Below are 57671 nucleotides of genomic sequence, written 5' to 3'. Positions count from 1 at the left end.
CGAACACCAGCATGAGGCCCCAGGCGATGATCGCACCGAGCAGCGGAATCACCGACACAACCTCGATGAGACCGGCTATCGCACCACCGAGGACCAAGGCCTTCAGCGCCGCGGGGCCGAACCCATCCGCGACGTCGTCGACCGGAATTGCCTCTCTCGAATCACTCGCGAACAGTCGGATCGCGATGAGACGGACGAGTTCACCCACTAGAAGGAGTGCGAACGCCAGCGCCAGGATGACCGGAATCGAGAGGTCGAGCGCGAAGGGGAAGCTCGTCCCCGCCTGCGCCATCACCGCCTGCTGTTGCGGTCCGCCGCCCATAATCTGGCCGAACAGCCACTCCATGACGTGCCGGCTGATCGACTGACCCACGATCAGGTTCGCGAGCGCCACGGCGAGCAACAGCAGGCCGACGACGATGCCACGCGCGCTGAACACCCCCTGCAACCCGTTCCGGAAACTCTCCCCGACGTCCACAGACATGTCTACTGGGGCGCAGGAAAACCTAATAAGAATGTGGGTTCGTCGTCAGGTAAAGGCCGGGTCCTGTCCGTCGTCAGGGTCGAATCGTGTCCGCCTCAGGGCCGGGTCCTATTCGTCCTCAGGGCCAGTCGTCGCGCTGCTCTTCCTCGGGCAGCGCGTCGGGCGACTCGGACTCGCCCAGTTGCCAGTCGGCCGCCTCGGCGGCGTCCTCGACGGCGAGGTACTCCCAGCCGGCCTCCTCGGCGAGGTCGGCGTCGGCGTCCTCGGTGCCGACGAGGACGTGGCGGTCGGTGTCGAACTGGGCCATCACGTTGGCGAGGCTCTCCTCGCGGCTCCGCGGGCCGGAGAAGAAGTCCTGCCGGATGCGGTGTTTCCGGCAGAAGTTCGTCACGACGTAGGTCGGCTGTTCGGAGATGACGCCCACGTACTCGGACCACTGGCGGGCGTCGGTGAACACCTCGTCGGGGTGGGCCAGTTCCTTCAGCGCCGCCAGCTCGAACGCGAGTGTCATGTCGCCACTGCCGCCGTTCATACGCGGAACTGCGCCGTCACCGGAAAAAAGACCGTCGGTCCGCTACCGCTGGTTCCGCTGTGCGTCCTCGAGTTCGTTCGCGTGTTCGTTCGCCCGCTGGAGTTCACGCACCGCCTCGCCGTCGCTCTGGCCGTGCGAGTAGTTGACCGACGCGTCGAGCAGCGAGAACGCGCTCGGGTCGGACCTGGCGTCCTCGCCGTCCCGGTCGCCGCGCCACCCGCGTCCCCACGCTCGGAGTCGGGCCCACGCAGTTCTGATCACAGAGAAACGTTCGTATTCGACGACAAAAGCTTCTGGGGGTCGTCCGCCTACTCGGCCGTCGCGGGGGCGTCTTCGAGGAGCTTGTCCATGTCGACGTCCTGCTCGGTGAGCAGGTCCTTCTTGTCGCCGATCTGGTGTTCCTCGCGGATGAGCTTCTTGAACTTGGACTGCTGGGAGAGGTCGCCGATGAGCACGCCGCCGATGAGTTTGCCGTCCTTGAACGTGAGGCGACGCCACTCGCGCTCGCCGTACTTCGCCTCGGCCTCCTCGTCGCCGAGCGTCGGGTGGCCGAACGAGAGGAAGGGGAAGTCGAAGTGCGTGATGGAGTAGGTGGAGACCCAGCGGAACGCCTCCTCCTCGGTGTCGTCGTCGACGTCGGCGACCATGTTGTTCCCGGCGATGGAGCCCTGCTCCTTGGCCGAGCCCCAGGCGCCGTTCTGGGCGCGCTCGTCGAGGATGGTGTCCCAGAACTGCGTGATGTCGCCCGCCGCGTAGACGTCCTCGTCGTTGGTCCGCATGTACTCGTCGACGACGACGCCGTTGTCGGTCTCGATGCCGCTACCGCGCAGGAACTCGGTGTTGAAGTGTAGACCGATGGCGACGCCGGCGAAGTCGCCCTCGTAGCGCTCGCCGTTGGGGTCGATCGCAGCGACGATCTGGTCGTCGTCGTCCGTCTCGAAGTGGTCGACGCCGGAGTCGAACTGGGGTGTGACGCCCTTCTCGCGCATGGCGTCGTGGAGGATCTCGGCGCCGTCGAGCGAGAGCGCGTAGCGCCACCAGCGGTTGCCGCGCATCAGGAAGTTCGCCTCGATGTCCTGGGCGCCGCAGATGGCCGCCAGGTCGATGCCCAGCAGGCCGGCGCCGACGATGATACCCTTGTCGGCCTCTTCGGCGTGTTCCCGGATGGCGCGTGCGTCCTGGAACGTCCAGAAGTGGTGGAGGCCGTCGGCGTCGGAGTTGTCGACGGGCAACTGTGCGGGCGTGCCGCCGGTCGCGATCAGCAGTTTGTCGTACTCGTACACGTCGCCGCTGTGGGTGCGTATCTCGTGGGCGTCGGTGTCGACGTCGGTGACGTGCGTGTTGAGTTCGAGACCGATGTCACGCTCGTCGTACCAGTCGGGTTCGTGGATGGAAATCGGCGCTTCGGGCAGTTTGCCCTTGGCGAACTCCTTGATGAGAATACGATTGTAGAGAGTTTCACCCTCGTCGGTGATGACCGTGACGTCGGCGTCCGGGTCAGCTTCCCGGATCGTTTCGGCCGCGGACGACCCCGCAATGCCATCACCGATTATCACGTGCGACGTGCTCATGACCGGACGATTAGATACCGGGCTTAATGTGGATTGCTATCTCCGTCGAATTTGCGAGGCAGCGCCACGGTCGGCCGCCGACGGGTATCGGGAGGTTGAAGGACGTCGCGGGCGAACACCCGCCGATGAAACTCCGCCAGAACGTCCGTCACTGGGCGTCGAAACAGGCGCTGACGTTACCGGTCGTCGGCGACCGGATGTCCGACTGGCTGGTGGACAAACACACCGAGATCTTTCTCGCGCGGGCCGACGACGCCCACACCGAGGAACGCCGCGAGCATCTGGACGAGTTCTTCGAGGTGACGATGGACGTCTACGTCACCGCGCTGGAGGCCGGCTTCGAGGAGGCCCAGGCCCGCGAAATCACGCACGTGCTCGCGAACTTCGACTTCTACAACCACGGCTGGACGGAGATGATGGAGTTCCCCGTCGACGAACTCGACGTCCACTACCGGCGCTACGCGGACTTCTTCGAGGCCCACGGCATCACCATCGACGCGCCGATGGGCGAGTTTCGCCCGCCCGAGGGCATCGCCGAGGCCCCCTCGACCCCCGAGAAACTCGACGAGCCCGAACACCCCTACGCCGAGGGCGGGTTCGCCGACGACGTGTACGTGGAGACCGGCGACGGCGAACTGGTGGTCGGCGGCGGCCAGGAGCCCGACGACGTCGACCCGAGCGACGCGCCCGGCGTCCGCGACGACGGGAACTGAGTTCCGTTCCTCGCTTCCACGAATCGAGTCAGTCTAGTCGGCGGCCTCGATGCCGTCCGGCTCCGGCCAGCAGATAGGTTCTCGCTGTCGCCACTCGTGGTCGATGTCGCGCATGAGCAACGCGCAGTCGAACTCGACGCCTGAGAACCGGCCGTCGTCCTCGAAGTACCTCGACGCGACGCGCTCGACGGCCATCGGCGTCACCGACCACTCGAAGGTCGCCAGTTCGATGCCGTCGTACTCCTCCTCCGCCGCGCTCGGGGAGTAGCCCAGCGAACCGCGCTGGAAGAACTCGGAGGCTTCGTCGACGGAGCCAAACACCGAATCTCCGGGTAGTACGTCGGTCACCGACCCGGCGACGTGGACGCGGGCCGCCCCGTCGTCGCTCTCCATCGTCACCTCGTAGCGGTCGTCGCGCTCGTCGACGGTGAAGGTCGCGCGGTGGTGCTCGCTACTGAACACGCGCCCGCCGAAGAGCGTCGTTAGCGCCGAGGAGGTGTCCCGCCGAGGGACGTAGACGCCCGTCTTCGTCTCCCCGTCCTCGTCGTCCCACTCGACCGCGATTCGGTGGGCGGCGTTCTCGGACTTCGTCCCGACGTACGCCGGGAACCCGCGCGGCCGGACGTCCGTCAGCCGGATCAGGCAGATGCCGCCGACGCCGTAGCCGCCGACCGTCATCGGGCGGAACGGCTCGGGCAACGCCGCCTGGAGTTCCGCCGGATCGACGCGGAAGTTGACGAGGATGCGGCGGTCGATGACACCCCGCACTACGGGGAGACTGAACATACCAGTTAGTTACGGGTCATCGGGCTTAACGTGTACGGCGGGTGCCACGTCGTTCCACCTGCTCCTGGCAGTGAGTTATTGCTCGGGGGCAGGCGCCGTCCTGGTCCCCTGCTGGGCGATCCGATCTGCAACTTCGTAGCCCGCGACGACGCCGCCGTTGAGGCTGCGTTCGGGGTACTGGGCCTCGGAGGCCATCCCCGCGTAGTAGACGCCGTCGGCCACCTCCTCGGAGAGGTCGTAGGGGACGACCATGTCGAGGTAGCCCATCTCGTAGATGGGCGCCGTCCGGGGATTCCGGGCCGTCTCGATCCAGTTCACCGACTCGCGGTCGAAGTCGGGGAACAGGTCCTCGATGCCCGAGAGCCACGTCTCCTCGACGCCGTCGTCGTCGGCCTGCCACAGCGGGTCGTCCATCGACTGGACGTAGCTGACGGCGTACAGCAGGTGTTCGCCGCCGTAGCGCTCGGGCTCGACGAAGTTGGTGTGCTCGATGAGCGCGCCGAAGGGCGCCTCGTCGGCGACGTTGAGCCAGTAGGTGTCGGTGAGCGACTCGTCCATGCTGATGACCGAACAGACCGTACCCTGGAAGTCGATGTCGCAGGGGTAGCCCGTCAGCGATTCGAGGACGGTGGGCATCGCCGCGACGACGACGCCGTCGACGGCGTGGTCCTCGGTGCCGTCGGCGGTTTCGACCGTCATCGACTCGACGGCCCCGCCGCCGACGTCGAGGTCCTGTACGCGTGCGCCCGTGGTGACGTTCTCCCGGCCGACGTCCTCGACGAGCGCGTCGAGGAGGGTGCCGAAGCCGCCGTCGAGGTACCCGAGAATCTCGCCCTTCAGGATGTCGCGCTCGCCGCGGAACTTGATCCGTCCGAGCAGCCACGCGGCGCTGACGTCTTCCTTGCGCTCGCCGAACTTGGCGTCCAGCAACGGTTCGAAGAACGTCCGGTAGACGTTCTCCGTCGTGTGTTCCTTCGCGAACTCGAGGGCCGAGACGTCCTCGAAGTCCTCCAGGCGCTCGTAGGTGTCGAACTTCGGGACGCCGCCGCGGACGTCGACGTCGAGGGTGAGCATGCCGAGGCGAAACTTGTCGTAGAGGCTCCAGTGCGGAAAGGCCAGAATCTCCCAGGGGGCGTCCATCGAGTGGACCGTGCCATCGACGTAGTAGGCGTTCTTCCCGATGCGCCACTCGACGTCCTCGCCCAGCCCAAGGTCCTCGGCCAGGTCGACGATGGTCTGTTCGGACTTCGAGAGGTGGTGGTAGAACTTCTCGATCGGGTCCCCGGCCGTCTCGTAGACGGCGGCGAGCCCGCCGACCTGGTCGCTCGCCTCGAACACCTGCACGTCGAGCCCGTGACTCTGGAGCCTGCGAGCGGCCGCGAGTCCGGCGATTCCGCCGCCGACGACGCCTATCATGTCAGTCAGTTCGACGGGGCTGTGCAAACCGTTTGGGTTTGCGACCGGCGGCGGAAGTCGAGCCCTGGGACGGCGTGGCCGGACGACCACAGTGGTAAATACGGCCGCGCCCAACCTCCGCGAGTGATAGTCGTCGGGACCGCGGACTTCGAACTCTACCACGGGGTCGTCGCCGAGCTACGCGACCGCGGCGTCGAGTTCACGACGATAGAACCCGGCGACGACCTCCCCGAAGGCGCGACGGTCCTCGTCACGGCCGAGGACGAGGAGTGGGCGCCCGAGGGCGTTGACGTCGTCCGTGCGCCCCCCGACGATCCGAGACGGGCCGTCGAGGAGGTCGTCGCCATCCTCCGCGGGAACGAGGGGCGCACCGTGGTCGGTATCGACCCCGGCGAACGCCCGGGCATCGCCGTCCTCGCCGGCGACACGGTCGTCGCCGCGTTCCAGGTGCCAGCGGCCGAGGCGGCCGCGGAAGTCCGCCGCGAGGTCGAGGACGCCGTCGATCCAGTGGTTCGGATCGGCGACGGCGCGCGACTCGTCGGGACCCGGATAATCGACGCCCTGGCGGACGTCCCCGTGGAACTGGTCGACGAGACCGGGACGACGCCGTATCTCGGGACTGGGGCGAGGGGAATGGGCGACGTGCTCGCCGCGGTCAACATCGCCCGCATGGAGGGCGAGGCAATAGAGACCCGGGACGTGACGCCCACCGCCGGCGAACTCCAGCGGATCAAGGACCGCTCGCGGGAGGCCAGCGAGACGAACCGCGCCATCGACGAGGAACTCGCCCGGAAGGTCGCCGTCGGCGAGTTGAGCATGGACGAGGCGCTGGCCGAACACCTGGGCGACGGGGATGAAGCGGCAGACGGGTGAGCCGCCGCAGCTCGGTTCGCGGGCGATGACCCCGAAGACATTTATTTCGATCGCGTCTCGGAGAATGCATGATCGGTGTGATCCGGGCGACGGTCGGGCAGGCTCTAGAGAGCCGCGGCGTCGACGCGTCGGAACTGGCGGCGACGCTCCGGTACGGAGTTCGGCGGAAGTTCCTGGCCCTCTACGCCGTCGTCTACCTCGGGCTGTTGATCGCAGACTGGAACGTGCTCTGGTCTTTCAGGGTCATTCTCTACGCTACGCCAGAGCCGTTCTTCCGAACGGTGCTCGGCCTGTCCGACTTCCTCACGTCGCTGGTCGGCTACGGTATCGCCGCGGCCGGCGTGGTCGGCGTCCTGAAGACCGTTCTCGAAGACACGGTCGGCGAGGCGGGTCGCGGGCAATCGGAGTCGAATCGCTGACCGTCGCGGCTACTCCCCTTTCAGGTCGCGGACGACGTCCTCGGCGCGCCGGAGGACGTCCCGGACGGCCATCCCCGTCTCGTCGGCGACCGCCGCGGCGTCGTCGTACTCCGCACTCACGTCGAACACCACTCCCTCGTCGTCGCTGGCTATCTTCACGTCGACCGGGTGAGTCTCCCCGTCGACGCTGATGGCGACGGTCTCTATCTCGCGGTGGGCCATCCACCGGTGGCCGGCGCCGTGTTCGCGGACCCCGAGCGTCCCCGTCTCCTCGGCGAGTCGGCGGGCGACGCGCTGGGCGTCCTCGGGCTTGCAGATGACCTTCACGAGGTGGCCAGGACGGGCCTTCTTCATCGTCGCGGGGAGGATCGAGACGTCTCGCGCGCCTACGGACGCGAGCGAGCGCTGGAGGTCGCCCAGCACCTCCGGGGCGACGTCGTCGACGTTCGTCTCCAGGACGGTGATCTCGTCGCGGACGAGCGGCCCGTCGGACTCGCCGACCAGCGCCCGGAGGACGTTCGGGCGGTCCGCGAAGGCGTACCCACCGGCGCCGTATCCCGACGCCTGGACCGCCATCGAGGGGAGCTCCGCGACTCCTTCGGCGAAGTGAGCGAGGATAGCGGCGCCAGTGGGCGTCAGGAGTTCCGCCTCGACTGGTCCACCGCGGAGCGACCAGTCGGCCTGTTCAGCGATTTCGATTACCGCGGGTGCAGGGATGGGATACGTGCCGTGGCTCATCTCGACCTCCCCGCTGCCGGCCGACAGCGGCGTCGTCACGACGCGGTCGACGGCGAGGTCGTCGACGAGGAGACAGGCGCCGACGACGTCCGCGATGGCGTCATCCGCACCGACCTCGTGGAAGTGCGTCTCCTCGAGGTCGGTCCCGTGGACGGCCGCCTCCGCGGTTCCGAGGATCTCGAAGATCGCCAGCGCGTCCGCGGTGACGTCGTCGGGGAGGCCCATCCCCTCGACGAGTTCGACGACCTCACGGTAACTCCGGTGAGGGCCGTGGCCCTCCGCGTGCGTGTGGTCTGTATCTCCGTGGTGATGGGAATCGGCGTCGTGCGAGTGGTCGGCTTCGACGTGCGAGTGGCCGTCAGCGTGGTGGTGTTCGTCGGCGTGGTGATGGTCGTCGTGCGAGTGGTCCTCGTTCGAGTGATCGTGGTCGGGGGCCTCGTCGCTCTCGCCGGCCTCGTCGTCGACGAGTACGTCGACCGTCGTCGCTCCGATCCCGTTTCGCGTGGCTGCTCCCACCTCGTAGCGGACGTCGATGGTGGCCTCGACGGGGTCGAGGACGGCGTCGTCTGCACCCGCCGCGACCAGCGCGGCGAGCACCATGTCCCCGCTCGCGCCCATCCGCCCGTCGAAGGCCAGCGTTCTCATTACCGGAGAGTTGGTACCCGATTACTCAAAAACTTCCGGACCGGCGACGATGGCGTGTCAGGAGCAGCGAGAGTACGGCAGCGATCACCGCAAACAACCAGAAAGCCCCGGCCCGCTACGCTCCCGCGGCTCGCTGTCGTCCGAGAATCGAAGATTCTCGTGATGACGAAAGACGGCGCGCCGTCTTTCGAACCACGCGCGCTCACTCCGTTCGCGTGCTTCCTTCGCCGGGGTTCGCGTACCGGACCGCCCCTTTCATTCCCACCCACCTCGCTCGTCGCGGACGAGCTAGTCCGTTCCCAGGTCAGATTGCAGAAACTGAGTTCGGCTGGGTCCGACGCTACGTTCGCCGGACGACGTGAACGTCGAACTCGTCCCCGTCGCCGTCGATGGGGACGACGACCTGGCCGTCGTCGGCCGTACCGACGAAGACAACGGTGGCGTCGACGTCCAGCGCGGTCTGGCGCACCTCGTCGGAGAGGCCGCCGGCGGGGGAGTAGGCGCTCTCGTTCTCGAAGTGGACCTCGGCGTCGTCGGTCGCCTCCTCGATCTTGCGCCGGAGGTCGCTGGCGACGGTGTCGGTCGCGAAGTTCTCTGCGGGGTCGACCCAGCGGCGACGTTCGGCGTAGTCGTCGCCGGTCGGAACGTAACTCACGGCGACGACGTCGCTGTCGACCGCCGCGCCGTAGGTGACCGCACGGTCGAGGGCTGCGTGTGCGCGCGCGGAGCCGTCGAACGGGACGAGAAAGACCATAGAACTGGTATTTTCGCCCAGGTATATCAACCCGACGACGACGTCTGCGAAGGACACCGAACGGGCCGAAACTGAGCCATGGTAACTACTCGCATAAGTACCTGCCGACACGCGTTCCCGCCGCCGGTAGCAAAAAACCTATCTCCGGCCACCACCGACTCATGAACATCCCCGCAGACTGATTACCCATGAACGAGGTTCAACTAGAGGTTGCGAAGGCGTACCCGAACGATTCGGGACGTGGTATCGCGCGCCTCGACCCCGACACGCTCTTGCATCTCAAGCTCTCGCCGGGCGACATCATCGAGATCGAGGGCAGTGACACGACCGCGGCGAAGGTGTGGCGCGCGGACAGACAGGACTGGAACACGGACACCGTCCGCATCGACGGGTTCACGCGCCAGAACGCCGACGTCGGTATCGGCGAGCGCGTCGAGATCCGCAAGGCCGAGGCCGAGAAGGCAGACACGCTGGTGCTCGCGCCGCCGGAGGAGGCGAGCGTCCAGTTCGGCTCCGACGCGGCCGGCATGGTCAAGCGACAGATCCTGAAGCGGCCGGTCGTCGAGCGCGACATCGTCCCCGTGATGTCCTCGACGAACCACCCCTTCATGCGCTCGCCGGGCCAGGCCATCCCGCTGATCGCCGTCGAGACCGAACCGGAGGGCGTCGTCCTCATCACCGAGGACACCGACGTCGAGCTCCGCGAGGAGCCCATCTCCGGCTTCGAGAAGACCGGCGGCGGTATCACCTACGAGGACATCGGCGGCCTGCAAAACGAGATCCAGCGAGTCCGCGAGATGGTCGAGCTGCCGATGAAACACCCCCAGATCTTCAAGAAGCTGGGGATCGAGCCGCCACAGGGCGTCCTCCTGCACGGCCCGCCCGGTACGGGGAAGACGCTGCTCGCGAAGGCGGTGGCCAACGAGACCAGCGCCTCCTTTTTCTCTATCGCCGGCCCGGAGATCATCTCGAAGTACTACGGTGAGTCCGAACAGCAACTGCGCGAGATATTCGAGGACGCGAGCGAGGAGTCACCCTCTATCATCTTCATCGACGAACTCGACTCCATCGCGCCCAAGCGCGAGGACGTCACTGGCGAGGTCGAACGCCGGGTCGTCGCCCAGCTGCTGACGATGATGGACGGCCTCGAGAGCAGGGGCCAGGTCATCGTCATCGCCGCGACCAACCGCGTCGACTCCGTCGACCCAGCGCTCCGTCGCCCGGGTCGCTTCGACCGCGAGATCGAGATCGGCGTCCCGGACGAGGTGGGTCGCGAGGAGATCCTCCAGATCCACACGCGCGGCATGCCGCTGTCGGACGACGTCGCCCTCTCGAACCTGGCGACCGAGACCCACGGCTTCGTCGGCGCCGACATCGAGTCCCTGACGAAGGAGGCCGCGATGAAGGCGCTGCGCCGGTACCTCCCCGAGATCGACCTGGACGAGGAGGACATCCCGCCGAGCCTCATCGACCGGATGATCATCAAGCGCGAGGACTTCCGCGGCGCGCTCAACGAGGTGAGCCCGAGCGCCATGCGCGAGGTGCTCGTCGAACTCCCGAAGATATCCTGGGACGACGTCGGCGGCCTCGACGACGCCAAGAGCCAGGTCCAGGAGGCCGTCGAGTGGCCGATGAACAGCCCCGAGAAGTTCGAACGCATGGGCGTGACCCCGCCGTCGGGCGTCCTGCTGTACGGCCCACCGGGCACCGGGAAGACGCTGATGGCAAAGGCCGTCGCCAACGAGACCGACGCCAACTTCATCAGCGTCCGCGGTCCGCAGCTGCTGTCGAAGTGGGTCGGTGAATCGGAGAAGGCCATCCGGCAGACCTTCCGGAAGGCCCGGCAGGTCGCCCCGACGGTGATCTTCTTCGACGAGCTCGACTCGCTGGCCCCCGGCCGGGGTGGCGACGTCGGCTCGAACGTCTCCGAGCGGGTCGTCAACCAGCTCCTGACCGAACTCGACGGGCTCGAGGACATGGAGGACGTCATGGTCATCGGCGCGACCAACCGCCCGGACATGATCGACCCCGCACTCATCCGCTCGGGCCGGTTCGACCGCCTCGTGATGATCGGCGAGCCCAACACGGAGGGGCGCGAACAGATCCTCAAGATCCACACGGACGACACCCCGCTGTCGCCGGACGTCAGCCTCCGCGAACTCGCGGAGATGACTGGCGGCTACGTCGGCTCCGACCTGGAGTCCATCGGCCGCGAGGCCGCCATCGAGGCGCTCCGCGAGGACGACGACGCCGAAGCCGTCGACATGAAACACTTCCGCGCGGCGATGGAGAACGTCCGGCCGACCATCACCGAGGAGATCCGCGACTACTACGAGCAGATGCGCGAGGAGTTCAAGGGCGGCGGGCCCGAGCCGACCACGCAGGCCGGCGGCGGCCGCATCGGCTTCCAGTAACGCGACCCGCTTCGTTTCGGTCGGCGTTTCCGTTCCAGTTTGCTTCGCCTCGACTGTGATTGCTAGTGTTCTGGTCAGCAGCGAGCCTGTCGAACCCGCAGGTAGAAGGCGGCAGGTCCCCTACGAATGTTCGATCCCGTCCCCGTAGCCGGGACAGCTGTCCGTCGCCGGAACAGCTGTGAACCGGCCAACGACCGTCCTCCCTATGACCGACGCAAACACGATCGACGTACTCTGTGACGGCGACTGTGCCACCCACGCGGAGACGATGTGGAACGCTCTCGCCAGGCAAGCCGAGAACACCGAAAATATTCGGATGAAGGAGGAAGAGTACAGCTCTCCGGAGAGCTGGAACCGCTTCCGCTGGAACCGATTCCACCGGGCCAAACTACGCCCGTTCGGCCCGAATCGCGACTCCGGAGCGAAACCCGTTCCCGACCTCCCGCACGTCGAGATTCGGTACGACCCCCAGCCGTTCAGCGACGCCCTCGCCGCTCGCGACGAGTCGGCGCTCGCAGCGAGCGCGGTCGACCTCCTCGAACTGGTGGAGGGCGCCTACAGCGGCGGTCCGAGCCAGCCGAAGTTCGTCTACGGCGTGAGCGAACCCCACTATTCGCGTCTCGTCGAGAACGACGTCCCGCCACCGGTGTCGCCCGAGAGCCTCGCCGCGGACCGCATCGAGTACGCGTGCTGGCTGATGGGCTTTCCGCCAGCCCTCGTCGAGACGTACGGTCGCGAGACGCTCCTCTCAGCGCCGGCCTGGCAGACGACGGAACTCCCCGACGGCGGCGTCGTCGTCCTGGCCACCGAGAACCCCACGAACGTCTGCAAGCCGGAGACCCGGGCCATCGACCAGCACCTCGGCCTGGACCCGCCGCCGGAGACCGAGGAGTGCGACTACTGAGAGGCGGCGAGCCTCAGAGCGTGATCATCCCTTTCACCGTCTCGGGATCGCTGGCCCGCTCGAAGGCCTCGCGTACGTCACCGAGCGGCGACTCGAAGTCGACGAACCCCTCGACGTCGACGGCGTCGTCGGCGAGCAGCTCGATGGCTGCCGGGTAGGTGTTCGCGTAGCGGTAGGACCCGAGCACGTCGAGTTCGCTGTCGATGAGGTCCAGGACGTCCAGCGGGACGTCCGCCTCGGCGGCGAGGCCGACCAGCACCACGGTGCCGCCGCGGCGAGCGACGTCGACGGTCGACGCGATGGCGGGTTTCGCGCCCGAGGCCTCGATGACCACGTCTGCGCCGTCACCCGAGTGCTCCCGGACGGCGGCTGCCAGGTCGGACTCTGTCGGGTCGACGGCCAGGTCGGCGCCGCGCTCGCGGGCCAGTTCCCGCTTCTTCGCGACGGGGTCGGCGACGACGACGTCCGACGCACCGACGGCGCGGGCTACCTCCATCATGACGAGGCCGATGGGGCCGGCGCCGGTGATACAGACGGTGTCGCCGGGACCGACGTCGCCCCGGCGGCAGGCGTGGACACCGACGCTGAGCGGTTCACAGAGCGCGCCCTCGCGGAGTGAGACGGTCTCCGGAAGCTCGTAGGCGAAGTCCGCCGGCCAGGCGACGTACTCGGCGAACGCCCCGTCGATGGGGGGCGTCCCCATGAACGTCACGTCCGGGCAGAGGTGGTACTCGCCGCGCTTGCAGTGGGCACAGCGGCGACACGGGACGCCGGGTTCGATGGCGATGCGGTCGCCCGCTTCCAGGTCGTCGACGGCGTCGCCAACGGCTTCGACCTCGCCGGCGCTCTCGTGGCCGAGCACCAGCGGCTCCTCGACGACCTTGTCGCCGATGTGGCCGTGTTCGTAGTAGTGGACGTCCGAGCCGCAGATGCCGACTTCGCGCATCCGGATCAGCACCTCGTCGGCGGCCGGCGTCGGCTCATCGCGCTCTTCGACGGCGAACTCGCCGGGTTCGGTGAGGACGGCGACTTGCATGTGTCGGGGCAAGCGGGCAAGGAGCAAATGTCTGTGGGGGTCCGACTACGGGGCGAAACGACCAAGTGACAACCGTCTGAACGACGAGCTATGCGGCTGATGACCGAGTCCGATGGGGAACGACGGTTGCGGTTCCGGTATAACGTTCTCCTGACTGTACTCGTCCTCGTCGCGCCAGTGGCGATGCCCCTGGACGTCGGCGCGGTCGACTGGTTCTGGGTCGTCTCCGGGGCCGTTCTCAACGGCGTCGCCGTTGGCCCGTTCGCACGGACGGCGACCGCCGACCGCATCAACGATCTGGCCGGCGAACCTGGGAGCCTCCGAAAGGTAATCGCCATCGTGGTGATGGCGGTCGGCATCTGGTCGGCTATCGCCGTGTTACAGCCGAGTGCCGTGGCGCTCGGTAGTTTCGTCGTCGGCGGGATGGCCGCCCTGCTCGTCGTCGAAACGGGCAGAAAAATCCGCTCGTAAGTCTAAGCGACGAGCGGCTACAGCTCGCCCAGCTTCCGGAGCAGCTGGCCGCGGTACTCCTCGTCGGCCTGGATCCCCTTGCGTTCGAGCACGTTGCGTTCGAGCTTGTCGAGAGCGACGTTGAACGCCGTGTCGGCGCCGTAGCCCTCGCCGGAGCCGGCGGCCTGGCCCTTGTTGGTTCGCAGGCGGATCTGACACTGGATCAGGGGCGTGCCGCGGAGTCGTTCCTTGTGCTGCTGGAACCGGACGTGGGCGTGCTGGACCTGCATCTCCTGGTACTTGTCGACGACCTCCTCGATGCTCTCGCGGACGTCGCCGCGTTCAAGCGTGCCCAGCAGGGAGACGTTGGTTATCTGGACGTCCATGTGTTCCTCTTCCGTGAACGTGAGCGCGCGCAGGACGTCCGTCTTGGTGACGATGCCGGCGATGGTCCGGTCGTCACCGTCGGGCGTGACGACCAGGCCGGCGTAGTCGTTGTCGAGCATCCGCTCGACGGCGTCGCGGACGGAGTCGTCCATGGCAGCGGTGGCGACGGGGCTGTTCATCACGTCGTAGACCGGGAGGTCGAGGACGCGGTCGACCTCGCCGGCGCGGTCGCCACGCGTGGCCTTGGTCATGTCCCGGACGACCACGTCGACGATGTCGTGGGTCGTCACCATCCCGGAGAGGTGGCCGTCGACGTCGACGACGGGCACCCGGGAGATGCCGTGTTCGCGCAGGCTGTTGATCGCCTGCCCGACGTGGGTGTCCTCGGTCACCGTCACGACGTTCTCGGTGTAGATGTCCGCGACGGTGAGCGCGTCGAGGTTGTCGAGGACGGCCTCGAGGATGGCGTCACCGGTGACGATTCCCCAGAGTTTGTCGCCTTCGAACACGGGGGCGATCTTCGACCCGCCCTCGACGAGGACCCGTGCGACCTCCCGGACGTCGTCGGTCCGTTCGACCCTGGGCGCCGAGCGCATCATCGCCCCAGCCTTCGCGTCGTCTTCCACGTGGGACTGGACGAACTGCTTTTGCGTGATGATGCCGGCGTACTCACCACCCTCGGTCACGACGATCCCCTTGGGGTTCTCCCGCTCGAAGATAGAGCGAACCTTGCCGAGGCGTTTGTCGGCGTCGATAGCGACGAAGTCACTGGTGGCGATGTCGGCTATATTCATCGTACTTCTCAAGTAGTTCGTTTGACGTGGGAGGTAATCAAGGTTGGTCTGATTCTCACCACTGGCCCATCGACCCATCCCTTTCGGTCGAACACACCTGATGAGCGACTGTACTCGAGGCCGCGGGCCAGTCACTAAACCCCTGACGACCGTAGCTGAACTGTGATCCCCGATATCACCGTCCTGGGACCGTACACGTACCTCGCGACGGAGGTGGCGTGGGGCACCATCGCCATCGCGCTCCTGTGGTACGCCGGCGCGTTCCGCGCGGCCGCGCGCACCATCGCGGTCCTGTATCCCTTCGCGTTCGTCTGGGACTGGTACACGCTCGAGGTGGGCGTGTTCGCCATCCCGATGCGAACCGGCGTCGAACTGCTCGGGATCCCCATCGAGGAGCACATCTTCATGGTCGTCGTGCCCGCGATGGTCGTCGGCGTCCACGAATCGCTCCGTTCGTTCGAGGAGGACGGCCACTGACGGACGGCGGGCCGAGTCGCGGTGCGACTAGCGACTGGGTAAACATCTCACAGACCTGCCAACTCTGCTTGCCATTGTTATGCAAACGGTGGCGAGCGACGAACGCTGTCAGCATCGATCCGAGCGCGTATCACGCCCTCTTCGGGCGGTTACTAGGTGTTTATATCTATCAATACACACGTAAGATCACCGACGCAAGGTATTTGTGTTGGCGAAGTGATTTTGACAACGAGGTGAACCGATCCATGTCCGCCACCCCTCACATCGAACTGTACGTCCGCTCGCTCCTCCCCACCGGCGCCCACGAGCGCCAGGAGGCGGTCGTCGATCAGCTGCAACGGCTCGACCGAGAAGACCAGATCGGCGACTTCTCGGTCATCGTCTGGGGCAAACAGGTCGCTCGCGACTCCGCCGCCGCCCACACCGAGGAAGGCCGGTACATTCTGAACCGGGTCGCCGAGTTCAAGCAGTGGGCACTCTCGAACAACGTCTCGCTCGAATCGTTCTACCAGACGAGCACCGTGGACAACGAAGTCACCGAGGACGCCTACACCGCCATCACGCTCCCCGTCATGGGTCTGGCAGAGTACAAGAACGGGGAGCTCCAGCACGTCGCCCCCTGTACGAAGGGCGACGTCGTGCACACGATTATGGATCGGCTCGAACGCCTGGAGCACGGCGAACCGTCCGCACTCGAACAGGAGCGGCGGACCGCGAGCGTGGTCTGAAAGCGGCTGAAGAAGCGATTTTCTGGACCGGACGTGCTTCGATTCGAAGCCGTGGCGATGCGCTCACTTTTCGAACGATATCCGGCTGAGACGTCACAGACCAGCCCCTAATTGGTCAGTGAGTTGAAAATATGGGTTTGGGCAGATTTGAACCGGAGCCAGACGTGCTCACTCCGTTGCGCGCGTCTGGCAGGGCTCAAATCTGCGTAAACCATTCGCTCCTCACCTACGTTCGTCGCAAAATGGGTTTGGGCAGATTTGAACTGCCGGCCTCCTCCATGTCAAGGAGGTGTCATAACCAGCCTAGACCACAAACCCTCGCTGGCTTCCTCTGCACTCATTCGTAAATCAGGGGTATAATTGAAGGTTTCGAAATCGCGGTTCCGTATGGCAGTGTTGACGATGCACACGACCAGACCTCGTGACACTACTATTTCGCGGTATTGGCGAACCCAACGAGAGCCAAATACAGACGAAATGCTGTAGCACCAGCATCCGCCGATCGAAAGGAGGCGGTTCACCGCGAACGAACGGAGTGAGTGAGCGGCCTTTTTCATCGACGTTTTTGCCGCGAGAGGTTCGCGGCTCCGCCGCGAACCCGAGCGGGAAAAAGGTCGGTCGATAGCCTTAAGCCGATGTACTGATTCGTACATTACAACACGAAAGCGTCCATTGGTGACACACAATGCAGGACTACATCGAACGCGTGACCGAGGGAGAGGACCTGACGCAGGACGAGGCGCGAGCGGCCGCGACGGCGGTCTTCGAGGACGCCACGGAGGCCCAGATAGGGGCGCTCCTCGCGGCACTCCGGGCCAAGGGCGAGACCGAGACCGAGATCGCCGGCTTCGCCGAGGGGATGCGCGGTGCCGCGCGGACCATCGAACCGGACCGGACGCCGCTGGTCGACACCTGCGGCACTGGCGGTGACGACTACAACACGATCAACGTCTCGACGACGAGCACGTTCGTCGCCGCGGGCGCGGGCGTGCCCATCGCCAAGCACGGCAACTATTCGGTCTCCTCGTCGTCGGGGAGCGCCGACGTTCTGGAGGAAGTGGGCGTGAACGTCGAGGCCGAACCGCCCGCCGTCGAGGCGGCTATCGAGGACGACGGCATCGGGTTCATGCTCGCGCCGGTGTTCCACCCCGCGATGAAGGCCGTCATCGGCCCCCGCAAGGAACTGGGGATGCGGACCATCTTCAACATCCTCGGACCGCTGACGAACCCCGCCGGTGCCGACGCGCAGGTGCTCGGGGTGTACGACGACGAACTGGTCCCGCTGATCGCCAGCGCGCTCGCACACATGGACGTGGAGCGCGCGCTGGTGGTCCACGGAGCGGGTCTGGACGAGATCACGATCCACGACGAGACAACCGTCGCCGAGGTCACGGGGTCGTCCATCGAGGAGTACACGATCGACCCCGAGGACATCGGCCTCCAGCAACACGACATCGAGGCGGTCGCGGGCGGCCAGCCCTCGGAGAACGCCGCCGACATGCGCGGCATCGTCGAGGGGTCGGTCGACGGCGCCAAGCGCGACGTCATCCTCGCCAACGCCGGCGCGGCTATCTACGTCTCCGGCGAAGCGTCCTCCCACCGTGAAGGCGTCGAGATGGCCGAGCAAGCCATCGAATCTGGCGGCGCGGCCGACAAGCTCGACGACCTCCGGAGTGCGAGGGTATGACGCGGGTGAAGGTCTGCGGCGTCACGTCGCCTGGGGACAGGGACGCGGTCGTCGCCGCCGGTGCGGACGCGGTCGGCGTGATCTCCGGCGTCTCCGTCGAGACCCCCCGAGAGGTCGACCAGCAGACGGCAGTCGAACTCGTCGCCGGCGTCCCGCCGCTCGCGACGAGCGTCCTCGTCACGATGCCCGAGGCCGTCCAGGAGGCGGTCCGCCGCGTCGACGCCGTCCGGCCCGACGTCGTCCAGGTCCACGCCGGACTCGACCCCCAGGAACTCGGCGCACTCGGCCACCGGGTCGACGCGAAGGTGATCGCCGCCGTCGACGCCGTGCAGTCCGACGTCGAACAGTTCGCCGACGCGGCGGACGCCCTGCTCGTCGATTCGGTCGACGCCGAGGGCGCCGGCGGGACCGGCGAGACCCACGACTGGGACCGGACGCGCGAACTCGTCGCCGACCTCGACGTCCCGGTGATCCTCGCCGGCGGCCTCACGCCCGACAACGTCGCCGAGGCCATCGAGACTGTCGCGCCCTTCGCCGTCGACGTCGCGTCGGGGGTTGAGCGGGCGCGAAGCGGCCGCGATGCTCGTCGTGGCGCGAAGCAGAACGACGGCGTCGAATCCGAAGGCGGCCTCAAGGACCACGACGCCGTCGAACAGTTCGTCTCGCGAGCGAAAGCGGCGGGTACCGGTGGTCCCGGTGCGGAGGTGTCGACGTGACCCTCGACGTCTCCCGCGAGGAGTTCGTCGACCTGGCTGCGGAGGGGGACGGACCGACGGTCGTCCGCGCGGTCGCCGACCTCGACGTGGCCGTCGAACCGCTGGCGGCCTACGCCGCGCTCACCGGCCGGACGTCGGACGCCGAGGGTGCCGGCGACAGCGACTACGCCTTCCTGCTGGAGAGTGCCGAGAAGGTCGCCTCCAGCGACCCCGACGGTGCCTTCGCCGCGACGACGGACGACCGGCACGCCCGCTACTCCTTCGTCGGCTACGACCCGGACGCCGTCGTCACGGTGGACGCCGACGACACTGCCGTCGAAACCCTCGACGACCGACTGGACGGACTGGTCACGACCAACGGCGGCGACGTGCTCGACGACCTGCGGGCCACCATGCCCGACGTCGACCTGCGCGGGTTCCCCGACCACGACCGCCAGCTGCTCGACGGCGGCCTCGTCGGCTTCCTCGCCTACGATGCCGTCTACGACCTCTGGCTCGAGGAGGTCGGCGTCGAGCGACCGGACTCCCGGTTCCCCGACGCCCAGTTCGTCCTGAGCACGGCGACGCTCCGGTTCGACCACGCCGAGGATTCGGTGTCGCTGGTGTTCACGCCCGTCCTCAGTGACCGTGCGGACGGTCACGATGGTGACGGGGCCGGCGAACGCTACGACGAACTTGTCGCCGAGGCCGAGCGCGTCGAGGCGGCCCTGAGGACCGCCGACGACCTGGAGACCGGCGGTTTCGTCAGAGAACGCGAGGACGCCGGACCTCGCGACGAGTACGAGGCCGCGGTCGAGAAAGCCAAGGAGTCGGTGCTCTCCGGCGACATCTACCAGGGCGTCATCTCTCGCAAGCGCGAGCTGTACGGCGAGATGGACCCCATCGGACTGTACGAATCGCTCCGCGAGATCAACCCCTCGCCGTACATGTACCTGCTCGACTTCGACGGCCTGAGCGTCGTCGGCGCGAGCCCCGAGACGCTCGTCTCCGTCGCGGGCGACCTGATCACCTCGAACCCCATCGCGGGCACGTGCTCGCGCGGGACCAGTCCCGTCGAGGACCGACGGCTCGCCGGCGAGATGCTCGCCGACGACAAGGAGCGGGCCGAGCACACGATGCTGGTCGACCTGGCGCGCAACGACGTGCGTCGCGTCGGCGAACCCGGCTCCGTCCGCGTCGAGGAGTTCATGAACGTCCTCAAGTACAGCCACGTCCAGCACATCGAGTCCACGGTGACGGGGACACTGGCCGAGGACTATGATGCGTTCGACGCAGTGCGGGGGACCTTCCCCGCCGGCACGCTCTCGGGCGCGCCGAAGATCCGCGCGATGGAGATCATCGACGACCTGGAACGCGAGCCGCGGGGCCTGTACGGCGGCGGCGTCGGCTACGTTTCCTGGACCGGCGACACCGACTTCGCCATCGTGATCCGGTCGGCGACGATAGAAGAGACGGGAGACGGGCAGCAACGAACCACCGTCCAGGCCGGGGCCGGCATCGTCGCCGACTCGGTGCCGGCGAGCGAGTACGAGGAGACCGAGAAGAAGATGGGCGGCGTCCTCGACGCCGTCGAGGCCATCGAGTCGGAACCGGCCGGGAGCGGGGCCGACGAGACAGACGTCGACGCCGCCGCTGGTACCGGTACCGGCGCCGGGGAGGTGACGCGATGAGCGCCGCCGACGCGGCGGCCGGCGAGACCGACGGGAAGCGCGTCCTCTTCGTCGACAACTTCGACTCGTTCACCTACAACCTCGTCGAGTACACGTCCGAACACGCCGAGACCGAGGTGCTGAAGAACACGGCATCGCTCGACGAGATCCGGGCGGTCGACCCGGACGCGATAATCATCTCGCCCGGACCGGGCCACCCGAAGAACGACCGGGACGTCGGCGTGACGATGGACGTCCTCCGCGAGGTCAGTCCCGAGGTGCCGACGCTCGGCGTCTGTCTCGGCCTCGAAGCCGCGGTCCACGAGTACGGCGGAACCGTCGGACGGGCCCCGGAACCCATCCACGGCAAGGCGTTCCCCGTCGACCACGACGGCCGCGGCGTCTTCGCCGGCCTCGACCAGGGGTTCCAGGGCGGGCGCTACCACTCGCTCGTCGCCACGGCGGTGCCCGACTGCTTCGAGGTGACGGCGACGACCGAGGCCGAAACTGACGACGGTGACACGGTCGAACTCGTGATGGGAATCCGCCACCGCGAGTACCCAATCGAAGCGGTGCAGTTCCACCCCGAGTCAGTCCTGACCGCCGTCGGCCACGACGTCATCCGGAACTTCCTGGACGGCGTTTCGAAGACGCCGAATTGAGCTGAGCGACCGACGAGAGACGGAAACGCACTTCGACGGCCAGGTCAGACGAGTTCCTCAGATCGAGGAAAACGTCCACTTCTGGTTGTCGCCGCCGTGCCACGCCCACTGGATGACGTCGGCACCGTCTGCGGTCGACCCGTCGTCGACGTCGGCGACCTTGCCGCTGTTGACGTTCGCCAGTCGGTAGGTCCCGTCGCCGTTGTCGACGACGTCCCAGTGCTGGTTCGAACCGCCGTCGTAGCCCCACTGGACGACGGTGTCGCCGTCGGCGGTGCCGCCACCCTCGACGGCGAGCGCTTTGCCGCTGTTGACGTTCAGGAAGTGGTAGGAGCCATCGGCGTTTCGGACGGCCTCCCACTGCTGGTTCTCGCCGCCGTTGTCCGCCCACTGAATCACGTCGTCACCGTCGGCGGTCCCGTTCTGGTAGACGTCCAGTAGCTTCCCGCTGTTGACGTTCTCGATGATGTACGTTCCCTCGTCGATGGGACCGTCCCCGCCGCCACCGCCGCTGGACACGCGGGCGTCGGCCCAGTCGGTGTGGTCGTAGTCGATGCCGTCGCTGTTCGAAACGGGCGTCGTGATCAGTTTGAGCGTGTTCACTCCCGAGACGCTCACGTCGACGGACTCGGTCGCCGAACTCGGCGTCACGTCCGGGCTCTCGTATAGCTTGCTACCGTCACCCCAGACCTCGAAGCGGGCGCTCGCCGACTCGCCGTCTACTTCGTCGTCGATGCCGACGTCGGCCTGGAAGCGGTCGTAGCCGCCGCCGAGGCTGTAGACGACCTGGGAGTGGGCGTGCGTGCCCAGCCCTTTGCTGTACGTCGTCCCGTTCAGCGTGATCGGGTTCCCGTCGACGGAAGCGTCGCGTTGGACGTCGTTCCAGCCGTTGTACGCGGCCATCCAGTGCCAGTCGCTGAGGTACTCCGTCGGGCGAGTGTCAGCGCCCCCGGAGTTGACGGTGACGCGGAACAGCGCGAGACCGTGTGCCGGAACGCTCGCACTGATGCCTCCCGACGAGATGCTCTCGGTGTGCGCATGAAGGTCGCGGACGACGTAGTCGGTCGCGCTCGGGAGGCCCACCTCGGCGGCCATCGTCGAGATGGTGGCCGACGAACTCCCCCGGTTGAACAGCCCGACGGCGACCTCGTTGTCGACGAGCGGCTTCGCCCAGACCTCTCGGTCGCCGTCGTCGCGGACCTTGCGGCCCTGAACCCCGGCAGGGTCCTGGTCGACGTCGACGACCTCCTGGTTCGTCAGGACGTCCACCGTCGACTGGGACATGTTCCGGAGGTCGTTGCCGGCGATGAGCGGCGCGGCCATGAGACACCACATGCCGAAGTGGGCGCGCGACTCGGTCTCGCTGAGGCCGGGGTTGCCGACTTCGAGCATGTCGGGGTCGTTCCAGTGGCCCCAGTTCGCGTACCGGTGCATGTCCTCGCAGTCCTGGAAGTCGACGATGTCCGTGACGCCCATGAAGAAGTTGTTGTCACAGGCGCTCTTGCCCTCGTCCCAGGAGTCGGTGATGTCCGCCGTCGTCCGCCAGAGGTTCGCCCCGTGGCGCCAGGCCCACGTCCACTCGGCGCCCTCCTGTCCCCAGGAACACTGGCTGTAGACGATGTCCCGACCGGACTGGTCGAGCGCGTCCGACATCCGCAAGAAGCGCTCCCAGGCGCTCTGACCGCCGTGGCCCCCGCAGTTGTCGTACTTCAGGTAATCGATCCCCCACCTTGCGAACGTGTTCGCGTCGTTGTACTCGTTGTTGAGACAGCCGGGAGCCGAGTACTGGTTGTTCTCGGAGGCGCAGGGCTCCGTCCCCGCGGACTCGTAGAGCCCGATCTCGAGCCCCTGATCGTGGACGTACTCGGCCAGCGCCGCCATTCCGCTCGGGAACCGGGTCGTATTCGCCACTAGATCCCCGTTGCTATCGCGCGTGTGGGCCATCCAGCAGTCGTCCAGGTTGACGTACTCGTAGCCCGCCGCGGCCATTCCGCTGGTCACCATCGCGTCCGCGGTGTCCCGGATCAACCCCTCGTCGATGTCACAGCCGAACGTGTTCCAGCTGTTCCACCCCATCGGGGGGGTTTGCGAGAGCCCCTGGTCGTGGGCGGCGCTCGCCGACCCCGCCGCACCGCCGAGGCCCAGCGCCGAAAACGCCCCCGCAGCGGCGACCGACCGGAGGACGTCGCGCCGTCCGACGTCGGGGTCGTCCTCGGAGTCCGGTTGCGTCGTCGCCGATCTGTCGTCGGGGCCGTCGTCAGTCGTCGCTCGCTCGGCCGTCGATTGCTCTGCGATGCCTCCCTCCGCGTGTGAATTGGGTGTCATCTGTATCACATCCGCTGCCACGGCCGTTTGCGAGCGCGAGTGTGCAGCCGATAGACGCCGCTCGACGGCGTCGAACGGCCATCTCGAAGGATCCGAGTACAGTCCCCTGCTCGTATCCCTCCGCTCACCCGTCGGCGGTGGCGATCGAAGCGGTGTACCCGGTCGTCCCGGACTACCAACCGTCGCTGTCGCGTCTCCGAGCCGACCCTAACCGAACGACGTCGCTCGCGTGGCAGACGATCAATAATAACATATGTCCAACAGTAAAACTTTCCGGTGGTTTCGGGCAACAAACGGCCAGCGCTCTGCAGCCGGGTCTCTGAGTCGATAGCCGTCGGTTCGAACCGCCGTCGACGACGACCTCGCCGCTGGTGACGGTCGCCAGTCGGTAGGTCCGTCGCCGTTCGCCTGGTCGTTCGCCGCGAACCCGGCGAACTGGTGGGTCTTCGTGACCCGTTCTATCCCGGGCGTCGTCGAGCGGTCGCTGTAGATGCGCCCCGCGAGCGAGAGTCATCCGTTGGCCGAGTTCTGGTCCCAGAAGCGGTACGGTACCCGCGGTCGAAGTCGAGCCAGAGGCGCGTCTCGTCGCCGGGCGACCCGAGCGAGGCCGAAACGGACGACGTCGAGACGGCCGAACTCGCGATGGGAATTCGTCACCGCGAACATCCCATCGGGGCGGTTCAGTTCCACCCCGAGTCCGTGCTGACGGCGGTGGGCCACGACGTCGTCCGATACCTCCTGGAGACGGTCTGAGTACGCCCTCCAGCGGGCTACCGAACGGACGATCATCGTGGCGCGTCGGTACCGACCCTTCCCGAGCAGCCGTCCACTCGGCGCTCGACGGCGGTCGAACGCGCAGGGCCGGCGGATCCGTAACCGGCCACCGAAGGGCTAGAATAGACTTTTTGTGGTGGCCGCCAAATAAACGTGAATACCGTTGGTGAGCGTGTGAAGGAGGAACGCGACGACCGGACCGGGTACGACGTGGTCGACCAGGCACCGGTCGGTATCACGATATGCGATCCCTCACAGGAGGGACTGCCGGTCGTGTACGTGAACGACCGGTTCGTGGAGCTGACCGGCTACGACCGGTCCGAACTCGTCGGGCGAGACTGGCCCTCCTTGCAGGGACCGGAAACCAGCACGGCCCGGATCGCCGAGGTCTGCGAGGCGGTCGAAGCGCAGGAGACCGAGACGGCCGAACTCCTGCTCTACAGGGCCGACGGCGAGCCGTTCTGGAGCCGGGTGCGCGTCGCACCCCTGTGCGACGACGACGGGAACCTGCAGAAGTACGTCGGCTTCCACGAGGACGTGACCGACGAGCGACGGCGCGAGGGGACGCTCGAAGCTCTCCACGGCGTCGCCACCCGCCTGCAGAACGAGGGGACGGTCGACGCCGTCTGTGAGCGGACAGTCAGTGCGGCCGCCAGCATCCTCGACTTCGAGATCTGTACCGTGATGATCCGGGACGGGGAGTGGCTCGTCCCGCGCGCGATGTCGGACCAGGCCCCGCCGGACGGCAGCCGCAAGATGGCGCTCGACCACGGACTCGCCGGTGCGACCTACCAGTCGGGGAAGTCGACGGTCATCGACGAGATAAGCGAGGACGACGTGAGCGACCCCGCGAACGACACCTACCGGTCGGGCATGAGCGTCCCCATCGGTGAGCACGGCGTGTTCCAGGTCGTCCACGTGGAACCCAATGGATTCGACGAACAGGACCTCGAACTGGCGGAACTGCTCGTCACGCACACCGCCTCGGCTATCGGCCGGCTGGAACGCGAACGAGAGCTCGAACGGCAAAACGAGCGCCTCGAGTCGTTCGTGGACGTCGTGAGCCACGACCTCCGGAACCCGCTGAGCGTCGTCAAAGGATCACTGGAACTGGCCCGGGAGACGGGCGACGACGAGCACTTCCAGCGTGCCCGGGGAGCGATCGACCGCATGGACCAGCTGATCGAGGACCTGCTCACGCTGGCCCGCCACGGCGAACCGGTCGAGGACCTGGTGCCGGTGGATCTGGCGACCCTCGCCCGGGAGAGCTGGACGACCGTCGCGACGGCCGATGCGACGCTCGTCGTCGAGACGAGCCCGACCGTCCACTGTCACGTCGGTCGGATCAGGCAGGTCCTGGAGAACCTGTTCCGCAACGCGGTGGAACACGCGGGCGAGGACGTGACGGTCGCGGTGGGCGGACTCCCCGACGGTACGGGATTCTACGTGGCGGACGACGGCCCCGGGATTCCGGCCGCGGAGCGCGAGGCCGTCTTCCAGAGCGGGTACTCGAAGACCGACGGCGGGACCGGGCTGGGGCTCTCCATCGTCCACCAGTGCGCCGCGGCCCACGGCTGGACGGTCGCCGTGACGGAGAGCGAGGACGGCGGTGCGCGCTTCGAGTTTACCGACGTCGAGGTCGATTCCTGACCCCGTCGGCCGCGACCCACCGGAACGTTGGAGATGACGTGTGCGGACACCCGGTCTCCGGCTACTGTCGCGCCCCGTTCAGTACCGACGCGTCGAGCGCCGCCGCCGCGTTGAGGCGTCCGGCGCCGACGTCCGGTCCCCTCTCGCCGTCGGCGCCCTGTTGTATCGCCTGCATCACGCGGTAGGGATCGACGTCGGGCGCGATGGACCTGACGAGCGCCGCCGTGCCGGCGACCTGCGGCGTCGCCATCGAGGTGCCGAACATCGGTCCGTAGAGGGAGTCCGGGAAACCGGCGCGTTCGGCGAACGGCGACCCCGGCTTGAGCGTGCTGACGATACCGTTGCTGGGATAGGGATACGCGACGTCTGTCGACTCGAAGGACTTCGTCGCCGTCTCGTAGCCGCCGCCAGGCGCGGCGACGTCGAGATAGCTCAGTCCGTAGTGCGAGTAGTAGGCCCGTTCGTCGTTCGGCCCCGTGGCGCCCACCGTCAGCGCCGCCGGGACGAAGCCGGGGTACATGAAATCGCCACCCGCCTGGAAGTTCGCGCCCCCCTCCGACGGGACGGCGTAGTTGCCGGCCGCCTGGACCACGACGGTCCCCGAGTCGACAGCGTGCTGGATTAGCCGACGGCAGGCATCGGCAAGCGCGCTCCCGCGGGCCTCGGGCGGAAACGACCGGACCAGCCCAGCGGGAACTGCCGTGGAGGAGACGACGTCGACGTCGATGCTCGCCGCGTACTCCAGGCCGACGAGTCGACGTGCCAGACTGGACCCTCTCTGCCGGTCGGCCTCCGGCGCCTCGTAGACGTCGCGTATCGAGACCAGTTCGGCGTCCGGCGCAACCCCGGCGACCCCCGCGTCGTTGTCGATCGACGCCGCGGCGATCCCGGCGACGTGGGTACCGTGCCCCTCCACGTCCCGGACCCCACGGTCTTCGATCGATTCCCGGGTCACCACGCGACTGAGGTCCGCGTGAACGTCGAGATCTGGGTGGTCGGCGTAGATACCCGAGTCCAGCAACGCGATCCGGGCCCCCTCGCCGGTCGTGGTCTCGTGGGCTTCCGGCAAGTCGATCAGTGCTTTGTCCCACTGGCTGTCGTAGTACGGTTCGTCGGTGGTTTCGGGGGCGACGGTCGACGATGCTGCGGTCGCTCCGGCGCCGGCGTCGCCATCCGTCGCGTCCGCCGTCGATTCTGGACCGACGAGTTCCCCCTCCGGACCCACGTCCGCGGTCACGTCGACACTCGCCGCTGCGACCCGGCTCGTGGACGCGAGTCGTCCGGTCTTCCCGTCGGGGCCGCGGACGAGCAACACGTCTCCGTCGGCGAGTTCGGTCCGGACGTCGAATCCCTTGCGCGCGACGCGCCGACTGGCGTCGCCGTCGGTGACGACGACGTACCACTGGTCGCCGTCGGCGGCGGTCGCCGTACCAATCGTGGCGGTGAGCGCGAGCGCCGCACCGGTTCGTTCGAGAACGGTCCGTCTGTGAACGGTGTCGTTGTCACTCATGGTCAGACTCACAGGTGTTCGGACCCGGGTGGAAACCCAGCGCGTCGCGACGCGACCGTCGAGAGGAGCGACGACTCGCCGGGGCCTGTCGGACGGACGGAGCGTCGTTCAAAAGAACTACTGTTGTCTAAAGTGGACGTTTGAGTTAAACTAACGGGCCGACTGCCGAATGCGGTGGCGCCTCAGGCAACGGCCAGGGGGACGCCGACCATCCCCAGCAGCCAGATGATGCCGACGACGACGAGTGCGACGAGGACGAGCTTCCAGGCGATCTGGAGTACGAACCGGCCGACCAGGATGACCGCCGCGAGGGCGAGCAAGCCGAGGAGGATCGAGGGAACGGAGCCGAGGGGACCCAGTGTCTGTAGCATACCAGATACTATCCACTCACGAGGCAAGTATCTTGTCGCCGACTGCCGCTTCCATACCTGTCGGGGCCAGCTGGATCGGCCGCAACTATATTATTTTTTATACATCAGTGACCGGACTAACCACCGGGGACTGGACTATCGCAGCCCGGCCGTCGATCGGAAGGTGAGAGCGACGGCCGACGGCATCCGAATTTCCACTGCGAATCGCCCGACTGAACCCGATTTGGTTACCGTCCCGTCCACTTTCAGTCCGGTCTGAACACCATTATTATGCCACCGATAATACCGTTCGTACAGAGCCGAATAACGCGCAGTCGCACCACTCGGAGACGCAGACGTTATCCGCGAGTGATACGAAAGTGTAGCCACGTAAACGCCCCGGACCGAAGGGTTATTGGGTCATCCAGCAGAACACCGTTTCCGTCACAAATGAGAGGAACCTGGTCTACAAGAGAGAAGTATTTCGCCCGGCAGACAGTCGCTGTCGGCAGGAGGAACGAGTAATGAGCGACGCCGACGTCTCCGCCGACGAGATCGACCTGCCGATCAAACGCACTACCGGTGACACGCTCGAGGAACGCCTCACCGGCAACGCGTTTCACAACATCCTGCCCGCCCGATACCTCCGCAAGGACTCGGACGGCGAACTGATCGAGTCCCAGGAGGACCTGTTCGTCCGCGTCGGCCGCAACGTCGCCCTCGCCGAGGCCGTCTTCGAGGCCCGCCGACGGGACACCACGGTCACCGTCACGCCCGACCAGCTCAAGCCCGACCACCCGCGCCGCGACGAACTCGCCGCGGAAGTGTTCGGCGCCGGCACGACCACCGAGGACGACGTCGAGACCGACCTCTCGGTGTACAACGTCAACAAGTTCGCCTACGAGACGGTCGTCCCCGAACTGCCCGAGGACATCCGCGAGCACGTCGAGACGACCGCCGCCGAGTTCCAGGAGGCCATGGAGAAGCTCTCGTTCATGCCCAACTCGCCGACGCTGATGAACGCCGGCGACGAACTCCAGCAGCTCTCGGCCTGCTTCGTCGACTCGCCCGACGACGACATCGACGACATCCACCAGACGGCCAAGGAGGCCGCCCAGGTGTTCCAGTCCGGCGGCGGCATGGGCTACGCGTTCTGGCGCCTGCGCCCCTACGGTGATCCAGTGGGATCGACCGGCGGCATCGCCAGTGGTCCGATCACGTTCATGCGGACGTACGACCAGATGTGCGAGACCATCGCGCAGGGCGGCGCCCGCCGTGGCGCCCAGATGGGCGTCATGCGCGTCTCCCACCCGGACGTCATCCAGTTCATCCACGCCAAGAACAAGGACGTCTCGCTGGCCGAGACGCTCCGACTCAACGACCCCGACGACTACACCCACACCTCCTTCAAGGACGCGCTCAACGAGGCGCGCGAACTCATCACCGACGACGGCCAGGTGCCCAAGCACCTCCGCAACGCCGTCGAGGGCCACCTCTCTAACTTCAACATCTCCGTCGGCATCACCGACGACTTCATGGACGCGCTCCAGAACGGCGAGGAGTTCACGTTCACCAACCCACGCACGGGCGAGCCCCACATCGCCACCGAGCAGACCAAGGAACTCTACGACATGTTCGGCCTCGGCGACGAGGTCGAGGTCGGCGAAGCGCTCTCGATGGACGCCGAACTCCTCTGGGAGCGCATCGTCGAGGGCGCCCACGAGAACGGCGAACCGGGCGTCATCTACCTCGAACGCGTCAACAAGCGACACTCCTTCGACGTCGAGGAACACCCCGACCACCGCATCCTCGCCACGAACCCCTGTGGCGAGCAGCCCCTCGAGGAGTACGAGGCCTGCAACCTCGGCCACATCAACCTCTCGACCATCGCCGACTTCGGCGCACCCGACTGGCGCGTCTGGTCCGAACAGCACGGCGACGAGTACGACTCACTCGAAGACGCCGTCGACGCGTTCCTCGAGGACGCGCTGGACGGCGAGGAACTCGACCGGCGCATCGAACTCGGGACGCGCTTCCTCGAGAACGTCGTCACGATGTCCGATTTCCCGGTCGACAAGATCGAACAGAAGGTCCGCGAGATGCGGAAGATCGGCCTGGGCATCATGGGCCTGGCACAGCTGTACATCCAGCTGGGCGTCAAGTACGGCTCCGACGAGGCCAACGAGATCGCCCGCCAGATCATGACCCGGATCAACCACGGCTCGAAGTGGGCGAGCCACGAACTCGCCGAGCAGCGCGGTCCCTTCTCGGACTGGGAGGACTCCAAGTACGCGAACCCCACCGAGTACCGCGAGTGGTTCGAGGGCCAGACCGGCCTCGACGCCGACGACTGGGCCGAGGGCTTCGCCATCCGCAACCACAACACGACCACCATCGCGCCGACCGGCACGACGTCGATGGTCGGCAACACCACCGGCGGCTGTGAGCCCATCTACAACGTCGCCTACTACAAGAACGTCTCCGACGACGTCCAGGGCGACGAGATGCTCGTCGAGTTCGACGACTACTTCCTCCGCGTGCTGGAGGAGAACGACCTCGACATCGACGCGGTCAAGGAGGAGGCCCAGGAGCAGATGGCCAACAACGAGTTCGACGGCGTCGACGGGCTGACGACCGTCCCCGACGCCGTCGGCGAGCTGTTCGTGACGACGGGGCAGCTGACCCCGAAGCAACACGCGGGCATCCAGTGTGCCTGTCAGCAGGGCGTCGACTCCGCCATCTCGAAGACCGTCAACGCGCCCAACGACTCCACCGTCGAGGACGCCAAGGAAGTGTTCGAGTACATCTACGAACACGGCGGCAAGGGCGTCACCTACTACCGCGACGGCACCCGCTCGAAGCAGGTGCTCACCACGCGTGCGGACAACACGGAGTTCGCGGACATGGACGAGGGCGAGATCGTCGAGCAGATAAAGGAGGTCTTCGGCGGCATCGAAGGGTTCCTCGAGAACGAGGCCGTCCAGGCCGCCATCGACGACTCCGTCGCCGACCTGCTGGAGGTCGCCGACGGCGAGAAGACCGTCTTCGCCGAGAAGCAGACCCGACCGGACGTCCTCCACGGCGTCACCCAGCGCATCGACACGGGCTACGGGAAGCTCTACGTCAACATCAACGAAGACCCCGAACAGGAGCGACCGTTCGAACTGTTCGCCAACATCGGGAACAGTGGCGGCTTCACCGCCTCCTTCACCGAGGCGCTGGCCAAGACCATCTCGACGGCGCTCCGTTCGGGCGTCGACCCCCGCGAGATCGCCGACGAACTCCAGGGCATCCGCTCGCCGAAGGTCGCCTGGGACAAGGGCGAACAGATCCAGTCCATCCCGGACGCCATCGGCACCGCGATGCGCCGGTACCTCGACGGCGAGGTCGACAAGGCCTACCCGCAACAGACCACGCTCGAGGAGACTGCGGACGAAGCAGACGGAGAAGCGGCAGACGACCCGAACCGCCAGTCCCCCTCGCCAGAGACGGACGGCGGCGGCGTCGCAGCCGAGAGCGGCGGGTCCGAGGCCGGTCCGAACGACGCCGACCAGCAGTCCATCATCGACGCCGGCGAGAGCCCCGAGTGCCCCGACTGCGGCGCGATGAGCCTCTACTACTCGGAAGGCTGCAAGACCTGCGAGTCCTGCGGCTGGTCGGAGTGCTAGGAAAAGCGGTGTTTTAGGGCGGTACTTTCTGCGACTCTTTTCGAATTAGCTACCGAGTCAGCGATGCGGGTGCAGATATATCGAACAACTCGAAAGCCCCCGGTTGCTCGTCGGCTGCGACTCGCTGTGCGCACTCACTCCGTTCGTGTGCTTACTTCGTCTCGCTCGACGAGCAACCGGCCCCTTTCAGTCCCACCCTGCCTGCTGTTGCACAGAGCAACAGGAACGTTGACAGCGAATCACCGGACCGTCTGCGACACCCACCCGGTCGCGCCGTTGGGGAACGCCTCCCTCCGGTTTCCGGACTGGAGCGTGCCGTCGGCCTCGACGGCGCGGACGACGACCTCGTGGCGGCTGCCCGGATGTTCGTACTCGTAGGCCCACTGGCGCCAGACGTCATTGCCAGACTGCGTCTGGCTGCTCGTCGAGCTTTGCTCGACGGTGTCGCCGGGGAGGGGGTCGGAGAGTTCGGCTTCGTTCCACGAGCCCCCGCCGTCGGTGGAGACTTCTACTCTGGCGACGCCTCGGGTGCCGGCGTAGGCGTGGCCGGCGACCTGTGTGCGGCCGTCGTCCAGATCGTTGACGGCCCAGAGCTTGGCGACGGTGGTGACGGGGCCGGTGCCGTGCCAGCCGCGTTTCTCCCAGTACCCCTCGGCGTCGCGTTCGAGGAACTCGATCTCGGTGAGCCACTTGACCTGCACCTCGCCCCAGTGGCCGGGGACGAGCGCGCGGAGAGGGAATCCGTGGCCGCGGGGCAGGTCGCGGCCGTTCATCTCGTAGGCCAGGAGGCCGCCGCGGAGGGCCTCGGTCGGGAACACCTGGTAGTAGCCGTCGGCGGCGTGGAGTTTGACGCAGTCGCAGTCGCCGCCGGGGTCGGCCGCGTCGATGAGTTCCTCGGTCGGGACGCCGGTCCAGAGCGCGTTGTCGAGTTTCTGTCCGTTGAGCGAGTCGCCGACGCAGCGCAGGGTCGAGAACTCGGTCCGCTCGTCCATCGACCGGAGGTCGTCGAGCGAGTACGTCGCCGCGGATTCCACCGCGCCCGTGACAGAGAGTGACCAGTCGTCGGGGGCGACCCGAGGGTCGGCGGCGTTGATGTCGACCTGGTAGAAGTCGCGGCTCACGAGCGGTTCGATGCCGGCGACGTCGAGGGAACGTTCGGCCGCCAGTTCGAGGCTCTCGCGGACCGTCTCCGGTGCGTCCGCCGAGAGTGGCTGGTCGGGACGGGTCGACGGGGAGGACCGCGTGATGGCGACCGCCCCGAGTCCGAGCGCGGCGGCGACGCCGCCGACGACGCGACGCCGCACGGGATCTGGGCCCCGCTCGATGCGCGCAGTCGCCACCGGCAGGAACCCGGCCGTGGAAACGACGAGCGCCGCACCGGCGGCCGCACCCGTCGCTGAGGCGAAGTTAACCGTCACCAGGGCGGTGGCCGCCCAGACGAACGCGGCCCCGAGCACCACGGGGACGGCCCGGTTCCGGAGCTGGTCGCCGACGCGCATCGCCAGCCAGACCAGCGCGGCCAGGGCGAGCGCGGTCAGCAGCGACGCGAGCAGCAGGTTCAGTTGCTGGCCGACGCTGCCGAGCCGTTCGATGGCGACAGCGACGACAGGGCCCGGCATCGCACGGGAGAGGAGGCGTTCCAGGGGGGATCCGAGGAACGCGGGCGCGAGCCCGACCGCTGCGTAGGAACCGGCGACGGCACCGACGCCGGCGAGCACGGCCACGAGAGCGTCCGCGACCGCGAGGGAACGGGTCGCCTCGGTCATGGCCGGACCGAAGGGTGTTAGCGACTTAACGGTTCTTCGGATTTCGTTCAGAATTCGACCCCGCAAGAGCCAAGCCGTCGCGAGCCGACGCAGCGACTATGACCGACAGTGGTGGTCGGCCGTGCCCGATGTGCGAGACACCCATGTACCACCGCCACTGCAAGTACGTCTGTCCCGTCCACGGCGTCGTCTACGACTGCGCCGACACGTTCTACTGACCGGCCCAGCTATCAAATCTGGGAACTCACGACCCGAGTTTATAGTAGTCGAGCGGCGACGCTAGTACAATGAACGATGCGGATGGAGGCGAGATTCGCGTCCTCCACGTGGACGACGACGCCGACTTCGCCGAGATGGTAGGAATGCAGTTACGACGCCAGAACGAGGAGATCACGGTCGTCACCGAAACGAACGTCGACGACGGCCTGGCACGCCTCCAGACCGAGGACGTCGACTGCGTCGTCAGCGACCACGACATGCCCGGGAAGGACGGCCTCGCGTTCCTCAGAGCGGTGCGCGAGGCCTATCCGGAGTTGCCGTTCGTCCTCTTCACGGGGAAGGGGAGCGAAGAGATAGCCAGCGACGCCATCTCCGCGGGCGTCACGGAGTACCTCCAGAAGGAGACGGGGACCGACCAGTACGCGGTGCTGGCGAACCGCATCGAACAGGCCGTCTCGTCCGACCGGGCCAAGCGCGCGCTCGAGGAGTCCGAGCGACGGCTCTCGACGCTCATCTCGAACCTGCCGGGGATGGTCTACCGGTGCCGGAACGAGCGCGGGTGGCCGATGACGTTCGTGAGCGACGGGGCGGCGGCGCTCACCGGATACTCGGCCGACGCCATCGAGTCTGGCGACGTCAGCTGGAACGACGACGTCATACGCGAGGCCGACCGCGAAGCGGTGTGGGAGCGGGTCCAGACCGCCGTCCGCGCTGACGAACCGTTCGAGGTGACCTACCGCATCGAGACCGCCGACGGCGAGGAACGCTGGGTGTGGGAGCGGGGTCGTACCGTCGAGTCGGCCGAGGAGTCGGGCGCTATCGAGGGGTTCGTCACCGACATCACGGCCAGGAAAGAGCGCGAGCGCGAACTCGAGGACGAACGAGAGTTCACGGAAGACGTCCTCAACTCCCTGTCGGACGTCTTCTTCGTCGTCGGGACGGACGGCAGCCTCCGGCGCTGGAACGACAGGGTCAACGAGGTGACGGGCTACACCGACGAACAGATCGCTGCCAGCGACGCCATCGAGTTCTTCGCCGAGGCGGACAGGCCGAAGGCGCGCCAGGCGTTCGGTCGGGCCTTCGACGGCGAGCGAGTGCAGTTCGAGGGGACCGTCGAACCGATCGACGGCGAGGCGATCCCGTTCGAATTTCGCGGGACGGCGCTGACCGACGCCGACGGCGAGGTCGTCGGCGTCAGCGGCGTCGGTCGGGACGTCTCGGAGCGGAAGACCCAGCAGCGCGAACTCGAAGCCTTCGCCAGCCTCGTGAGTCACGACCTCCGCAACCCGCTCAACGTCGTCCAGGGGCGCGTCCAGCTCGCACTGGAGAGCGGCTCCGTCGAGAACCTGGCGGCCGCCAGCGACGCCGCCGACCGGATGGAACGGCTCATCGACGACGTGGTCCGGCTGACGCGCCAGGGTCACGATATCGGCGACGTCGAGCCAGTCGAGGTGGCCGACGTCGCGGCCGAGGCGTGGGACAAGCTCGAGGCAGACGGGTCGTCACTGACGGTGGAGACGGCCCGGACCGTCGAGGCGAATCCCGACCGCTTCCGCGAACTCCTCGCGGAACTCTTCCAGAACGCGGTCCAACACGGCGCGGACGACGATGGGGGTGTCTCGGTCCGGGTCGGCGACACCGACGGCGGATTCTTCGTCGCCGACGACGGGGCCGGTATCGACCCCGACCGCCGCCCGGACGTGTTCGACGAGGGGTACACGACCAGCACGGACGGCACAGGACTCGGTCTGCCACTCGTCGAGCGCATCGCCGCGGCTCACGGCTGGACCGTCACGGTCGCAGAGAGCGAGCGCGAGGAGGGTGCTCGCTTCGAGATAACAGTTTAGGAGGGCTGGTCCCGCCAGACGTGCCGATACGTCGGCCCGGCCAGGACGAGCAACGCGACCGCGGCGGAGCCGACGACCACGTGGAGGCCGGCCCCGAGCCCCTGCATCGAGAGCTGACGCATCGACGCGCCCGCGAGGACTTCCAGGACGACCCACGGAACTTCTCCGACGAACGTTCCGGCGACGAACGCGCGCGTGGACACGCCGGAGACGCCCGCACCGTAGGAGACAGGGTCGGCGGGAATCGGCGAGAGACGAGCTGCGAGCACGCCCCGCGTCGCACCGGTGACCTCGACCACCCGACGGCCGGCGGCACCGAGCCGGTCGACGATCGTCTCTGGGGAGTCTTCCGGGTCGTCCACGCCGACGTAGCGAGCGAAGAGGAACGGCGGGACGCACGTCAGGGTCGCGCCGACGAGGGCGACCGGGACGCCGTACGTGACACCGAGGACGTAGCCGACGAGCGCGGAGATAGGGCTGATCGGCCAGGCGAACAGCGGGCGGACCAGGTAGAGGACGACGAGCGCGCCGCCGAAGAGGACGGGACGCGTCGAGAGTCCGGCCAGTTCGGCGAGCAGGCGCGCCGGCGAGAGGAGAATCGTCGCCACGAGCGCGACGCCGACGAGCAGGACCGACCCCGCAACCTGGCGCCGCGACAGCCAGTTCATCGAGTGAACACGGCGTACGGATCGTCAAACCTCTTGTGGTCTCCCGGGTCCGAGCCGTCCCAAACGCTTAATTCCGGCGGCGGCGTCGCTCCCGGTCGTGACGGACGACGACCGCATCGAACTCGGCCTCGAACTGCTCGCCCACCTCGAGCACGGCGAGCTCTCCGTCAAGGAGGCGATGGACCGCATCGAGATCGTCACGACGAGTCCGCAGTTGCAGCGTGACATTCTCGACGAGGCGGCCCGTCGTGGCGTGGTCGAGCGCGAGGGCGGGACGGTCCGACCGGTCGCGGACGGGACGTACGTGAGTTTCGAGAGCGACGTCGTCGTGAAAGAAGGCGAGTTCTCCTGTCAGCGCTGCGGCGCCGGCATCTCCGAGGGCCACTTCGTCCAGTTCGACGCCGACGAGATGGGGCCGTTCGGGTCGACGTGTATCAGAAAGGTGCTCGGCCGGGAGTGAGAGGGAGACCCGGTCACCGACCGCGGCGGAGTTCCTCGATGAGCTGCTTGACGGTGCGCTGTTGCTGCTCGAGGAGTTCGTTCTGCTGTTCGACCGCAGCCGTCAGCTCTTCGAGCTGGTCGGTGACGGCGTCGAGGTCGTCGCTGCTGGCGGCCGTGGACTCCGCGGCGGTGCTCGCGGCGTCGGCGGCCGACTCCAGGTCGACGGTCGAGGCGGCGGTCTGGGTGGACTGGCCGGCCGAGGAGTCGCGCTCCCGCGCCGACGTCGATGCGGTCCCGCCGCCGGACTGCCCGGCCGCCGGTTCTGGCTCGGACTCGGCCGCCTCGTCGTCGTCCGAGTCGCTGACGAGCGGGTCGATGCCCGAATCGAGACCGAGGCCGCTGGAGTGGTCGTCGCTCTCGTCGGCGTTGGGATCCTCGGTCTCGACGGCGATCTTCCGGTTGAGCGCATCGAGCGAGTCGACCTCGTGGTAGTCGAACAGCGCCTCCTGGAGGGTCCGGCGGACGACGCCGGCCTGCTCGTTGGGGGCCTTGATGCGTTCGGGGCGCCCGCCGGCCTCGATGACGACGGCCGTCGCGACGCTGCCGTCCTCGAAGTGCAGGCCCGTCACGTCGTCGTAGTCGTACACCTCGAAGTCGCCGTCCCAGGTGTAGCTGCCGACGTGCTTGAGGACGCGCTGCTGGGCGACGACGAGCGTGAGTTCGCTGAAGCGGAAGACGCCCGTCACGGACTCGTCGTCGTCGAGCACGCCCTCGATTCGGAGGTTGCTCTCGACGAGTCGTTCGAGCACCGGGTCGGTCCGGTTGCCCGGGACGGTGAACTTCTCCTCCCGGTCGACGTAGGTCATCGTGTACTTGGTCTTGCGCCGGCCTTCGGAGACAGCGAGCCGTTCGAAGTCGTGTGCGTACTCCGAGACGCCTTCGTCACTCAGGAGCCCCTCACTCCGGTAGACGAGCGATCGCGTCGGGGTGAAACAGATCGCGTCATCGTCACCGAGCGACACCCCAGCCTGAATCTCCTCGTCCCCGAGCGACTGCCGGACGAGGTCTGGTACGTCCATGCTCATGAGGTACTCGTCCGGTGTCTTAAATCCGCGGGTGAAACACCACGACCGAAGCCCGGTCTCGACGGTCGAACGAGGCGACCGACCGACCCCTCGAACGCCGGCGATTTCCGGTTCCATCGGGTTCGCGGCTCGACCTGGAGGCGGGCCACGAGACCGACTGACGGAGCGCCCCTCAATGAGAACGTTAAAGGCGACCTCCGGCCAACCACTGATTGCACCCGCGCCCGGGTGGCTTAGCTGGACATAGCGCCGCACTCATAGGGTCGTCAGACTCGCGCGGCACCATTCCGGCATGTCTCGGTGGGCTTTCGTCGAGCCTGTGACCTGGGGCATGCGGAGATCGAGGGTTCGGAGCCCTCCCCGGGCATTTTCCAAAGTCGCGAACGCCAGTGAGCGACTGCCACGGAAAATGCCCGGGGAGACGCGACGAACCCGTAGGTCTTGGCGAGCGAAGCGAGCCAAGGCTCGAAAAACGAGCGGAGCGAGGTTTTCGGTGGTTCGGAGCCCGGTAGGCCCTGCCCAGGCGTCCCCCTAGCCGAACGATTCACGAACGCCAGTGAGCGACTGCTGCGGAAATGCCCGGGGAGACGCGACGAACCCGTAGGTCTTGGCGAGCGAAGCGAGCCAAGGCTCGAAAACCGAGCGAAGCGAGTCTTCCGGTGGTTCCGGAGCCCCCCGTGCACGATACCGTTCGACCGGGCTCGTGTGGCGACGGACGTGAAACCGGCCCCTCTCTCACGTGAGAGTTCATCCGAGGAGGTTCTGGAGCGTCAGGACGACGAAGAGAGCGATGACCGCCTCGGAGATGATCCAGGTGTTGTCGTTCATCCAGTCACGAATCTTCGGAAGGACGAGCTCCGCCCGCCTGCCGAGGACGAGCACGCCGAGCGAAGGAAGCGCGAGCATGAAGAGCGTGAGCGAGACGAATCCGGCCGCGTCCGTCACCGGGTCGGCGTTCGCCGCGAGGAACGTTCCGACGCTGATCGAGGTGACGACGTTGGTCGGGAAGACGCCCAGCAGGAGGAATCCCAGCCTGAACGAGAACCCGGGTGTCGCGTTCGTCAGCTTCCCCATCCACTTCGGCGGCTCCGACACCTCCCGCTTTCGGTACGTGTCGACTGCGGCGTAGAAGAGGAGCACCAGGACGGCGAGGTAGAGCAGTTGCCGTGCGCTCGCACCCAACAGTCCGCCACCGCCACCGAGACTGCTCCCCAGCAGGTATGCGATGGAGACGACGAGACTGATAGAGAGGGCCGCACCGAAGACGTAGGCCGCCGAGTTGGTCCGCCATCGCTCACTCGTCGCGAGAAAGATGGACGAGAGTATCTGTGGTCCCGCGATCATCACGATGGCCAGGGGGAGCACTTCGACGAAGCTCACGGTTCGTTCTCACCGGAGTTAGATCCAGCATCACCGGTCAGCTGTGCGACGCGGACGATCGCTCTGTCGTGTGTCATCGTTCGAAAGTCGCGCGTTCGTTCGGGCCGGCCACCGACTGTCGCCCGGGGAGCGTTCCACGTGCTCTCTCGACCGGCAGTGCCGTTTACTATCGCCGAAGTAACAACTCTTCGGCCGACTCCCGTCGTGACGGGTGCCGCTCCCGGGTGCGCCAGGTGACGGTGTACCGGTCCGTGAGCCGCCCAGGCCCGGGTCTCGAACCTCCGAGCGGCCGACGGAGCCAGTGCACGGACGGCGGGTTCGATGGCGGTCATCCGGGCGACCTGTCTTCGGAGTCCGAGTCAGGTGACGCGCCCGGGTCGCCCGTCGTCCGCTGTACGTACTCGTCGAGGGTCGGTCCCGACGCGAGGGTCACCCGTTCTCGCTCCGGATGCGCCAGGATCGGGAGGATGTACTGCATGAAAGCGACGATTGCCACGAGCAGAAGGGGGCCGAGAAAGATGCCGTACCAGCCGAACAGCGCGGGACCGAGGAGGTAGGCGAACATGACGAGTGCGGTCGCGAACATCCGCCCCGAGAGGTACGGTCGGATGTACGTCCGCACGACGTTGTCGAAGGCGATCGTCATGACGAGGAGAAACGCGATCGGGTACCAGAGCAGCGCCGGGTCGGTCGAGACGGCCTGAATCCCGAGGACCACCGCGATGAAGAGGTAGACGATGGACCGGCCGACCAGTGGGACGAGCGTGAAGACGCCGGTGACGACGCCGAACAGCACCAGCGACGGGATCGCGAGCGTCCCGGGGGCGAACGCGTTGAACGCCGTGTAGATGACCGTCGAGAGGATCACGATGGCAAAGATGGTCATCGTGTAGCCGAAGTAGACGGACTTCAGTCCCGCGTCGACGCGACAGAAGTATCCGGTCGCGAGGCTCTCCTCGTCGAAGATTTCGGTGCTGAACCAGTCTGCGAGGCGTCGGTCGTTGACGAGCAGGAAGAAGGCGAGCAGGATGGAGAGGAACAGATTGTAGAGGACGGAACCGACGAGGCCGATGGTGCCGGTGACGGCCCCGACGGCCGATTGGACCGACGGTTCCTGGACCAGAACGATGACCGTTTCGTAGACCTCTTCGGGGGTGTCCGGGAGGGCGGGGATCCGGAACGGAAGCTGGTCGAGTATCACCTGCACCGGCACGCCGGACACCGCGTCCACGAACTGGCCGAGCGCGACGAGCAGGAACGCGGTGAAGAAGACGACGAAGGGGACGACGATGAGGAGTATCGTCGCGAGGGCGGCCAGGCCCGTCGAACCGACGCGAGGTTCGAGTCGGCGCGAAACCGGCCGCGCGACGTAGTAGGCGAACAGGCCGAACACGATCCACGGGAGGTACGCGTACCCGACGTAGGCGACGACGCCGAGGAAGACGACGCCGAGAATCCACCAGGCGAGGTGTTTCCGCGCGAGCAAGACCCGAACGGGGTTCGACGACGGTCGGTCGACGGACATGTGTTGGATATCCAACTCGAATGGGCATAAACGGGTGCCCCAGTTGTGAGCATACTGGATGCCAGCGCCGGACGGAACGACTGCCCCTCGTTTCCCGCGGGGACGACGACCTCGTCCCGTCCCTCGGGCCAGTCCGTCACCACCGTGCGACGAACGGGGGCACTGTCGCCGCTCGAATACCGCTCCGAGAGGGGATGACCGCTGCGGGACACCGAAATGGGCAGGTCGGGCGTGACCGGGACCGGGACACGGCGACAGCGAGAATCCCGTCCTATCGCCGATTCCGGCCGTCCTCACCCGTCCGCGCCGTCCACCGCGGCCGCGTACCCCTCGACACCGGCCCGGAACACCGAGCGGAAGCGCTCGAGGTCCATATCGACCGCGACTGACGCGTTCGGCTCGGCGTCGCGGACCCCGTACTGGTCGCAGACGACGGCGCCGTGGGAGGGACCGCCGGTGGTGTCGACCTCGCAGAAGTACTCCTCGAAGGAGAGGACGCCGGGGTCGACGAGATCGGCCGCGACGGCGGCGTCGTGGACCGCCAGTCGGTCCTGCCCGACGCCCTGGGCCGCCTCGGGGTAGCCGATCCAGTCGGCGACGACGCCGAAGCCGCCGCCCCGCTCTCCGTACGAATCGATCGTCTCGGGCGCTGGCGAGGCGCCGTTGGTGACGTCGAGGCCGACCATCTTCGCCTCGGCGTCCTGGATAACGCGGCTGGCCGCGGCCGGGTCGTTGTGGAAGTTGGCCTCGGCGGCCGGGGTGACGTTGCCGCTCTGGAAGGCCGCGCCACCCATCAGGTAGATGTCGTCGACCATCTCGGGGAGGGCCGGCTCCTTCGCCAGTGCTATCGCGAGGTTGGTGAGGGGGCCGACGGCGGCGATAGTCAGGTCGTCGCCGTGTTCGCGGGCCTGTTCGACGATGAAGTCGGCGCCGTGCTGGTCGACGGGCTCGGAGGTCGGGTCCGGGAGGTCGCCGCGGAGGCCGCCCTCGCCGTGGATCCACTCGGCCGTGGTGAGGTCGTCGACGAGCGGACGCTCGCAGCCGCGCGCGACCGGGACGTCGAAGCCGCCGTGGTCGAGGATCGCGAGGGCGTTCCGGGTCGTGTTGGTGACGGTGGAGTTGCCACAGACCGTCGAGAGACCCACCACGTCGACGGCGTCGTGGCCCAGCGCCATGGCGAGCATCACCGCGTCGTCACACCCGGGGTCGGTGTCGAACAGGACGTTTCGCGTCATCGATTCCCTGAAAGTACCAGTCTCCGACGGTTAACAGTGGCGTCCGGCGGACTCCGGATGGGGGAGCCAGCGCCGCCGACTCACCAGCCCTCGAACTTGTCCCGGCGGTAGAAGTCGAGTTCCTGGACGACGTTCGGGGGCTCCTGTTCGGCGGCGAAGGCGATGGCCTCGGCGACGTCCTCGGGTTCGGCGGCCTCGTCGGGCGAGAGGACGTCCTCCGAGGCCTGGTCGTCCTCGGAGCCGAACTCCGTACGGACCTCGGTCGGGTTGACGACCGTGACGCCGACGCCGTCGGAGCCCACACTGCCGGCCAGGGACTTTGCGAACCCGCGGGCCCACCACTTGGTGGCGGCGTACACCGGGTTGCCCGGGCGGGGGTACTGACCGGCCATGCTGGCGAGGACGACGAGGATGCCGTCGGTCTCCCGGAGGTGGGGAATCGACTCGCGGGCGGTGAAGAACAGCCCCTCGCAGTTGACGTCCATCATCTGCCGGAAGGCGTCGGTCTCCATCTCCTCGACAGACCCCTCGCGGGCGAGGCCGGCGTTGGCGACGACGGTGTCGAGGCGGCCGAACTCCGCGGCCGCGGCTTCCACCAGGTCGGCGACCTGCTCGTCGTCGGTGACGTCGGCCGTGTGGACGAGGACGTCGACCCCGTACTCCTCGCGAAGCGTCTCGGCCAGTTCCTGGAGCCGTTCCTCGCGGCGCGCCGAGATGGTGACGTCGGCGCCGCGGCTGGCGAGTGCGTGTGCAGTGGCGCGGCCGATACCCGAACTCGCCCCGGTGATCAGGGCGCTCGTCTCCGCCAGAGTGCTCATGCCAGGGGTGAGGGACCCTATGGGCTTAATCCCCACCGCCGTCGAACGTCGTGACCGTCTCCAGGCCGTCCCTGGTAATCCGCAGTCGCTGGTTCGCGGCGACGTCCTCGAAGCGCTGCTCGGTGCCGTCTGGCCAGGTGACCGTGATATGGACGCTCTCGGCCGATCCGAGGCCGACGTGGCTGACGCGGCTGTCCTGCGAGAGGTAGTCCGTTCGCCCGTTCTGGACGACGGTCGTCGTGTCGCCCTCGGCGTCCACCTCGACGGTCGCCCCGAGGGCGAGTTCGCCCTCGTCGCCGACGGCGCGGAACTGGACGCTGTTGGACTCGTCGACCGTGTTCTCGTAGACGACGTAGGGCTGGTCGTAGTTGGCCGTCACGACGTCCTGGTCGCCGTCGCGGTCGTAGTCGAGCGTCACCATCCCGCGGCCGTCGTGCTTGTCGAAGCCGCGGTCGGAGGCGTCGAGCGAGGTGTAGCCGCTCCCGTTGTTCTGCCACACCATCGGATAGGGGTAGTGGGGGTCCTCCTGGTCGATCGTGACGACGTTCTGGGTCGTGTGGATCAGGTCGGGCCGGCCGTCGTTGTTGAAGTCGGAGAGGCTCGCCGCCCACCCCCAGCCGCCCTGCCGGACGCCGAACTCGTCGGCCTGGTCCGCAAACTCACCGTCGCCCTGGTTGACCAGCAGCGTGTTCCCCTTCGTCCGGCCCGAGTGGATGACGTACGAGAGGAAGTACTCGACGCGCTCGTAACGCTCGTGGCCCATCGTCTGGGGCGAGATGGGGAGGTAGATGTTCGTGACGAAGACGTCCTGGCGGCCGTCACCGGTCACGTCGGCGACTTCCGAGGCCATCCCGTTCCGTTCGGTCGACCCACGCAGGTTGCGCTTCTCGAACGTGCCGTCGCCCTGGTTGACGTACAGCACGTCGCTGTTGTAGTCGTTGGCGACGTGGACGTCGGGGTGGCCGTCGCCGGTGAGGTCCGTGAAACTCGCCGCGAGGCTCCAGCGGTCGCCGTCGATACCGGCGTCGTCGACGCGCTCGAACTCACCGTCCACGTTCTCGTAGAGGACGTTGGGGTTGCCGTTGTCGTCCTGGACGGTCCCGTTGGGCGTGAAGTAGCCGGCTGGCTTGCCCACGCGCCAGTTGCCCGCCTGGTAGAGGAAGAGATCGCGGTCGCCGTCACCGTCGTAGTCGGCGGCCGCTGCGCCGAGCGGGTAGGTCACGTTGCCGAGGCCGACGTCGACGCGCTCGAAGGAGCCCTCGTCGTTGTGGAGCGTGACGACCGAGCCGTTGGTCGGGAGCAGGAGAATGTCCTCCCAGCCGTCGCTGTCGTAGTCGACGACCGCGGCGCTCTTGAACGTGCGATTCAGGGGCGGGAGCGCGTCGCTCTCCTCGTACGTCCCGCCGTCGTTCCGGAACAGCGCCGGCCGCTCGTCGCCGATGGCGAGCAGGTCGGTCCAGCCGTCGTCGTCGAAGTCAGTCGCGTAGATGCCGGCGTTCCCGTTGCCGAAGCCGCTGTCGATGGAGTCCGAGTACGACAGCCCGCTCTCCGCGGTGGCGTTGCGGAACTGTATCTCGGGTGGCGATTCGCCGAGCGCCGAGCAGCCGGCCGTGACAGCCAGGACCGCGACGCAGCAGGTGACGAGCGCGATTCGCGCCCGCTGTGTGTTCTGAGTCACGTTAGATAGTCGGGAGTGCCCGCTGGTCTCGCGGCGGGACGACGTAACTGCCGCGTGCTCTCGTCTCGAGGTAGTCGACGATGCCGTGGTCGTCGTCGGCGACGTCGACGTCGTACTCGTCGACGTTCATCGCCGTGCGCGTCTCGACGAACGCGTCCATCGTGGCCTGGATGGAGTGGAAGTTGAAGCCGACGCCCTCTGCCACGTCCGTGGCCACGCCCTCCGTCCGGCGGAGGATCTGTGGCCGGAAATCCTCGTCGCGTGCACGCGCGACTTTCTGAGAGTGACCGAGGCGCCCGTGTTCTTCGGCGATTTCCTCGACGTTCTCCGTGTCATCTTTCGTTATCTCGCTGGTGGACCCGAGCCGATCACCGACCGGCCCGATGTCGGCCGGGTCCTGCGTCGGTGAGAACATCTCGGCGAAGCGTTCGTCGTCGTCCTGTTCGTACCACCGGTCCAGGTCAATGTGCAGGCGGGAGGCCGCAAGTATGGTCCCACCCGCCATCGGTCCGTCGTCGATGGTGACCGCCGCCTCCGAGGGCTGCGTGTCGCGGAACCCCGAGCGAAACCCCATCGAAAGCGGCGCAGACGGCGGTATCGAGTCGTTGTCGACCTCGTCGGCGACGTTCCCACGTCCGACGACGCCGGCCCGGCGCTCGCGTCGTTCGAAGATTCCCTCGAAGGTCCCCTCGACGGCCTGGCCGTTGATCCGGTCGCGTTCGCCGAACAGCGCCTCCTCGCAGCCCAGCAGGATCGAGCCGTAGTCGCTGTTGAGTACGAGGTAGGCGTCGTATGGGTCGGCCATCGAGGGGTCCTCGCCGACGGCCTTGAGGACGTCTTCCGGCGGTGTGAGCCCGTCGACGCTCGCGTCCATCCGGTCGAAATATCGCGGTGAGTAGCCGAGTAGCGTCAGGAGCCCCTCGTTGAGCGACGCCGACGTCGCGCCACCGGTCCCCCACTGGTGTGCTCGCTCCAGGGACTGTAACGCGGCCTCGACCTCGCTCCGTTCTTCGTCGGTCGGCGGCACCGATCCCACGTACTCGAGGCCGAGGACGACCTGATGTTGCGGAATCGCCGTGTTCCCGTGGGCGTCCGTGACCAGGTACTCGTTCCAGTTGTGCTGGCCGTCGGGTAGCGACGCGGGGTCCGAGCCGGTCGGAAACTGGGACTCCCGGTCCGACTTCTCGGACACCAGCGGCGCTTCCCGACCGAGACAGGCAGACAGCGCCGCCGACCCACCGATCGCCACCGCAGACGCGACGAAGTCTCGTCGAGAGATGCCGCGAGAATCACCCGGAGGCATTGCCACCCATTCCCAATCACCGCTCAAGTATCTTTCGCGTCGGCCGCTGGACGTCCGAAGGCGGCCGGATCGGCCGGCAACCAGTCCTGGATACCGCTACGATCTGGGGACGACGTTCGCCCTCGCTGCGGGGCCCGGTTCACCGGTGACTTGCGACCCGATCTGGATACCACTCACGAGCCCGGTGGCTGCCAATTTGTGACCGGGTACCCAAAGGAATATATGGTATAATTATCCAATCAAGCCCATGGAACGGGAGGAGCGCCACGCGACAGGTGGGACGACGTCTCGACGGCGGCTGCTCGAGACGATCGCGGCAGGGAGCGCCGCCGGACTCGGTGGGCTGGCCGGCTGTATCTCCGACGGGAGCGGCGGCACGCCGACGCCGGATTCGGCACCGACGTTCCTGCTGTCGACGGTACAGTCCGGACCGTACTCGCGTCTCGGTGACAAGGAGCTGAACGGATTCGAACTGGCGGTCAAGCACATCAACGAGGGTGGCGGACTCGTCGAGGCCGGCGCGTTCGAGGAGTTGACCGGTGACGGTCTCCTCGGGTACGAGGTGGAGACGACGACCGTCGACAACGAGGGGAGCGGCGAGACGGCGCGGTCGAACGTCCTCCCCCACGTGACCGAAAACGAAGTGACCATGATCTGTGGCGGCGCCAGGGCGAGCACCGCCAGGGCCCACCGCGATATCGCGATCGAACACGAGGTGCCCTTCATGGCTGGGACGTGTCTACTCGACGCGCTCAGCGGGGAAGAGTGCGCCGCGACGATGTACCGGGAGATGTACTCCTCGCGTGCACTCGTGCGCGCCCTCGGACCGACGCTCGCCACCAGGGTGGGCGAACGGGCCACCTACGTCCAGCTGTACGCCGATTCCCCGGAGGGGAAGGACCTGCGGAACGCGGTCGACCGGTACTTCGCCGACTCGGGGACGCCCCGCTGGGAACCCCGAGGGAACGAGGCCATCCAGCCCGGCTCGACGGGGTACGAGGACGACCTCGCCCAGATCACACGCGGCCGACCGGACGCCCTGTTCCTGAACCTGTTCGGGATCGACGCCATCAACGCGCTGACGGCCGCTCAGGACGCCGTCCCCGAGGAGACACAGGTCGTCGTCCCCTTCATCGACGACTCGCTGGGCTACGTCGTCGGCTCCGAGGTCGCCGACATCCTCGGAACGATGCCGTGGGAAGCCGGCCTCGACGGCGAGTACGCCAAGGCGTACGATTCGGCGTACGTGAGCAACTACGGGACGATCGCCGGCGGCGACGCCGCGACCGGGTCCGGGACGGCACACGTTACCTACACCCAGACCCTCCAGTTCGCCGCCGCGGCAGCGCGCGCGGAGTCGTTCGATCCCGGCGCCATCCAGTCGGCGCTGGAAGGCTACGAATACGACGCCGGCGGCGGAGACCAGCGCCTCCAGGCGTGTAACCACCAGGCCAGCCGTGCCGTCCCGGTCGTTCGCGGCAGGTCGAGTCAGGACTCCGGCGGGAACTACTTCGAGCTACTCGACCACCGCGATGGCGTCGTGCCGACCTGCGAAGAGGAGCCCGCCACGTCCTGCTCGCTGTAGCTCCGGTCGACTTTTTCGACGATCTGACGCCCCGCGAGCGACGGCGACCGGCCCCGCCAGTGGAGACGCGAGACCGCTACCGATGTGTCACCGGGCGACGGGACGCAGAGCTGACTGGATCGAGTGCAGAACGGTATCGCAAAAGGCGTCGGGGACGACTAGTCCGAGAAGCCGGACTCCTCGCCCACGTCGGTGTTCGTCCCGGTGTCTGCGAGGTTGCCGTCGCTCAGTTCGGGACTGTTCCAGTACGAGTGGTCCTCGTCCTCGCGGAAGCAGGCGACGCGCTGTTCGCCAGCCTGGTAGTCCGGCGGCGTCTCCTCCTGACAGACCTCGCGGGCCTCCGGACACCGCGTGTGGAACCGGCAGCCACTCGGCGGGTTGACCGGGTCCGGGATGTCGATCTTCCGCATCGGCGGGTCGCCGGTCTCCCTGAGCGAGAGGTCCGGCGTCGCCCAGCGCAACACGTTGGTGTAGGGGTGACGCGGGTCGCCGATCATGTCCTCGGCCGGACCGATCTCCGCGAGTTCGCCCAGGTACATGACGCCGATCTTTCCGCCGGCGTGGGCGGTGAAGTACCGGGCGTTCGAGAGGTCGTGTGAGATGAACACGAACGAGGTGTTGAACTCGTTCTGGAGTTCGTGCATCAGGTCCATCATCTCGACGCGCAGGGAGACGTCCAGCGCGCTGATGGCCTCGTCGGCCAGGATGACGTCCGGGTTCATCAACAGTGCGCGGCTCAGCGCGACGCGCTGTTTCTCGCCGCCAGAGAGCTGGTGGGGGTAGCGTTCGGCGAAGTCGGCCGCCGGGTTCATCCCGACGCGTTCGAGCAGCGCGTAGATCCGCTCGCGCTTCTCGCTGCGGCTGAGTTCCGCGTTGACCTGGTTGAGCGGCTCGGAGAGGATAGAGAGGATACGCCGGTTGGGGTTGAGCGAGGCACCCGGGTCCTGGTGGATGATCTGCAGCGACGTGCGGATATCCTTCCAGGTGATGTCGGCGTCCGATTTCCCGTCGCGGACCTCCCAGATGTCGTGGCCGCGGAACTTGACGCTCCCACCGGTCGGCCGCTGGAGGCCGATTGCGGTCTTGCCGAGCGTCGTCTTGCCACAGCCGGACTCGCCGACCAGGGAGAGGACGTCGCGTTCCTCGAGCGTGAGGTTGACGCCGTCGACGGCACGAACCGTCTTCGTCTCGCCACCGAAGTCGAGCAGGCCGGGTTTGTCCTCGAAGTGGACCTCGACGTTCTCGAGTTCCAGCAGCGGTGGTTCGCTACTCATCAGTCGTCACCTCCGCTGGCCGCGCGGTCACCAAGCGAGTCCGCGTAGTTCAGCGAAATCTGGTCGATCGCCTCTTCCCAGTGATAGCAGGCGACCTCGTGGTCCTCGCCGGCGTCGAAGAACTCCGGTACCGTCGACCGACACTGTTCGTCGGCGAGCGGACACCGCGGGTGGAACGCACAGCCCGTCGGGACGTTGATCGGCGCTGGCTGGTCACCCTCGATGGCCTCCATCTCGTCCAGCGGCGCGTCGAGGTTCGGCGTCGAGTTGAGCAGTTTGCGCGTGTACGGGTGGGCGGCGTGTTCGATCAGCTCGCGAGTGGGGCCGACCTCGACCAGCTTGAAGGCGTACATGATGGCCATCCGGTCGGCCAGCGCGGCGACCAGCGGCAGGTCGTGCGTGATGAACACCATCGTGAGGTCGTACTTCTCCTGAAGGTCCTCGAGCAGACGGAGGATCGACCGCTGCATCAGCAGGTCGAGCGCGGCGGTCGGCTCGTCCATCACGAGCATCTCGGGTTCGAGCACCAGACTGAGCGCGATGAGGGCGCGCTGTTGCATCCCGCCCGAGAGCTCGTGGGCGTAGGACTCGAGGATACGTTCGGGTTCGAGGTAGAGGTCCTCGAGCAGTTCGTGGGCCAGGGCCATCCCCTCCTCGACGTTCGCGTCGTGGGCCTTCAGCGTCTCCACGAAGTGGTCGCCGACCTTCATCGTCGGGTTGAACGAACTCATCGCGCCCTGGAAGACCATCGAGACGTGCTCCCAGCGCAGGCTCCGGATCCCTTCCTTGTCGAGGTCGAGGATCTCTATCGGTTCGTCGTCCGGCGGGTTGTACCGGATCCCGCCAGTGAGGAGACCGGGGTCGGGGATGGCGTCGAGCATCGACGAAGCGAGCATCGACTTGCCCGAACCGCTCTCGCCGATGATACCGACGATTTCGCCGCGGCCGATGTCCAGCGAGACGTCGTCGAGTACGTAGGATTCGCCTTCGTCGTAGGTCACCGAGGCGCCACGCATCTGGATGATTGGATCCTCGACTCCGCGCTCGGAGCGAGGGTTGCTATTCTGCGTCGCCATTAGACTCCCACCATGAGTTGAGTGTCATCATCTTCTTGTGTAGTCGTTTCGGACTCGCCGGAGAGTCGAGTCCGAACTCGGGGGGTACATGCGCGGTTGCGTCCCCGGGTGCGTGTGAGCGTATCGACGCCGAGAAACGCGATGGCCCGGTCGACCAGACCGGCAGATCCGAGCGGCAGACACGGAATCGCCCCGAGCGCGATTCCATCGGCTGCCAATGTTGCAAGAACGGCCCGCGCAGTCCGTTCGAGACAGAATCTCACACCCGATTACTTTCGCTTCATAGCTATAGTAATTGTGGTTTATCCCACCAGGCGCGGGGAAACGCCCGTCGGACTAATGGCCATCCGGCGACGTGGTTGCGTCGCCGGAGACGCCTGTGAACGGCCGTCTCCGTGGCGGACGCTCGGTTCCGGATTTGCAAACTTATTTAACGGGATGGCGGGACGGTTGTGAACGATGCAGACCAACGGTGACGACCACCTCTATCAGCGGCCCGACGCCGCCGTCGACCGCCGCGTCGAGGACCTCCTCGACCGGATGACTGTCCAGGAGAAGGCCGGACAGCTGGTCGGTACGTGGGGCGGCAAGATGGGCGAGTTCAACAGTCTCGACGACGTGAAAGACGCGGTTACCGAGCACACGCTCGGGGCGGTAGCGACGTTCGGATGGGGCGGGTCCATCGGGACGGAGCCCGGCGAAATCGTCGACACCGTCAACGAGATACAACAGCTGGCACGCGAGGAGACCCGCCTGGGGATCCCCGTGCTGTTCAACGTCGACGCCGTCCACGGGCACGCGTACGTGGCCGGGTCGGCCATCTTCCCGAACGGGCTGGGGACCGGGGCGACCTGGGATCCAGACCTGGCCGAGAGAGCGGCCGATATCTGTGCGACCGAGGTCCGTGCGACGGGGGCCCACCAGAACTACTCGCCCACCTGCGACGTGGGCCGGGAACCCCGGTGGGGTCGCGTCTTCGAGACCTTCGGCGAGAGCCCGCGGCTGGTCGGCGAGATGGCCGCCGCGAAAGTCCGGGGGTACCAGGGCGAGGGGATCGAGGGCGAGGAGAACGTCGTCGCGACGGCGAAGCACTTCCCGGCCTACAGCGGGCCGGAGCGTGGTGAGGACGCCGCGCCGGCCGAGATATCAGAATACCGGCTCTGGAACACGTTCCTCCGGCCGTTCGAGTCGGTCGTCGACGAGGGCGTGACCTCCGTGATGCCGTCGTACAACTCGACCAACGGCGAGCCGATGCACGGCTCCCACCGGTTCCTCACGGACCTCCTGCGGGGCGAACTCGGCTTCGACGGCCACACCGTCTCTGACTGGGGCGGCGTCCGGCACCTCCACGAGGACCACCGCGTCACCGAGGACTGGCGCGAATCGGTCTACCGCTCGCGGGAGGCCGGCCTGACCGTCGCCTCTGTCGGGACGACCGGGCACGTCGACCACCTCGTCGACCTGGTCGCAGCCGGCGACCTCGACGAATCCACCCTCGACGGGAAGGTCCGCCGCGTCCTCGCGCTGAAGTTCCGCATGGGCCTGTTCGAGGACCCCTTCGTCGACAGGGACGAGGCACTCCAGACCGTCGGGCACGAGGACCACCGCGAGGTGGCCCGCGAGGCGGCACGGAGTTCGATGACGCTCCTGAAGAACGACGACCTGCTCCCCCTCGACGGCACCGAGGACGTCTTCGTCGCCGGACCCAACGCCGACGACAAAGTCAGCCAGGTCGGCGGCTGGAGCGTCGACACCGAGGAACACGTCGCCGGCGACAGCCTGCTCGACGCCATCGAACACCACGCGGACGGCGCCGTCAGCTACGAGCAGGGCGCGACGGTCAACGAGGCACGCGACGTCGAGGCCGCGGCGGCGAAGGCTGCCGAGGCAGACGTCGCCGTCGTCGCGCTCGGCGAAGGCTGGTACATCCACGAGTTCGGTCCCCAGGACCAGGCCGGCGTGGAGACGGGCGAGTGGCCCCACCGGTCGAACCTCCGCCTGGCCGACGCCCAGCGCGAACTGGTCCAGGCGATCCACGAGACCGGCACGCCCACCGTCGGCGTCCTGATCACCGGTCGGCCGCTGATCGTCGACTGGATGGCCGAGCACGTCCCGGCGATTCTCATGGCGTACTACCCGGGTTCCGAGGGCGGCCACGCCATCGCCGAGACCCTCTTCGGGGACAACGAACCGTCCGGTCGCCTGCCGGTCACGATGCCGTCCGACGAGGGCGACCTCCCCCAGCACCACGACTACCAGCGCCAGCCGCGTCCCATCGGCGACGACGAGCATCCCGACACGTACGACCCGCTCTATCCCTTCGGTCACGGACTGAGCTACACCGAGTTCGAGTACGGCGACCTCGACGTGCTGTCCCGGGAGATCGGTCCCGGCGAGGCCGTCGAACTCGAAGTGACGCTCTCGAACGTCGGCGACCGGCTCGGCACCGAGATCGTCCAGGTCTACGGCTCCCAGCGCTCGCCACAGCTAGTGCGACCCAGCAGTGAGTTGCTCGCCTTCGAGCGCGTCTCGCTCGACGCCGGCGAGACGCGGACGGTCGAACTGTCAATCCCGGCCGCGGAGATGGGCTACTATCGACCGGGCCGGGGCCACGTCCTCGAACGCGACACCTACGAGCTAACCGTCGCCGACGAGACTGTCAGCGTTGCCGTGGACGGGACGTACCTCTAGGCGGCCACCAGACAGGGTCGCTGAACCGGCATCCGAGAAACGTCAGTTTCCGCCGGGGAGTTCGTAGAAGAGCCCCTCGAAGGACGTCACCTGGGCAGCAGTCTCGTCGACCCGGTTACGGAACTCGTCGACGCGAGTCGTTATCTCGGCGTAGGCCTCGCTCTCCGCCAGTTCCGCTCGGCTCTTCTGGGCGTCGAGGGTCGCCTTCTTCGAGACGAGAGCGAAGTACTCCTGCATCTGTTCGTCGTACGTATCGCGCGTGAGCATGTCCGCGACCGATTCGGTCAGCGCCTCGCGGGTGACGGGCTTGATCAGGTAGTCGTCGAACGGCATCTCGACGATGTCGAACCCGGGGTCGACGGCAGTCACCATGACGATTCGACAGTCGAAGCCGCGTTCGTCCAGCACCTCGAGCACCTCGTCGCCCGACTGGCCTGGCATCTGTCTATCGAGGAAGACGACGTCCACGTCGTCGGTGGCGAGTTCGAGGGCCTGGTTCCCGTCGTAGGCGACCTGTACGTCGTGGTCTGGCTCGAGCCAGTTCGCATAGAGGTCGGCGACGGCGCGCTCGTCGTCGACGACGAGCACCCGTCCGGACCGGTTCGTTGTTGTCATCGCCCAAACACGTCCCTCCGTGGTGTTAGCGTCCCCCGAATCATACGCCTCAGTCGTTGATCGATATCGACCATAAAACCACCCCGTCGATTATCACCTGTGGATCCATATCAGAAGTCGGTCACCACACGACTCGTGTACGCCAGTACCGTGGGCGACGGACGTTTCCGAGAGCCATCCGAACCTCGATTCGGGAGGAGGCGACGGCACCACGATGACACGATCGAAGGACCCGACCGTGGTCGACACCGTCGTCGTCACGGCGGCGGATCTCGTCACCGCGCTCGAGGCGACCCGGCGGACCGGGAACGCGGACACGGTGCTCCGGATGACGCCGCCGTTCAGCGGCCGGATGCGAGCGCGACTCCACGTCCGTCAGGGACACGAGCCCGAGGACCCGGCACCCGTTGTGCTTCCGGCGGAGGCGTTCGTGAACGACCGCTGTCCAGCGCCGCCCGACCCTGACGGCGTCGAGGACGTCCTTCGCGCCGATCCGACCGAAGCGTACAGCGTCGAGCGCCATCGGCAACGCTATCGGGTCGCGCTCCAGCAGTGGCGGTCGTCGGTCCCAGAGTACGTGCGCGCGGAAATCCAGTTACCAGGCACGGACGAGACGATTACCATCTCTCTACTCGGGACCGTCCCGGAGGAGTGAGACGGCGCCGAAACCGGGCGTCGCCGGGCCGTGATCGAACGTCCAGAAATCGCGAGACGGGCTGAGCGTGGGAAATGAAAAATATCGACCGATGTGAGTCGGTGGTGAAACGTGCTAGTCAACGTTTGCCACGTTGAAACGGTGTGAAACGACCCGAACGCTCGGCCGGTTATATGGGGTCGGCACTGCTGGCATCTGGTGGGTGTCCCCGATGTCTAACTCCTCCGCAAACGACCTTCGCACCGCCCTCCAGGACGCAGGAACGGTCGTCCGGCCCGGCGAGAACGTCCTTTCCCCAGTACGGATCCTCTCGTTCTGGGTCGCCGTCGCGCTCCCGTTCCTCTACCTCCCGCTGTTGGCGAGCGGCCTCGACAGTAGCTCCGTCACCATCGCGTTCCTCGCCCTCCTCGCGGCGAACGCCGTAACGCTCTTCGTCGGCCACCCCCACCGCCGGGATTAACACTCGCTCGACGGTGGAGACGGTCGACTTTCCACCCCAGTGCCAAACGTTATCACTGGCAGTATATTTATCAGCCTGCACCGTGAAACGTATTTCATGGCCGCTTACGGCCGGCCGTCACTGAGAGACCTGTTCGACGAGTCACCGACGCCCCACATCGCGCATCCGCCGCGCACACACCACCGCGACTTCTACATCGCGACCGACGGATCCTACACGGACGCGAGCGGTGGGCTCGGTGCCGTCATCGAAACGCGAGACGGCGAGCGCGTCGCTCGGCTCTCCCTCCCGGACAACGCGCCGGACAACAACGTCGCGGAGTATCGGGCGTTACACCTGGGCCTCGACGTACTCGCGTCCCGTGCGCCAGCCAGCGCCAGCGTCGGACTCCTCATCGACCACGACGACCTGGCTGCGAACGTCAACGCCGCGACGCTCGCGGCCGACGACCCCGCGTCGGTATCCCACCACGAGGTCTCGGTCCCCGTCGCGACGGGACTCCACTGGCGCGGCATCCGCGCCCGGATCAACGGCTTCGAGGAGATCCGGGCCGCGCGCATCCCCAGCGACGTCAATCCGGCCCACGCACTGGCCAACGCGCCCGACCAGTACGCCCACGTCAACGACGAACCCGCTCGCTGCGTCCTGCCCGAGTCTCCGGGCGTCGACGAGCGCGTCCCGCCGCCGTCACGGGCCAACCGGGGCGGAGCGAGCGACTGAGCCCAGTCTAGACACTTCCTAAGGTCGGGGAGGTCACTCGTTCTGTGCGTCCACCACGGCGACGCCCGCCAGGTTGACGATATCTTTGACCTCGTCGCCGCGCTGGAGCACGTGGACGGGTTCGTCCATCCCGACGAGCATCGGCCCGATGGCCTCGGCGCCCCCCAGCCGCTGGAGGAGTTTGTAGGCGATGTTGCCGGCCTCCAGGTTGGGAAAGACGAGGACGTTCGCCGGCCCGTCCAGTTCGGAGAACTCGTAGGTGTCTGCGAGGATATCCTCGACGACGGCTGTATCCGCTTGCATCTCGCCGTCGACCTGGAAGTCGACGGCGGGGTCGTTCCGAAGCCGCTCTGCGGCGCGACGCGGTTTCCGTGAGCCCGGGCTATCGACGCTGCCGAAGTCGGAGTACGACAGCATCGCCGCACGCGGTTCGACGTTGAACCGGCGGGCCAGGTCGGCGGTGTGGCGGGTGATCTCGGCCAGGACGTCCGCGTCGGGGTCGGTGTTGACGGTCGCGTCGGCGCAGAAGACGACGCGGTTCTTGAACGTCAGCATGTAGACGCCGGCGGCGTAGTCGGCCTCCGGCGCGGTGCCGACGACCTGCAGCGGTGCGCGCAGCGCCGACGGGTAGTGGTTGGTCAGGCCGGTCAGCATCGCGTCGGCGTCGCCCCGCTCGACCATCACGCTGGCGAGGTAGTTACCGTCCTCGACGAGGTTGCCGGCCTCGTGGCGCGTGACGCCCTTGCGTTTCCGGAGTTCGTACAATCGGTCGGCGTAGGCCGCCAGGTCGCTCTCTTCTGGGTCGACGATATCGGGATCGAAGTCGAGGCCGAGCGTCTCGACGATGGCGGTGATCCGGTCACGGTCGCCGACGAGGACGGGCTCGGCGATGCCCTGGTCGACGAGCTGGGCGGCGGCACGGATCATCTTCTCGTCGTCGCCCTCGGCCAGCACCACGCGCTTGGGGTCGTTCTTGGCCTTGTTGAGGACGACACGCATCATCTCGCGGGACTTCCCGAGGCGAGCCTCCAGTTCCTCGACGTACGTGTCCTGATCGACGTCGGTGCGGGCCACGCCAGTCTCCATGGCGGCCTCGGCGACGGCGGGCGTCACTTCGAACAGTACGCGGGAGTCCAGTGGCTTCGGAATGATGTAGTCGGGGCCGAACTGGAGGTGGTCGTCGCCGTACGCTTTGACGACGGCGTCGGGGACGTCCTCGCGGGCCAGGTCGGCGAGGGCCTCGGCGGCGGCGACCTTCATCTCCTCGTTGATGTCGGTGGCCCTGACGTCGAGCGCGCCGCGGAAGATGAACGGGAATCCCAGCACGTTGTTGACCTGGTTCGGGTAGTCCGAGCGCCCCGTCGCCATGATGACGGTGTCGTCGCGAGCGGCCTTCGCCTCCTCGTATCCGATTTCCGGGTCGGGGTTCGCCATCGCGAACAGGATGGGCGTGTCGGCCATCGACCGGACCATCTCCTGGTCGACGATGCCGCCGACCGCGAGACCGACGAACACGTCGGCGCCGTCCATCGCGTCGGCCAGCGTCCCGCCTTCGCCCGACGTTGCGAAGGGTTCGACGTACTCGTGGAGGCCCTCTTCCTCGACGCGGGCCTCGGTGATGATCCCGCCCTCGTCGGCCATGGTGACGTTCTCGGGGTCGACGCCGAGGGAGACGTAGAACCGGGCCGAGGCCAGCGCCGCGGCGCCCGCGCCCGCGAAGGTAACCTCGATGTCAGCGAGTTCCTTGCCGGCGATGTCCACCGCGTTGAGCAGCGCCGCGCCGGAGATGATCGCGGTGCCGTGCTGGTCGTCGTGGAAGACGGGGATATCCATCTGCTCGCTCAGGCGCCGTTCGATCTCGAAACACTCCGGGGCGGCGACGTCCTCGACGTTGATCCCGCCGAACGTGGGTTCCATCGGCCGGACGGTGTTCACCATCTCGTCGGCGCCGTCGACGTCCAGTTCCACGTCGAAGACGTCGATGTCGGCGAAGCGTTTGAACAGGACGCCCTTGCCCTCCATGACGGGCTTGCTTGCCGCTGGACCGATGTCTCCCAGCCCCAGCGTCGCGGAACCGTCCGAGACGACGGCGACGAGGTTCCCCCGGGCCGTGTAGGTGAAGACGTCGTCGGGGTTCTCGTCGATGGCCCGGCAGGGCGCGGCGACCCCCGGAGAGTACGCCAGCGAGAGGTCCCGCTGGGTGCTCGTCGGCTTCGTCGTCGAGATGGCGATCTTGCCGGGCGGGTCGCTGCTGTGGTAGTCGAGGGCGTCCTCGTCGAGTCCCATGGGTCAACGCCAGCAGGAACGAGTATAAAGCTCGCGTTGGGCCCAAATGTGACGGGAGGCGAGCGAACACGCCCCGTTTCAGTAACCGGGATCGAAGAGGGGGACCTATATACCTCAGGACCCAAGCCGGCGCCATGGATCGCCGGTTTCGGAACCTCCTGTTCGGGTCGACTGCGGCGACGCTCGTCCTGATGCTGGTCGGGCTCTACACCGCCTTCGTGGGGGCGGGACTGACCTGCGAACGCCGCTGGCCGTTCTGTGACGGCTGGCTCGGCCTGTTTCCGGCCAACTGGACGAGCTTCGTCGAGTGGTCCCACCGCCTGCTGGCGATGCTCGTCGGATTCGCGCTGCTGGCGACGCTGTACCTGGTCTGGCGCGAACAGGACGACCGCCGCGTGAAGTGGGCCGTCACCGCCGCCGTCGCACTGTTGCCGTCCCAGATCATCCTCGGCGCGCTCACCGTCACGGAGTTCACCGCGGTCATCACCGCCGCCCACTTCGTCACCGCGTCGCTGATCATCCTGTGTCTGACTGCCGCGTGTGCCTGGGCCGTCGAGACGCCCTCGGTCGAGACGCTACGGACACTGGTGATCGCCGCGATCGCACTCGTCCCGCTCCACCTCGTCCTCGACGGCTCCCTCGTCGTGATGCCCCTCTGGGCGCTCGTCGGCTTCTACGCCGTCTCGTTCCTGCTCTCGTGCGGGCTCGCAGCGGGGGCGCTGTGGGCACACGCGCACGGCCTCGGTCGGACCCGGTCGCTTCTGGCCGTCGGGAGCACCGTCACGTGGCTCGATATGCTCGTCGCGCGCCGAAAGTTCGGCCTCGACCAGGCGCTGACGGACGTCGGCGCGATCGTCGTCCTGCTGGCGCTCCTCGCGGTGGTCTGGACGCTCTCGAAGCACTCGACGGTCGGCGGTCTCTCCGGCGTTCGAGCGGACTGAAACGAGCAATTGGGAGGTCGCGAACGGTGACACGTCTGAGAGTTGACCTGCGACGGCCGACGTCGCACAGGCCACGGAACGATTTCGGACGCAGACGTCGAATAGTCGGTGCCTCCCTGGCCCAGCGGCGCCACCCCGTTTCCAGATACTCGCCACTGACGAACGTCACGCGGGACCGAATTTGACACCTCCTACGGCACGGAATCACTGCCGACGCCCGGAAGGGACCGCGACGGCCGTCTGAACGGGGAGAGGGCCCCGGTTTGCCCGACGTTACTGCGGGCAACCGGA

49 protein-coding genes, 2 tRNA genes and 1 pseudogene (1 of these 52 running past the window's edge) are annotated in these 57671 nt (G+C 67.0%); 25 read left to right on the top strand and 27 right to left on the bottom strand.

Annotated elements, in window-relative coordinates; all coding sequences use genetic code 11:
* The 4 genes from BM337_RS05725 to BM337_RS05710 form a co-directional block, all read right to left on the bottom strand.
* A protein-coding gene (locus BM337_RS05725) for a hypothetical protein (protein WP_089814767.1) crosses the window boundary here: on the bottom strand, positions 1–484 show its 5' portion. It extends 344 nt beyond the left edge of the window; the window shows 484 of its 828 coding nt (coding positions 1–484); its start codon is at positions 482–484; its stop codon lies beyond the left edge, outside the window.
* A 118-nt stretch (positions 485–602) separates the two neighbouring features.
* Positions 603–1016, bottom strand: a complete 414-nt coding sequence (locus tag BM337_RS05720) for a DUF7124 domain-containing protein (RefSeq protein WP_089814765.1) — start codon at positions 1014–1016, stop codon at positions 603–605.
* Between the two features lie 42 nt (positions 1017–1058).
* Positions 1059–1277, bottom strand: a complete 219-nt coding sequence (locus BM337_RS05715; protein WP_089814763.1) for a hypothetical protein — start codon at positions 1275–1277, stop codon at positions 1059–1061.
* A gap of 47 nt (positions 1278–1324) precedes the next feature.
* The gene (locus tag BM337_RS05710; RefSeq protein ID WP_089814761.1) at positions 1325–2587 is read right to left on the bottom strand and encodes an NAD(P)/FAD-dependent oxidoreductase; all 1263 of its coding nucleotides are present in this window, start codon (positions 2585–2587) and stop codon (positions 1325–1327) included.
* Between the two features lie 125 nt (positions 2588–2712).
* On the opposite strand from BM337_RS05710, the gene BM337_RS05705 reads away from it, so the two are divergent.
* Positions 2713–3300 carry a DUF6149 family protein gene (locus tag BM337_RS05705; protein WP_089814758.1) on the top strand — a complete coding sequence of 196 codons (588 nt, stop codon included), beginning with the start codon at positions 2713–2715 and terminating at the stop codon, positions 3298–3300.
* A 33-nt stretch (positions 3301–3333) separates the two neighbouring features.
* On the opposite strand, the gene BM337_RS05700 is transcribed toward BM337_RS05705, so the two are convergent.
* Both BM337_RS05700 and BM337_RS05695 read right to left on the bottom strand, forming a co-directional pair.
* Positions 3334–4086 carry a DUF2071 domain-containing protein gene (locus BM337_RS05700; RefSeq protein WP_089814756.1) on the bottom strand — a complete coding sequence of 251 codons (753 nt, stop codon included), beginning with the start codon at positions 4084–4086 and terminating at the stop codon, positions 3334–3336.
* A gap of 75 nt (positions 4087–4161) precedes the next feature.
* Positions 4162–5502 carry an NAD(P)/FAD-dependent oxidoreductase gene (locus BM337_RS05695; protein WP_089814753.1) on the bottom strand — a complete coding sequence of 447 codons (1341 nt, stop codon included), beginning with the start codon at positions 5500–5502 and terminating at the stop codon, positions 4162–4164.
* Positions 5503–5625: 123 nt separating this feature from the next.
* Between BM337_RS05695 and BM337_RS05690 the strand changes: the two genes are divergently transcribed.
* Positions 5626–6375, top strand: a complete 750-nt coding sequence (locus BM337_RS05690; protein ID WP_089814751.1) for a hypothetical protein — start codon at positions 5626–5628, stop codon at positions 6373–6375.
* 68 nt (positions 6376–6443) lie between these two features.
* Positions 6444–6794 (top strand): hypothetical protein, encoded by a 351-nt coding sequence (locus BM337_RS05685; protein ID WP_089814750.1) that lies wholly within the window; start codon positions 6444–6446, stop codon positions 6792–6794.
* A 9-nt stretch (positions 6795–6803) separates the two neighbouring features.
* Here the strand turns inward: BM337_RS05685 and larC are convergent, their stop codons facing one another.
* Both larC and BM337_RS05675 read right to left on the bottom strand, forming a co-directional pair.
* Entirely contained in the window at positions 6804–8177 is a 1374-nt protein-coding gene (larC, locus tag BM337_RS05680) for a nickel pincer cofactor biosynthesis protein LarC (protein ID WP_089814748.1), read from the bottom strand.
* A 340-nt stretch (positions 8178–8517) separates the two neighbouring features.
* The gene (locus tag BM337_RS05675) at positions 8518–8931 is read right to left on the bottom strand and encodes a universal stress protein (RefSeq protein WP_089814746.1); all 414 of its coding nucleotides are present in this window, start codon (positions 8929–8931) and stop codon (positions 8518–8520) included.
* A 188-nt stretch (positions 8932–9119) separates the two neighbouring features.
* On the opposite strand from BM337_RS05675, the gene BM337_RS05670 reads away from it, so the two are divergent.
* Together BM337_RS05670 and BM337_RS05665 are read left to right on the top strand one after the other, a co-directional pair.
* Positions 9120–11345, top strand: a complete 2226-nt coding sequence (locus BM337_RS05670) for a CDC48 family AAA ATPase (protein ID WP_089814744.1) — start codon at positions 9120–9122, stop codon at positions 11343–11345.
* A gap of 205 nt (positions 11346–11550) precedes the next feature.
* Positions 11551–12249, top strand: a complete 699-nt coding sequence (locus tag BM337_RS05665) for a hypothetical protein (RefSeq protein ID WP_089814742.1) — start codon at positions 11551–11553, stop codon at positions 12247–12249.
* 13 nt (positions 12250–12262) lie between these two features.
* Here the strand turns inward: BM337_RS05665 and BM337_RS05660 are convergent, their stop codons facing one another.
* On the bottom strand, positions 12263–13285 hold the full coding sequence (locus BM337_RS05660) for an NAD(P)-dependent alcohol dehydrogenase (RefSeq protein WP_089814740.1): 1023 nt from the start codon (positions 13283–13285) through the stop codon (positions 12263–12265).
* Between the two features lie 99 nt (positions 13286–13384).
* On the opposite strand from BM337_RS05660, the gene BM337_RS05655 reads away from it, so the two are divergent.
* Positions 13385–13756 carry a hypothetical protein gene (locus BM337_RS05655; RefSeq protein ID WP_089814738.1) on the top strand — a complete coding sequence of 124 codons (372 nt, stop codon included), beginning with the start codon at positions 13385–13387 and terminating at the stop codon, positions 13754–13756.
* A 17-nt stretch (positions 13757–13773) separates the two neighbouring features.
* On the opposite strand, the gene BM337_RS05650 is transcribed toward BM337_RS05655, so the two are convergent.
* The gene (locus tag BM337_RS05650) at positions 13774–14916 is read right to left on the bottom strand and encodes a CBS domain-containing protein (RefSeq protein ID WP_089814736.1); all 1143 of its coding nucleotides are present in this window, start codon (positions 14914–14916) and stop codon (positions 13774–13776) included.
* A gap of 162 nt (positions 14917–15078) precedes the next feature.
* On the opposite strand from BM337_RS05650, the gene BM337_RS05645 reads away from it, so the two are divergent.
* Both BM337_RS05645 and BM337_RS05640 read left to right on the top strand, forming a co-directional pair.
* A complete protein-coding gene (locus BM337_RS05645) occupies positions 15079–15393 on the top strand; it encodes a lycopene cyclase domain-containing protein (RefSeq protein ID WP_089814734.1) in 315 nt (104 codons plus the stop codon).
* A 245-nt stretch (positions 15394–15638) separates the two neighbouring features.
* Positions 15639–16121 (top strand): HTH domain-containing protein, encoded by a 483-nt coding sequence (locus BM337_RS05640; RefSeq protein ID WP_089814733.1) that lies wholly within the window; start codon positions 15639–15641, stop codon positions 16119–16121.
* A 243-nt stretch (positions 16122–16364) separates the two neighbouring features.
* On the opposite strand, the gene BM337_RS05635 is transcribed toward BM337_RS05640, so the two are convergent.
* Positions 16365–16439: transfer RNA gene (locus BM337_RS05635), tRNA-Val, on the bottom strand.
* A 367-nt stretch (positions 16440–16806) separates the two neighbouring features.
* Here BM337_RS05635 and trpD point away from each other — a divergent pair.
* The 4 genes from trpD to trpG are packed head-to-tail and all read left to right on the top strand — an operon-like array spanning position 16807 to position 20835.
* Positions 16807–17808 (top strand): anthranilate phosphoribosyltransferase, encoded by a 1002-nt coding sequence (gene trpD / locus BM337_RS05630; protein ID WP_089814731.1) that lies wholly within the window; start codon positions 16807–16809, stop codon positions 17806–17808.
* Positions 17805–18524 carry a phosphoribosylanthranilate isomerase gene (locus tag BM337_RS05625; RefSeq protein WP_089814729.1) on the top strand — a complete coding sequence of 240 codons (720 nt, stop codon included), beginning with the start codon at positions 17805–17807 and terminating at the stop codon, positions 18522–18524. Before trpD ends, BM337_RS05625 begins: the two co-directional genes overlap by 4 nt.
* Positions 18521–20194, top strand: a complete 1674-nt coding sequence (trpE, locus tag BM337_RS05620) for an anthranilate synthase component I (protein ID WP_089814727.1) — start codon at positions 18521–18523, stop codon at positions 20192–20194. The genes BM337_RS05625 and trpE overlap by 4 nt, the downstream gene beginning before the upstream one ends.
* Positions 20191–20835, top strand: coding sequence for an anthranilate synthase component II (gene trpG, locus BM337_RS05615; protein WP_089814725.1), 645 nt, complete (start codon positions 20191–20193; stop codon positions 20833–20835). The genes trpE and trpG overlap by 4 nt, the downstream gene beginning before the upstream one ends.
* A 57-nt stretch (positions 20836–20892) precedes the next feature.
* Here the strand turns inward: trpG and BM337_RS05610 are convergent, their stop codons facing one another.
* A complete protein-coding gene (locus tag BM337_RS05610) occupies positions 20893–23160 on the bottom strand; it encodes an NPCBM/NEW2 domain-containing protein (RefSeq protein WP_089814723.1) in 2268 nt (755 codons plus the stop codon).
* A 633-nt stretch (positions 23161–23793) separates the two neighbouring features.
* Between BM337_RS05610 and BM337_RS05605 the strand changes: the two are divergent.
* Together BM337_RS05605 and BM337_RS05600 are read left to right on the top strand one after the other, a co-directional pair.
* A pseudogene (locus tag BM337_RS05605) lies at positions 23794–23913 on the top strand (glutamine amidotransferase-related protein); the annotation flags it as partial.
* Positions 23914–24108: 195 nt separating this feature from the next.
* Entirely contained in the window at positions 24109–25584 is a 1476-nt protein-coding gene (locus BM337_RS05600; RefSeq protein WP_177227195.1) for a receiver/sensor box histidine kinase, read from the top strand.
* A gap of 61 nt (positions 25585–25645) precedes the next feature.
* Here BM337_RS05600 and BM337_RS05595 read toward each other — a convergent pair whose 3' ends face one another.
* Positions 25646–27094, bottom strand: coding sequence for a S8 family peptidase (locus BM337_RS05595; RefSeq protein ID WP_089814719.1), 1449 nt, complete (start codon positions 27092–27094; stop codon positions 25646–25648).
* Positions 27095–27276: 182 nt separating this feature from the next.
* A complete protein-coding gene (locus BM337_RS05590) occupies positions 27277–27465 on the bottom strand; it encodes a DUF8029 family protein (protein ID WP_089814717.1) in 189 nt (62 codons plus the stop codon).
* Between the two features lie 503 nt (positions 27466–27968).
* Between BM337_RS05590 and BM337_RS05585 the strand changes: the two genes are divergently transcribed.
* Positions 27969–31112, top strand: coding sequence for an adenosylcobalamin-dependent ribonucleoside-diphosphate reductase (locus BM337_RS05585; protein ID WP_089814716.1), 3144 nt, complete (start codon positions 27969–27971; stop codon positions 31110–31112).
* Between the two features lie 239 nt (positions 31113–31351).
* On the opposite strand, the gene BM337_RS05580 is transcribed toward BM337_RS05585, so the two are convergent.
* The gene (locus BM337_RS05580) at positions 31352–32878 is read right to left on the bottom strand and encodes a molybdopterin-dependent oxidoreductase (RefSeq protein ID WP_089814714.1); all 1527 of its coding nucleotides are present in this window, start codon (positions 32876–32878) and stop codon (positions 31352–31354) included.
* A gap of 98 nt (positions 32879–32976) precedes the next feature.
* Here BM337_RS05580 and BM337_RS21810 point away from each other — a divergent pair, with 98 nt between their 5' ends.
* Positions 32977–33096 carry an HVO_2523 family zinc finger protein gene (locus tag BM337_RS21810; protein ID WP_342713951.1) on the top strand — a complete coding sequence of 40 codons (120 nt, stop codon included), beginning with the start codon at positions 32977–32979 and terminating at the stop codon, positions 33094–33096.
* A gap of 69 nt (positions 33097–33165) precedes the next feature.
* Positions 33166–34944 carry a hybrid sensor histidine kinase/response regulator gene (locus BM337_RS05575; RefSeq protein WP_089814713.1) on the top strand — a complete coding sequence of 593 codons (1779 nt, stop codon included), beginning with the start codon at positions 33166–33168 and terminating at the stop codon, positions 34942–34944.
* On the opposite strand, the gene BM337_RS05570 is transcribed toward BM337_RS05575, so the two are convergent.
* Positions 34941–35612: a TVP38/TMEM64 family protein gene (locus BM337_RS05570; protein WP_089814711.1), complete on the bottom strand. Its 672-nt coding sequence runs from the start codon at positions 35610–35612 to the stop codon at positions 34941–34943. The genes BM337_RS05575 and BM337_RS05570 overlap by 4 nt on opposite strands.
* A gap of 97 nt (positions 35613–35709) precedes the next feature.
* Here BM337_RS05570 and BM337_RS05565 point away from each other — a divergent pair, with 97 nt between their 5' ends.
* The gene (locus tag BM337_RS05565; protein WP_177227192.1) at positions 35710–36072 is read left to right on the top strand and encodes a DUF5830 family protein; all 363 of its coding nucleotides are present in this window, start codon (positions 35710–35712) and stop codon (positions 36070–36072) included.
* Between the two features lie 13 nt (positions 36073–36085).
* Here the strand turns inward: BM337_RS05565 and BM337_RS05560 are convergent, their stop codons facing one another.
* Positions 36086–37132 (bottom strand): DUF7115 domain-containing protein, encoded by a 1047-nt coding sequence (locus tag BM337_RS05560; RefSeq protein ID WP_089814706.1) that lies wholly within the window; start codon positions 37130–37132, stop codon positions 36086–36088.
* Between the two features lie 228 nt (positions 37133–37360).
* Between BM337_RS05560 and BM337_RS05555 the strand changes: the two genes are divergently transcribed.
* Positions 37361–37505, top strand: a tRNA-Met gene (locus BM337_RS05555).
* Positions 37506–37885: 380 nt separating this feature from the next.
* Here BM337_RS05555 and BM337_RS05550 read toward each other — a convergent pair.
* From BM337_RS05550 to BM337_RS05525, 6 genes are all read right to left on the bottom strand, one after another.
* Positions 37886–38518 (bottom strand): GAP family protein, encoded by a 633-nt coding sequence (locus tag BM337_RS05550; RefSeq protein ID WP_089814704.1) that lies wholly within the window; start codon positions 38516–38518, stop codon positions 37886–37888.
* Between the two features lie 328 nt (positions 38519–38846).
* Positions 38847–40043 carry an AI-2E family transporter gene (locus BM337_RS05545; protein WP_089814702.1) on the bottom strand — a complete coding sequence of 399 codons (1197 nt, stop codon included), beginning with the start codon at positions 40041–40043 and terminating at the stop codon, positions 38847–38849.
* A gap of 293 nt (positions 40044–40336) precedes the next feature.
* Positions 40337–41278, bottom strand: a complete 942-nt coding sequence (locus BM337_RS05540) for a nucleoside hydrolase (protein ID WP_089814700.1) — start codon at positions 41276–41278, stop codon at positions 40337–40339.
* Between the two features lie 80 nt (positions 41279–41358).
* The gene (locus BM337_RS05535; protein WP_089814698.1) at positions 41359–42096 is read right to left on the bottom strand and encodes an SDR family oxidoreductase; all 738 of its coding nucleotides are present in this window, start codon (positions 42094–42096) and stop codon (positions 41359–41361) included.
* Positions 42097–42121: 25 nt separating this feature from the next.
* A complete protein-coding gene (locus BM337_RS05530) occupies positions 42122–43774 on the bottom strand; it encodes a CRTAC1 family protein (RefSeq protein WP_245778613.1) in 1653 nt (550 codons plus the stop codon).
* Position 43775: 1 nt separating this feature from the next.
* A complete protein-coding gene (locus BM337_RS05525; RefSeq protein WP_089814696.1) occupies positions 43776–45077 on the bottom strand; it encodes a DUF7405 family protein in 1302 nt (433 codons plus the stop codon).
* A gap of 247 nt (positions 45078–45324) precedes the next feature.
* On the opposite strand from BM337_RS05525, the gene BM337_RS05520 reads away from it, so the two are divergent.
* Entirely contained in the window at positions 45325–46662 is a 1338-nt protein-coding gene (locus BM337_RS05520; protein WP_089814694.1) for an ABC transporter substrate-binding protein, read from the top strand.
* A gap of 158 nt (positions 46663–46820) precedes the next feature.
* Here the strand turns inward: BM337_RS05520 and BM337_RS05515 are convergent, their stop codons facing one another.
* Together BM337_RS05515 and BM337_RS05510 are read right to left on the bottom strand one after the other, a co-directional pair.
* Positions 46821–47936, bottom strand: coding sequence for an oligopeptide/dipeptide ABC transporter ATP-binding protein (locus tag BM337_RS05515; protein WP_089814692.1), 1116 nt, complete (start codon positions 47934–47936; stop codon positions 46821–46823).
* Positions 47936–49012, bottom strand: coding sequence for an ABC transporter ATP-binding protein (locus tag BM337_RS05510; protein WP_089814690.1), 1077 nt, complete (start codon positions 49010–49012; stop codon positions 47936–47938). The genes BM337_RS05515 and BM337_RS05510 overlap by 1 nt, the downstream gene beginning before the upstream one ends.
* A gap of 459 nt (positions 49013–49471) precedes the next feature.
* On the opposite strand from BM337_RS05510, the gene BM337_RS05505 reads away from it, so the two are divergent.
* Positions 49472–51703, top strand: coding sequence for a beta-glucosidase family protein (locus BM337_RS05505; protein ID WP_177227189.1), 2232 nt, complete (start codon positions 49472–49474; stop codon positions 51701–51703).
* A 42-nt stretch (positions 51704–51745) separates the two neighbouring features.
* Here BM337_RS05505 and BM337_RS05500 read toward each other — a convergent pair whose 3' ends face one another.
* Positions 51746–52318: a HalX domain-containing protein gene (locus tag BM337_RS05500; RefSeq protein WP_089814688.1), complete on the bottom strand. Its 573-nt coding sequence runs from the start codon at positions 52316–52318 to the stop codon at positions 51746–51748.
* A 214-nt stretch (positions 52319–52532) separates the two neighbouring features.
* Here BM337_RS05500 and BM337_RS05495 point away from each other — a divergent pair, with 214 nt between their 5' ends.
* From BM337_RS05495 to BM337_RS05485, 3 genes are all read left to right on the top strand, one after another.
* On the top strand, positions 52533–52973 hold the full coding sequence (locus BM337_RS05495) for a DUF8009 family protein (protein ID WP_089814686.1): 441 nt from the start codon (positions 52533–52535) through the stop codon (positions 52971–52973).
* A gap of 211 nt (positions 52974–53184) precedes the next feature.
* A complete protein-coding gene (locus tag BM337_RS05490; RefSeq protein WP_089814684.1) occupies positions 53185–53433 on the top strand; it encodes a DUF8028 family protein in 249 nt (82 codons plus the stop codon).
* 96 nt (positions 53434–53529) lie between these two features.
* Complete coding sequence (locus BM337_RS05485) at positions 53530–54153, top strand: ribonuclease H family protein (protein ID WP_089814682.1); 624 nt, start codon at positions 53530–53532, stop codon at positions 54151–54153.
* Positions 54154–54186: 33 nt separating this feature from the next.
* On the opposite strand, the gene BM337_RS05480 is transcribed toward BM337_RS05485, so the two are convergent.
* The gene (locus BM337_RS05480) at positions 54187–56439 is read right to left on the bottom strand and encodes an NADP-dependent malic enzyme (protein ID WP_089814680.1); all 2253 of its coding nucleotides are present in this window, start codon (positions 56437–56439) and stop codon (positions 54187–54189) included.
* 134 nt (positions 56440–56573) lie between these two features.
* Between BM337_RS05480 and BM337_RS05475 the strand changes: the two genes are divergently transcribed.
* On the top strand, positions 56574–57380 hold the full coding sequence (locus BM337_RS05475) for a COX15/CtaA family protein (RefSeq protein WP_089814678.1): 807 nt from the start codon (positions 56574–56576) through the stop codon (positions 57378–57380).
* Positions 57381–57671: the final 291 nt, after the last annotated feature.

It is taken from the genome of Halomicrobium zhouii (assembly GCF_900114435.1).
Taxonomy (GTDB): Archaea; Halobacteriota; Halobacteria; order Halobacteriales; family Haloarculaceae; genus Halomicrobium; species Halomicrobium zhouii.
This window is presented reverse-complemented; position numbering and strand designations above follow the sequence as displayed.

Excerpts from the sequence above, each read along its gene's own strand:
- BM337_RS05720 (WP_089814765.1), bottom strand. The coding sequence starts at position 1,016 with ATGAACGGCGGCAGTGGCGACATGACACTCGCGTTCGAGCTGGCGGCG.
- BM337_RS05710 (WP_089814761.1), bottom strand. The coding sequence starts at position 2,587 with ATGAGCACGTCGCACGTGATAATCGGTGATGGCATTGCGGGGTCGTCC.
- BM337_RS05705 (WP_089814758.1), top strand. The coding sequence starts at position 2,713 with ATGAAACTCCGCCAGAACGTCCGTCACTGGGCGTCGAAACAGGCGCTG.
- BM337_RS05700 (WP_089814756.1), bottom strand. The coding sequence starts at position 4,086 with ATGTTCAGTCTCCCCGTAGTGCGGGGTGTCATCGACCGCCGCATCCTC.
- BM337_RS05695 (WP_089814753.1), bottom strand. The coding sequence starts at position 5,502 with ATGATAGGCGTCGTCGGCGGCGGAATCGCCGGACTCGCGGCCGCTCGC.
- BM337_RS05685 (WP_089814750.1), top strand. The coding sequence starts at position 6,444 with ATGATCGGTGTGATCCGGGCGACGGTCGGGCAGGCTCTAGAGAGCCGC.
- larC (WP_089814748.1), bottom strand. The coding sequence starts at position 8,177 with ATGAGAACGCTGGCCTTCGACGGGCGGATGGGCGCGAGCGGGGACATG.
- BM337_RS05675 (WP_089814746.1), bottom strand. The coding sequence starts at position 8,931 with ATGGTCTTTCTCGTCCCGTTCGACGGCTCCGCGCGCGCACACGCAGCC.
- BM337_RS05670 (WP_089814744.1), top strand. The coding sequence starts at position 9,120 with ATGAACGAGGTTCAACTAGAGGTTGCGAAGGCGTACCCGAACGATTCG.
- BM337_RS05665 (WP_089814742.1), top strand. The coding sequence starts at position 11,551 with ATGACCGACGCAAACACGATCGACGTACTCTGTGACGGCGACTGTGCC.
- BM337_RS05660 (WP_089814740.1), bottom strand. The coding sequence starts at position 13,285 with ATGCAAGTCGCCGTCCTCACCGAACCCGGCGAGTTCGCCGTCGAAGAG.
- BM337_RS05655 (WP_089814738.1), top strand. The coding sequence starts at position 13,385 with ATGACCGAGTCCGATGGGGAACGACGGTTGCGGTTCCGGTATAACGTT.
- BM337_RS05650 (WP_089814736.1), bottom strand. The coding sequence starts at position 14,916 with ATGAATATAGCCGACATCGCCACCAGTGACTTCGTCGCTATCGACGCC.
- BM337_RS05640 (WP_089814733.1), top strand. The coding sequence starts at position 15,639 with ATGTCCGCCACCCCTCACATCGAACTGTACGTCCGCTCGCTCCTCCCC.
- trpD (WP_089814731.1), top strand. The coding sequence starts at position 16,807 with ATGCAGGACTACATCGAACGCGTGACCGAGGGAGAGGACCTGACGCAG.
- BM337_RS05625 (WP_089814729.1), top strand. The coding sequence starts at position 17,805 with ATGACGCGGGTGAAGGTCTGCGGCGTCACGTCGCCTGGGGACAGGGAC.
- trpG (WP_089814725.1), top strand. The coding sequence starts at position 20,191 with ATGAGCGCCGCCGACGCGGCGGCCGGCGAGACCGACGGGAAGCGCGTC.
- BM337_RS05610 (WP_089814723.1), bottom strand. The coding sequence starts at position 23,160 with ATGACACCCAATTCACACGCGGAGGGAGGCATCGCAGAGCAATCGACG.
- BM337_RS05595 (WP_089814719.1), bottom strand. The coding sequence starts at position 27,094 with ATGAGTGACAACGACACCGTTCACAGACGGACCGTTCTCGAACGAACC.
- BM337_RS05590 (WP_089814717.1), bottom strand. The coding sequence starts at position 27,465 with ATGCTACAGACACTGGGTCCCCTCGGCTCCGTTCCCTCGATCCTCCTC.
- BM337_RS05585 (WP_089814716.1), top strand. The coding sequence starts at position 27,969 with ATGAGCGACGCCGACGTCTCCGCCGACGAGATCGACCTGCCGATCAAA.
- BM337_RS05580 (WP_089814714.1), bottom strand. The coding sequence starts at position 32,878 with ATGACCGAGGCGACCCGTTCCCTCGCGGTCGCGGACGCTCTCGTGGCC.
- BM337_RS21810 (WP_342713951.1), top strand. The coding sequence starts at position 32,977 with ATGACCGACAGTGGTGGTCGGCCGTGCCCGATGTGCGAGACACCCATG.
- BM337_RS05575 (WP_089814713.1), top strand. The coding sequence starts at position 33,166 with ATGAACGATGCGGATGGAGGCGAGATTCGCGTCCTCCACGTGGACGAC.
- BM337_RS05570 (WP_089814711.1), bottom strand. The coding sequence starts at position 35,612 with ATGAACTGGCTGTCGCGGCGCCAGGTTGCGGGGTCGGTCCTGCTCGTC.
- BM337_RS05560 (WP_089814706.1), bottom strand. The coding sequence starts at position 37,132 with ATGGACGTACCAGACCTCGTCCGGCAGTCGCTCGGGGACGAGGAGATT.
- BM337_RS05545 (WP_089814702.1), bottom strand. The coding sequence starts at position 40,043 with ATGTCCGTCGACCGACCGTCGTCGAACCCCGTTCGGGTCTTGCTCGCG.
- BM337_RS05540 (WP_089814700.1), bottom strand. The coding sequence starts at position 41,278 with ATGACGCGAAACGTCCTGTTCGACACCGACCCCGGGTGTGACGACGCG.
- BM337_RS05535 (WP_089814698.1), bottom strand. The coding sequence starts at position 42,096 with ATGAGCACTCTGGCGGAGACGAGCGCCCTGATCACCGGGGCGAGTTCG.
- BM337_RS05525 (WP_089814696.1), bottom strand. The coding sequence starts at position 45,077 with ATGCCTCCGGGTGATTCTCGCGGCATCTCTCGACGAGACTTCGTCGCG.
- BM337_RS05520 (WP_089814694.1), top strand. The coding sequence starts at position 45,325 with ATGGAACGGGAGGAGCGCCACGCGACAGGTGGGACGACGTCTCGACGG.
- BM337_RS05515 (WP_089814692.1), bottom strand. The coding sequence starts at position 47,936 with ATGAGTAGCGAACCACCGCTGCTGGAACTCGAGAACGTCGAGGTCCAC.
- BM337_RS05510 (WP_089814690.1), bottom strand. The coding sequence starts at position 49,012 with ATGGCGACGCAGAATAGCAACCCTCGCTCCGAGCGCGGAGTCGAGGAT.
- BM337_RS05505 (WP_177227189.1), top strand. The coding sequence starts at position 49,472 with ATGCAGACCAACGGTGACGACCACCTCTATCAGCGGCCCGACGCCGCC.
- BM337_RS05500 (WP_089814688.1), bottom strand. The coding sequence starts at position 52,318 with ATGACAACAACGAACCGGTCCGGACGGGTGCTCGTCGTCGACGACGAG.
- BM337_RS05495 (WP_089814686.1), top strand. The coding sequence starts at position 52,533 with ATGACACGATCGAAGGACCCGACCGTGGTCGACACCGTCGTCGTCACG.
- BM337_RS05490 (WP_089814684.1), top strand. The coding sequence starts at position 53,185 with ATGTCTAACTCCTCCGCAAACGACCTTCGCACCGCCCTCCAGGACGCA.
- BM337_RS05485 (WP_089814682.1), top strand. The coding sequence starts at position 53,530 with ATGGCCGCTTACGGCCGGCCGTCACTGAGAGACCTGTTCGACGAGTCA.
- BM337_RS05480 (WP_089814680.1), bottom strand. The coding sequence starts at position 56,439 with ATGGGACTCGACGAGGACGCCCTCGACTACCACAGCAGCGACCCGCCC.
- BM337_RS05475 (WP_089814678.1), top strand. The coding sequence starts at position 56,574 with ATGGATCGCCGGTTTCGGAACCTCCTGTTCGGGTCGACTGCGGCGACG.